The organism is Micromonospora sp. NPDC050795 (assembly GCF_044456785.1).
GTDB lineage: Bacteria > Actinomycetota > Actinomycetes > Mycobacteriales > Micromonosporaceae > Micromonospora.
The window spans coordinates 115,048-172,718 of sequence record NZ_JBITGE010000013.1 but is presented as its reverse complement, the minus strand read 5'-3'; the positions used below and the strand labels follow the sequence as shown (position 1 = coordinate 172,718).

Annotated in this window: 52 protein-coding genes (1 of these 52 running past the window's edge); 38 read left to right on the top strand and 14 right to left on the bottom strand. The window is 72.0% G+C overall.

The annotated features are described in order from the left end of the window. Positions 1 to 44 precede the first annotated feature (44 nt). On the bottom strand, positions 45 to 728 hold the full coding sequence (locus ACIBEF_RS14495; RefSeq protein ID WP_396793809.1) for a DUF998 domain-containing protein: 684 nt from the start codon (positions 726 to 728) through the stop codon (positions 45 to 47). Continuing rightward, on the bottom strand, positions 721 to 1,686 hold the full coding sequence (locus ACIBEF_RS14490) for a glutathione S-transferase family protein (RefSeq protein WP_396793807.1): 966 nt from the start codon (positions 1,684 to 1,686) through the stop codon (positions 721 to 723). Before ACIBEF_RS14490 ends, ACIBEF_RS14495 begins: the two co-directional genes overlap by 8 nt. Before the next feature lie 106 nt (positions 1,687 to 1,792). Between ACIBEF_RS14490 and pcaF the strand changes: the two genes are divergently transcribed. The 11 genes from pcaF (at position 1,793) to ACIBEF_RS14435 (ending at position 17,862) form a co-directional block, all read left to right on the top strand. Continuing rightward, on the top strand, positions 1,793 to 2,998 hold the full coding sequence (gene pcaF, locus ACIBEF_RS14485) for a 3-oxoadipyl-CoA thiolase (RefSeq protein WP_396793806.1): 1,206 nt from the start codon (positions 1,793 to 1,795) through the stop codon (positions 2,996 to 2,998). Between the two features lie 110 nt (positions 2,999 to 3,108). Beyond that, a complete protein-coding gene (locus tag ACIBEF_RS14480) occupies positions 3,109 to 3,921 on the top strand; it encodes an SAM-dependent methyltransferase (RefSeq protein WP_396793805.1) in 813 nt (270 codons plus the stop codon). A gap of 4 nt (positions 3,922 to 3,925) precedes the next feature. Continuing rightward, a complete protein-coding gene (locus ACIBEF_RS14475) occupies positions 3,926 to 6,115 on the top strand; it encodes a putative bifunctional diguanylate cyclase/phosphodiesterase (protein ID WP_396793804.1) in 2,190 nt (729 codons plus the stop codon). Positions 6,116 to 6,366: 251 nt separating this feature from the next. Then, the gene (locus tag ACIBEF_RS14470) at positions 6,367 to 6,867 is read left to right on the top strand and encodes a DUF456 domain-containing protein (protein WP_355009587.1); all 501 of its coding nucleotides are present in this window, start codon (positions 6,367 to 6,369) and stop codon (positions 6,865 to 6,867) included. A gap of 460 nt (positions 6,868 to 7,327) precedes the next feature. Next, the gene (locus ACIBEF_RS14465) at positions 7,328 to 8,914 is read left to right on the top strand and encodes an amino acid permease (protein ID WP_396793803.1); all 1,587 of its coding nucleotides are present in this window, start codon (positions 7,328 to 7,330) and stop codon (positions 8,912 to 8,914) included. 115 nt (positions 8,915 to 9,029) lie between these two features. Next, positions 9,030 to 10,394 carry a glutamine synthetase family protein gene (locus tag ACIBEF_RS14460; RefSeq protein WP_396793802.1) on the top strand — a complete coding sequence of 455 codons (1,365 nt, stop codon included), beginning with the start codon at positions 9,030 to 9,032 and terminating at the stop codon, positions 10,392 to 10,394. Positions 10,395 to 10,549: 155 nt separating this feature from the next. After that, positions 10,550 to 11,893 (top strand): aldehyde dehydrogenase family protein, encoded by a 1,344-nt coding sequence (locus ACIBEF_RS14455; protein ID WP_396793818.1) that lies wholly within the window; start codon positions 10,550 to 10,552, stop codon positions 11,891 to 11,893. A gap of 5 nt (positions 11,894 to 11,898) precedes the next feature. After that, a complete protein-coding gene (locus ACIBEF_RS14450) occupies positions 11,899 to 12,666 on the top strand; it encodes a 3-oxoacyl-ACP reductase (RefSeq protein WP_396793801.1) in 768 nt (255 codons plus the stop codon). An 11-nt stretch (positions 12,667 to 12,677) separates the two neighbouring features. Continuing rightward, entirely contained in the window at positions 12,678 to 13,409 is a 732-nt protein-coding gene (locus tag ACIBEF_RS14445; protein ID WP_396793800.1) for a gamma-glutamyl-gamma-aminobutyrate hydrolase family protein, read from the top strand. Between the two features lie 47 nt (positions 13,410 to 13,456). Then, positions 13,457 to 14,008 carry a pyridoxamine 5'-phosphate oxidase family protein gene (locus ACIBEF_RS14440; RefSeq protein ID WP_357199326.1) on the top strand — a complete coding sequence of 184 codons (552 nt, stop codon included), beginning with the start codon at positions 13,457 to 13,459 and terminating at the stop codon, positions 14,006 to 14,008. Positions 14,009 to 14,202: 194 nt separating this feature from the next. After that, complete coding sequence (locus tag ACIBEF_RS14435; protein ID WP_396793799.1) at positions 14,203 to 17,862, top strand: SpoIIE family protein phosphatase; 3,660 nt, start codon at positions 14,203 to 14,205, stop codon at positions 17,860 to 17,862. A gap of 16 nt (positions 17,863 to 17,878) precedes the next feature. Here ACIBEF_RS14435 and ACIBEF_RS14430 read toward each other — a convergent pair whose 3' ends face one another. Beyond that, entirely contained in the window at positions 17,879 to 18,196 is a 318-nt protein-coding gene (locus ACIBEF_RS14430; protein ID WP_396793798.1) for an STAS domain-containing protein, read from the bottom strand. A 95-nt stretch (positions 18,197 to 18,291) separates the two neighbouring features. Between ACIBEF_RS14430 and map the strand changes: the two genes are divergently transcribed. Together map and ACIBEF_RS14420 are read left to right on the top strand one after the other, a co-directional pair. Continuing rightward, positions 18,292 to 19,149, top strand: a complete 858-nt coding sequence (map, locus tag ACIBEF_RS14425) for a type I methionyl aminopeptidase (RefSeq protein WP_396793797.1) — start codon at positions 18,292 to 18,294, stop codon at positions 19,147 to 19,149. Continuing rightward, positions 19,146 to 19,859 carry a VIT1/CCC1 transporter family protein gene (locus ACIBEF_RS14420; RefSeq protein WP_091400358.1) on the top strand — a complete coding sequence of 238 codons (714 nt, stop codon included), beginning with the start codon at positions 19,146 to 19,148 and terminating at the stop codon, positions 19,857 to 19,859. Before map ends, ACIBEF_RS14420 begins: the two co-directional genes overlap by 4 nt. A gap of 6 nt (positions 19,860 to 19,865) precedes the next feature. Here the strand turns inward: ACIBEF_RS14420 and ACIBEF_RS14415 are convergent, their stop codons facing one another. From ACIBEF_RS14415 to ACIBEF_RS14385, 7 genes are all read right to left on the bottom strand, one after another. Beyond that, complete coding sequence (locus ACIBEF_RS14415) at positions 19,866 to 20,594, bottom strand: nucleotidyltransferase domain-containing protein (protein WP_396793796.1); 729 nt, start codon at positions 20,592 to 20,594, stop codon at positions 19,866 to 19,868. A 151-nt stretch (positions 20,595 to 20,745) separates the two neighbouring features. Beyond that, positions 20,746 to 21,246, bottom strand: coding sequence for a nitroreductase/quinone reductase family protein (locus ACIBEF_RS14410; RefSeq protein WP_396793795.1), 501 nt, complete (start codon positions 21,244 to 21,246; stop codon positions 20,746 to 20,748). A gap of 74 nt (positions 21,247 to 21,320) precedes the next feature. Next, the gene (locus ACIBEF_RS14405; RefSeq protein WP_396793794.1) at positions 21,321 to 24,098 is read right to left on the bottom strand and encodes an FtsX-like permease family protein; all 2,778 of its coding nucleotides are present in this window, start codon (positions 24,096 to 24,098) and stop codon (positions 21,321 to 21,323) included. After that, on the bottom strand, positions 24,095 to 24,853 hold the full coding sequence (locus ACIBEF_RS14400) for an ABC transporter ATP-binding protein (protein ID WP_274531662.1): 759 nt from the start codon (positions 24,851 to 24,853) through the stop codon (positions 24,095 to 24,097). Before ACIBEF_RS14400 ends, ACIBEF_RS14405 begins: the two co-directional genes overlap by 4 nt. Continuing rightward, the gene (locus ACIBEF_RS14395) at positions 24,826 to 25,428 is read right to left on the bottom strand and encodes a PadR family transcriptional regulator (protein ID WP_396793793.1); all 603 of its coding nucleotides are present in this window, start codon (positions 25,426 to 25,428) and stop codon (positions 24,826 to 24,828) included. Before ACIBEF_RS14395 ends, ACIBEF_RS14400 begins: the two co-directional genes overlap by 28 nt. 52 nt (positions 25,429 to 25,480) lie before the next feature. Then, on the bottom strand, positions 25,481 to 25,918 hold the full coding sequence (locus ACIBEF_RS14390; protein ID WP_396793792.1) for a ferritin-like domain-containing protein: 438 nt from the start codon (positions 25,916 to 25,918) through the stop codon (positions 25,481 to 25,483). After that, complete coding sequence (locus tag ACIBEF_RS14385; protein ID WP_396793791.1) at positions 25,915 to 26,442, bottom strand: hypothetical protein; 528 nt, start codon at positions 26,440 to 26,442, stop codon at positions 25,915 to 25,917. Before ACIBEF_RS14385 ends, ACIBEF_RS14390 begins: the two co-directional genes overlap by 4 nt. 155 nt (positions 26,443 to 26,597) lie before the next feature. Between ACIBEF_RS14385 and rimP the strand changes: the two genes are divergently transcribed. The 10 genes from rimP to ACIBEF_RS14335 all read left to right on the top strand — a co-directional run bounded on the left by rimP (position 26,598) and on the right by ACIBEF_RS14335 (position 36,386). Beyond that, complete coding sequence (rimP, locus tag ACIBEF_RS14380; protein ID WP_396793790.1) at positions 26,598 to 27,287, top strand: ribosome maturation factor RimP; 690 nt, start codon at positions 26,598 to 26,600, stop codon at positions 27,285 to 27,287. Next, positions 27,284 to 28,327, top strand: a complete 1,044-nt coding sequence (gene nusA, locus ACIBEF_RS14375) for a transcription termination factor NusA (protein WP_396793789.1) — start codon at positions 27,284 to 27,286, stop codon at positions 28,325 to 28,327. The genes rimP and nusA overlap by 4 nt, the downstream gene beginning before the upstream one ends. A gap of 16 nt (positions 28,328 to 28,343) precedes the next feature. Further along, entirely contained in the window at positions 28,344 to 28,676 is a 333-nt protein-coding gene (locus ACIBEF_RS14370; RefSeq protein ID WP_396793788.1) for a YlxR family protein, read from the top strand. Between the two features lie 93 nt (positions 28,677 to 28,769). Further along, positions 28,770 to 31,790 (top strand): translation initiation factor IF-2, encoded by a 3,021-nt coding sequence (gene infB / locus ACIBEF_RS14365; RefSeq protein ID WP_357199285.1) that lies wholly within the window; start codon positions 28,770 to 28,772, stop codon positions 31,788 to 31,790. A gap of 90 nt (positions 31,791 to 31,880) precedes the next feature. Next, positions 31,881 to 32,177: a DUF503 domain-containing protein gene (locus ACIBEF_RS14360; protein WP_238671751.1), complete on the top strand. Its 297-nt coding sequence runs from the start codon at positions 31,881 to 31,883 to the stop codon at positions 32,175 to 32,177. A gap of 126 nt (positions 32,178 to 32,303) precedes the next feature. Beyond that, complete coding sequence (gene rbfA, locus ACIBEF_RS14355; RefSeq protein WP_357207796.1) at positions 32,304 to 32,801, top strand: 30S ribosome-binding factor RbfA; 498 nt, start codon at positions 32,304 to 32,306, stop codon at positions 32,799 to 32,801. Continuing rightward, positions 32,798 to 33,847, top strand: coding sequence for a bifunctional oligoribonuclease/PAP phosphatase NrnA (locus tag ACIBEF_RS14350; protein ID WP_396793787.1), 1,050 nt, complete (start codon positions 32,798 to 32,800; stop codon positions 33,845 to 33,847). The genes rbfA and ACIBEF_RS14350 overlap by 4 nt, the downstream gene beginning before the upstream one ends. A gap of 101 nt (positions 33,848 to 33,948) precedes the next feature. Beyond that, positions 33,949 to 34,356, top strand: a complete 408-nt coding sequence (locus ACIBEF_RS14345) for a hypothetical protein (RefSeq protein WP_396793786.1) — start codon at positions 33,949 to 33,951, stop codon at positions 34,354 to 34,356. Continuing rightward, positions 34,356 to 34,565 carry a DUF6186 family protein gene (locus tag ACIBEF_RS14340; protein ID WP_181548655.1) on the top strand — a complete coding sequence of 70 codons (210 nt, stop codon included), beginning with the start codon at positions 34,356 to 34,358 and terminating at the stop codon, positions 34,563 to 34,565. The genes ACIBEF_RS14345 and ACIBEF_RS14340 overlap by 1 nt, the downstream gene beginning before the upstream one ends. A 495-nt stretch (positions 34,566 to 35,060) precedes the next feature. Continuing rightward, on the top strand, positions 35,061 to 36,386 hold the full coding sequence (locus ACIBEF_RS14335) for an MATE family efflux transporter (RefSeq protein WP_396793785.1): 1,326 nt from the start codon (positions 35,061 to 35,063) through the stop codon (positions 36,384 to 36,386). Between the two features lie 39 nt (positions 36,387 to 36,425). Here ACIBEF_RS14335 and ACIBEF_RS14330 read toward each other — a convergent pair whose 3' ends face one another. Continuing rightward, positions 36,426 to 37,436 (bottom strand): hypothetical protein, encoded by a 1,011-nt coding sequence (locus ACIBEF_RS14330; RefSeq protein ID WP_396793784.1) that lies wholly within the window; start codon positions 37,434 to 37,436, stop codon positions 36,426 to 36,428. 216 nt (positions 37,437 to 37,652) lie between these two features. Here ACIBEF_RS14330 and truB point away from each other — a divergent pair, with 216 nt between their 5' ends. The 7 genes from truB (at position 37,653) to ACIBEF_RS14295 (ending at position 45,524) form a co-directional block, all read left to right on the top strand. Further along, positions 37,653 to 38,537, top strand: coding sequence for a tRNA pseudouridine(55) synthase TruB (gene truB, locus ACIBEF_RS14325; RefSeq protein ID WP_396793783.1), 885 nt, complete (start codon positions 37,653 to 37,655; stop codon positions 38,535 to 38,537). A gap of 77 nt (positions 38,538 to 38,614) precedes the next feature. Continuing rightward, positions 38,615 to 39,544 (top strand): bifunctional riboflavin kinase/FAD synthetase, encoded by a 930-nt coding sequence (locus tag ACIBEF_RS14320; RefSeq protein ID WP_357208167.1) that lies wholly within the window; start codon positions 38,615 to 38,617, stop codon positions 39,542 to 39,544. Positions 39,545 to 39,743: 199 nt separating this feature from the next. Beyond that, entirely contained in the window at positions 39,744 to 40,013 is a 270-nt protein-coding gene (rpsO, locus tag ACIBEF_RS14315; protein WP_030337594.1) for a 30S ribosomal protein S15, read from the top strand. Between the two features lie 226 nt (positions 40,014 to 40,239). Then, positions 40,240 to 42,621: a polyribonucleotide nucleotidyltransferase gene (locus ACIBEF_RS14310; protein ID WP_357208165.1), complete on the top strand. Its 2,382-nt coding sequence runs from the start codon at positions 40,240 to 40,242 to the stop codon at positions 42,619 to 42,621. A gap of 47 nt (positions 42,622 to 42,668) precedes the next feature. After that, positions 42,669 to 44,066, top strand: a complete 1,398-nt coding sequence (locus tag ACIBEF_RS14305) for a M16 family metallopeptidase (protein WP_396793782.1) — start codon at positions 42,669 to 42,671, stop codon at positions 44,064 to 44,066. Between the two features lie 110 nt (positions 44,067 to 44,176). After that, positions 44,177 to 44,944 (top strand): 4-hydroxy-tetrahydrodipicolinate reductase, encoded by a 768-nt coding sequence (dapB, locus tag ACIBEF_RS14300; RefSeq protein WP_396793781.1) that lies wholly within the window; start codon positions 44,177 to 44,179, stop codon positions 44,942 to 44,944. Positions 44,945 to 45,053: 109 nt separating this feature from the next. Then, on the top strand, positions 45,054 to 45,524 hold the full coding sequence (locus ACIBEF_RS14295; RefSeq protein WP_396793780.1) for a GNAT family N-acetyltransferase: 471 nt from the start codon (positions 45,054 to 45,056) through the stop codon (positions 45,522 to 45,524). 272 nt (positions 45,525 to 45,796) lie between these two features. Here the strand turns inward: ACIBEF_RS14295 and ACIBEF_RS14290 are convergent, their stop codons facing one another. Continuing rightward, complete coding sequence (locus ACIBEF_RS14290) at positions 45,797 to 47,908, bottom strand: glycogen debranching N-terminal domain-containing protein (protein WP_396793779.1); 2,112 nt, start codon at positions 47,906 to 47,908, stop codon at positions 45,797 to 45,799. Between the two features lie 145 nt (positions 47,909 to 48,053). On the opposite strand from ACIBEF_RS14290, the gene ACIBEF_RS14285 reads away from it, so the two are divergent. From ACIBEF_RS14285 to ACIBEF_RS14270, 4 genes are all read left to right on the top strand, one after another. After that, positions 48,054 to 49,043, top strand: coding sequence for a LacI family DNA-binding transcriptional regulator (locus tag ACIBEF_RS14285; protein WP_396793778.1), 990 nt, complete (start codon positions 48,054 to 48,056; stop codon positions 49,041 to 49,043). A gap of 27 nt (positions 49,044 to 49,070) precedes the next feature. Beyond that, a complete protein-coding gene (locus tag ACIBEF_RS14280; protein ID WP_396793777.1) occupies positions 49,071 to 50,321 on the top strand; it encodes an extracellular solute-binding protein in 1,251 nt (416 codons plus the stop codon). A gap of 76 nt (positions 50,322 to 50,397) precedes the next feature. Then, entirely contained in the window at positions 50,398 to 51,519 is a 1,122-nt protein-coding gene (locus ACIBEF_RS14275; protein WP_396793776.1) for a carbohydrate ABC transporter permease, read from the top strand. A gap of 1 nt (position 51,520) precedes the next feature. Next, positions 51,521 to 52,408, top strand: coding sequence for a carbohydrate ABC transporter permease (locus ACIBEF_RS14270; protein WP_355009552.1), 888 nt, complete (start codon positions 51,521 to 51,523; stop codon positions 52,406 to 52,408). Positions 52,409 to 52,452: 44 nt separating this feature from the next. Here the strand turns inward: ACIBEF_RS14270 and ACIBEF_RS14265 are convergent, their stop codons facing one another. Further along, entirely contained in the window at positions 52,453 to 53,028 is a 576-nt protein-coding gene (locus ACIBEF_RS14265) for a GNAT family N-acetyltransferase (protein ID WP_124854113.1), read from the bottom strand. A 35-nt stretch (positions 53,029 to 53,063) separates the two neighbouring features. Here ACIBEF_RS14265 and ACIBEF_RS14260 point away from each other — a divergent pair, with 35 nt between their 5' ends. Then, entirely contained in the window at positions 53,064 to 54,338 is a 1,275-nt protein-coding gene (locus ACIBEF_RS14260; RefSeq protein ID WP_396793775.1) for a glycosyltransferase 87 family protein, read from the top strand. Here ACIBEF_RS14260 and ACIBEF_RS14255 read toward each other — a convergent pair. Further along, complete coding sequence (locus ACIBEF_RS14255; RefSeq protein WP_396793774.1) at positions 54,237 to 54,788, bottom strand: GNAT family N-acetyltransferase; 552 nt, start codon at positions 54,786 to 54,788, stop codon at positions 54,237 to 54,239. The genes ACIBEF_RS14260 and ACIBEF_RS14255 overlap by 102 nt on opposite strands. 79 nt (positions 54,789 to 54,867) lie before the next feature. Here ACIBEF_RS14255 and ACIBEF_RS14250 point away from each other — a divergent pair, with 79 nt between their 5' ends. The 3 genes from ACIBEF_RS14250 to thyX form a co-directional block, all read left to right on the top strand. Next, entirely contained in the window at positions 54,868 to 56,097 is a 1,230-nt protein-coding gene (locus ACIBEF_RS14250; protein ID WP_396793773.1) for a winged helix-turn-helix domain-containing protein, read from the top strand. Positions 56,098 to 56,101: 4 nt separating this feature from the next. Next, positions 56,102 to 56,725: a DUF2752 domain-containing protein gene (locus ACIBEF_RS14245; RefSeq protein WP_396793772.1), complete on the top strand. Its 624-nt coding sequence runs from the start codon at positions 56,102 to 56,104 to the stop codon at positions 56,723 to 56,725. Between the two features lie 869 nt (positions 56,726 to 57,594). Further along, positions 57,595 to 57,671: the 5' end (the start) of an FAD-dependent thymidylate synthase gene (gene thyX / locus ACIBEF_RS14240; RefSeq protein ID WP_124816891.1), read on the top strand. Its footprint extends 664 nt past the window's final position; the window shows 77 of its 741 coding nt (coding positions 1-77); the start codon lies at positions 57,595 to 57,597; its stop codon lies beyond the right edge, outside the window.

Below are 57,671 nucleotides of genomic sequence, written 5' to 3'. Positions count from 1 at the left end.
CCCAGACGTTGGTCATCGCTGGCCGACGATACGCCGATTCCCGCTCATTGGAAGGACCGGACGGCGTGAGGCTCCTTACAGAGGGCCAGCGCGGTGGCCGTGCCCAGGCCCCACAGCACCGCCAGGGCGAGGATCAGCCGTTCCAGCACCCCCACCACCGGGCCTCGACCGATCACGAGCATCGCCAGCCCCACCGTGGCACAGAGCGGCAGGGCCAGCACGGCGGCGACGCCGGCCAGCCGACGCACCGTCCGGCCCGCCGGCACGGAGACGGCCAGCGCGATCATGGCGAAGACCACCGCGGCGGTCGCCGCGATGCTCGCGCCGCCGTGCACCAGGTCCGCCGCCGTCGCGCGCTCGAACGGCGGCAACGGGCAACCGCCGGAGCAGGTCACCGCCCCCGACACGGCGGTGAACACGGCCCCGGTGGCGAGCAGGGCCGGGGCCGCCGCCCACACCCCGGGAGGCAGCGCCGCACCGATCAGCAGCAACGCGCCGGCAAGGGCCAGGATCCCGATCCGGTACGTTCCGGCGTGGGCGCTGCCGGCAATGCCCGCCTCGCTGACGTACCCGGTGAGCCCTGGACCGGGACCGGCGACCACGGCGAGCGTCACCGCCACCGCACCGGCCAGGGTGCAGCCGGCCGCCGCCGACCCGGCGACCCGGCGGGCGACCTCGCCGCGGGCGCTCGGCAGGGTCGGGGCGGCCGGCCGAGCCGGCTCAGCCACGCCCGTGCGGCGTGCTCCAGCCGGACTCGTCCGGCCCGAGTGGCACGATGCCGCTGGGATTGATCTCCCGATGCGTGCCGTAGTAGTGCCGCTTGATGTGGTCGAAGTCCACCGTCTCGCCGAAACCCGGCGTCTGGAACAGGTCCCGGGCGTACGCCCAGAGCACCGGCATCTCGGTCAGCTTGTCGCGGTTGCACTTGAAGTGCCCGTGGTACGCGGCGTCGAAGCGCACCAGCGTGGTGAACAGCCGGACGTCCGCCTCGGTGATCGCGTCGCCCATCAGGTAGCGCTGCCCGGCCAGCCGCTCGGAGAGCACGTCCAGCCGGGCGAAGAGCGCCCGGAACGCCTCGTCGTACGCCTGCTGGGAGGTGGCGAACCCGCACCGGTAGACGCCGTTGTTCACGTCGGTGTGGATCTCGGCCATCAGCGCGTCCAGCTCGGGGCGCAGTGCCTCCGGGTAGAGGTCCGGCGCCCCCGCACGGTGCAGCGACCGCCACTCGGTGGAGAAGTCGAGGGTGAGCCGCGGATAGTCGTTGGTGACCACCCGACCGGTAAGGGTGTCGACGAGCGCCGGCACTGTCACCCGGCCGGTGTAGTCCGGGTCGGTGGCCAGGTACGCCTCGGAGAGGAAGCTCACGCCGAGCACCGGGTCGAAGCCGTCCGGGTCGAGGGCGAACGCCCAGCCCCGCTCGTCCCGGATCGGGTCGACGGTGCCCAGCGAGATCGCGTCGTCCAGCCCGAGCAGGCCACGCACGATCCTCGCCCGGTGCGCCCACGGGCAGGCCCGGCACCAGATCAGCCGGTAACGGCCGGCCTCCAGCGGCCAGCGGTCCTGCTCGTCCGGGCCGCCGCCGGGTGGCGAGGTGGAGTCGGCGGTGACCCGACCGGTGAACCGGTTCGGCTGGCGGACGAACGCGCCGCCGCCGCTGGTCTCTGCGCTGAACTGGGCCCGGGCCATGCCGTCAACCTATCCGCTGCCGGCGTGGATATCCTGGCGGCCGGCAGCCCTCGTGACCCGGCGGGCGCGCCCCACCCCCGCCGTCTGCACCCCCTAAGGACTCGCGATGACCGTGGCATACCTGGTGGCCGGTGTCCGCACCCCGATCGGCCGGTACGCGGGCGCGCTGGCCGGCGTCCGCCCCGACGACCTGGCCGCGCACGTGATCCGGGAACTGGTCGCCCGCCACCCGTCGGTGGACTGGGCGCGGGTCGATGACGTCGTGCTCGGCTGCGCCAACCAGGCCGGCGAGGACAACCGCAACGTGGCCCGGATGGCGGCGCTGCTGGCCGGCCTGCCCGAGGAGGTGCCGGGCAGCACCGTCAACCGGCTCTGCGGTTCGGGCCTGGACGCGCTCGCCACCGCCGCCCGGTCCATCGTCGCCGGGGACGCCGAGCTGGTGATCGCCGGTGGGGTGGAGAGCATGAGCCGGGCGCCGTTCGTCATGCCGAAGGCGACGTCGGCGTACTCCCGGTCGGCCGAGGTGTACGACACCACCCTCGGCTGGCGGTTGGTGAACCCGCTGATGCGTGACGGGTGGGGGGTCGACTCGATGCCGGAGACGGCGGAGAACGTGGCCGCCGAGTACGGCGTCAGCCGGGCCGAGCAGGACGCCTTCGCATACCGCTCGCAGCAGCGGGCGGCCAGGGCGCAGGCGGACGGCCGGTTCGCCGAGGAGATCGTGTCGGTGTCGGTGCCGGCGGGTCGTCGGGAGACCCGGCTGGTCGAGGCCGACGAGCACCCCCGGGAGACCTCGCTGGACAAGCTGGCCGCGCTGCCCACCCCGTTCCGCGACGGCGGCACGGTGACCGCCGGCAACTCCTCGGGCGTCAACGACGGCGCCGTCGCCCTGCTGGTGGCCAGCGAGGCGGCGGTCGCCCGGTACGGCCTGACCCCGCTGGCCCGGATCGTCGGCGCGGCGGCGGCTGGTGTGCCGCCCCGGATCATGGGAATCGGCCCGGTGCCGGCCACCCGCAAGCTGCTCGAACGCGTCGGCGTCGAGGTGGGCGCGGTGGACGTGGTGGAGTTGAACGAGGCGTTCGCCGCGCAGTCCGTGGCGGTGCTGCGTGAGCTGGGGCTGCCCGTGGACGCCGAGCACGTCAACCCGAACGGTGGTGCCATCGCGCTGGGGCACCCGCTCGGTGCCAGCGGCGCGCGGCTGGCGCTGACCGCCGCCCTGGAGCTGCGCCGTCGCGGCGGACGCCGGGCTCTGGCCACCATGTGCATCGGCGTTGGTCAAGGCATCTCGCTGTTGCTGGAGTCAGCCGCCTAGAGTGGTCCACACCACACGACCCGCGGGTCGACCGGTGCCCACGCGTGCCCGCTGCGCGCCCCGACGCCGGTGCCGTCCCGCGCCGCGGCGATGAACTGGGGAGCACGCTGATGCCGGACGGACTGCCGACCGAGATCGATCTGACCAGGCCGAGCGCGGCCCGGGTGTACGACTACTTTCTGGGTGGAGCGCACAACTTCGAGATCGACAGGCAGTTGGCGGAGCAGATCGCCAGCATGACCCCGAATCTCGCCGCCACCATGCGCTCCGGTCGGGAGTTCCTGCGCCGGGCCGTCCGGGTGCTGCTCGACGCCGGCATCGACCAGTTCCTCGACATCGGCTCCGGAATTCCCACCGTGGGCAACGTGCACGAGGTGGCGCAGGGGGTGAACCCCGAGGCCCGCGTGGTGTACGTCGACATCGACCCGGTGGCCGTCGCGCACAGCCGGGAGTTGCTGGCTGGCAACGAGCTGACCGCTGTCATCCACGCCGACCTGCGTGAGCCGGAGCGGATCCTCGCCGAGACCCGACAGCTCGGGCTGATCGACTTCAGTCGCCCGGTGGGCATCCTGCTGGCCGGGGTGGTGCACTTCATCCCGGACGCCGACCGGCCCGAGGCGATCCTCGCCACCCTGCGGGCCGCCGCCGCGCCGGGCAGTTTCCTGGTCGTCTCCCACTCCACCTTCGAGGACCAGCCGCAGGAGATGCTGGACGCCCAGCGCCTCTCCGCCCGCACCGCCACCGAGATCACCCTGCGCTCCCGTGCCCAGGTCACCGGCTTCTTCGGCGACTGGACCGTCCTGGAACCGGGTGTGGTGCACATGCCGCTCTGGCGCCCGGACTCACCGTCCGACGTGGACGAGCACCCGGAGCGGTTCGGCGCCTTCGGGGGCGTCGCCCGGTACGACCAGCCCGCCGGCTGATCTCGTGGCTGCCGTCCCGGACCCCGCCGGGGTCGACTCCGGCCGGGACCCCGCCGGGGTCGTCGCCGGTCGGGCGGACGCCCAGGGGTACGCCGCCGACTGGGCCCGCGCGGTGCGTCGACTCGGTTTCGTGCCGCTCAGCGTGGCCGAGACCGAGCGGCTGCTGCTGGCGCACACGATCCGGCTGGCCCAGGCGGTACGGGCGGAGCCGTTCAGCGCCGAAGCGGCCGAGGAGGTCGGGCGGGCCCTGGTGGAGGCGCACCTCACCGAGCCGCAGGCCCTGGAGTGGACGGTGCACGCGCTCGGTGCGACCTTCGGGCCTCGGGTGCTCTGCGACGGTGACCGGCCGGCCGACCTCGCCGAACGGATCGCGGCGGTGCAGGGCGGGCTGGCCGCAGGGTTCGCCCGTGCGCTGCGCGACCGCACCTTCAGCCAGCAGGAGCGGATCGCCAGATCGGCCTGGCAGGCGCGCGACGAGGTCGAGCAGGCGCTACGCGAGAGCGAGGCACGGTTCCGGGCGGTGTTCACCGGCGCCGCGATCGGGATCGGGATCGCCGGCGTGGACGGTCGGATCATCGACGTCAACCAGGCGTTCGCCGACATGCTCGGCTACTCGATCGAGGAGCTACGCGAGATCAACGTGTCGGCGCTGTTCCACGCCGACGACGCCGCCGGAATGTGGGAGCTCTACCAGGAGCTGATCGAGGGAAAGCACGACGCCGCCCGGGTGGAGAAGCGCTACCACCGCAAGGACGGCACCGTCGTCTGGACGGACCTCGCCGTCTCGCTGATCCGACACGATGGTCGGCCGCGATTCACCGTCGCGATGATCGAGGACATCACCGAGCGGTACGAACTCCAGCAGCGGCTGCGCTTCCAGGCGCTGCACGACCCGCTGACCGGGCTGCCCAACCGGACGCTGTTCTTCGAGACGTTGGGGCGGGTGCTGGACACCGCGGAGGCTGGGCAGCGCGTCGGGGTGTGCTTCCTCGACCTGGACGGCTTCAAGGCGATCAACGACAGTCTCGGCCACGACCTCGGTGACCGGCTGCTCGTGATGATCGGCCGGCGGCTGGCCGCGTGCGTGGCCGACCACGGCCACCTGGTCGCCCGGATGGGGGGCGACGAGTTCGTGATCCTCGTCGACGGAGGGGACGACACCGACGACCCGGTCTCCGTGGCGGAATCGGCGCTGGCCGCCGTCGCGGCCCCGGTCCACGTCGGTGAGCACCAGTTGGCCGTCTCGGCCAGTGTGGGCATCGTCCAGTGCCCGGCCTCGGAGACCAGCGCGTCCGAGCTGATGAAGGCCGCGGACACCACGCTCTACTGGGCCAAGGCGGCGGGCCGGGGCCGGTGGGCGGTCTACGACCCCGAGCGCGGTGCCCGGGACATCGCCCGTTCGGCGTTGGTCGCCGGGCTGCCCGCCGCACTGGAGCGGGGCGAGTTCGTGCTGCACTACCAGCCGATCGTGTCGCTGCTGGAGGGCACCATGCTCGCGGTGGAGGCACTGGTCCGTTGGGAGCATCCGGAGTTGGGCCTGATCGGGCCGGACCGGTTCATCGGCCTGGCCGAGGAGACCGGCCTGATCGTCCGGCTCGGCGAGTGGGTGTTGCGGCGGGCCTGCGAGGACGCCGAACGGTGGTGGCGGGAGTTCCCCGACGCCAGGCTGGTGGTCAGCGTCAACCTGGCCGCCCGGCAGGCCGACGAACCGGCCATCGTGGACACCGTCGCCGACGCCCTGCAGACCAGCGGGCTTCCCGCGGAGCTGCTCCAACTGGAGCTGACCGAGAGCGCCGTGATGGGCAGTGCCGGTGAACCCCTGCGCAGCCTGCACCGGCTCGCCGCTCTCGGCGTCCGGCTGGCCGTGGACGACTTCGGCACCGGGTACTCCAACCTCGCGTACCTGCGCCGGTTGCCGATCCACTGCCTCAAGCTCGCCGGTCCGTTCGTGGAGGGCATCCGCGCGGACGGGACCGACGTGGCGGCCGACCACCGCGACGAACGGATCGTCGACGCGTTGGTCCGGTTGGCGCACGCCCTGGAGCTGTGGGTCACGGCCGAGGCGGTGGAGACCGGTGTGCAGGCGGAACGGCTGCGGGCGCTGCGCTGCGACACCGGGCAGGGCCGATTCTTCGGTGCGCCAGCCCCGGCCGACGTGATCACCGCCCGGCTGCGCGGCGGAGCGTCGACGTGAGCGAGCGCAGCGAGCGAACCAGCAGGCACAGCAGCGTGGCGCGAAGCGACGGCACGCAGCGAAGCGGAGCGCTGTCGTGAGCGAGCGAACCAGCAGGCACAGCAGCGTGGCGCGAAGCGACGGCACGCAGCGAAGCGGAGCGCTGTCGTGAGCGAGCGAACCAGCAGGTACAGCAGTGCGGCGCGGGGCGACGGCACGCGGCGCAGCGGGGGACCGTTCCGGTCCGGAGGGTGGCGACGGAGGATGGCGGCGTGGACCTGACGGACTCGCAGACGGCGGTGACGGTGGTGGCCGGGTTGGCCATCCTGGCCGGGTTGGCCGGCGTGGTGGTGCCGGGCCTGCCGGCGCTGCCGCTGTGCTGGGGCGGCGTGCTGCTCTGGGCGATCTTCGGCGGCGCGGGCCTGGTTGGCTGGGCGGTGTTCGCCGCCGCCACGCTGGTCGCCGGGGGTGGCGCGGTGATCAAGTACGCGTGGCCGGGCCGGAACCTGAAGCGCACCGGTGTGCCGACGTCCACGCTGCTCGCCGGTGGGGTGCTCGGCATCATCGGGTTCTTCGTGGTGCCGGTCGTCGGCCTGGTGCTCGGTTTCGTCGCCGGGGTGTGGGCGGCCGAACGGCTCCGGCTGGGCAGTAATCAGCTCGCCTGGCCCTCCACGGTGCAGGCCCTGAAGGCCGCCGGCCTGTCGATGCTGGTGGAGTTCCTGGCCGGCCTCCTGGTCGCGGCCCTCTGGGTAGCCGGCCTCCTCCTGACCTGACCCAGCCTGACCCAGCCTGACCCCCGCGATCTTGCACTTACTGCGCTGACATCCGGCGCATTCCGCCGATATCGACAACTGAAACTGCAAGATCGGCGCGGTGGAGGGGGCGTGGCGCGCGGGGAGAGGGCGTGGCGCGCGGGGAGGGGGTGTGGGGCGCGGGGAGAGGGTGTGGGGCGCGGCGAGGGGGAGTGGGGCGCGGGGCACTTTTCGGGTACGGCGGGAGGGCCGTACGTGAGAGAGAGGCGTGCCCCGCGCCACCGGGTCGGGCGGTCCGAGCGCCCGGGGTAGGCCCCTGTCGGGCCTGGTCACTGGTCCAGGATGCCGGCCGCGGTGGCCGGTCGGCAACGCAATTAGCCCGACGGCGGTGAGATTCCCACCGACTACGTATTGACCGCCTTGATCGGCCGGGACGACACTTTGCCCACTCGCACGCGGAACCACCTCAGGGAGGTGTGCAGTGGCCACGACACCCGTGCCGACCGCCGAGCAACCGATGGACGACGACGCCCGACGGCTCGCTGAACTCGGCTACAAACAGGAGTTGCGCCGAAAGTGGAGCGGCTTCTCCAACTTCGCCATCTCCTTCTCGATCATCTCGATCCTGGCCGGCTGTTTCACCACCTTCGGCCAGGCGTGGAACAACGGCGGGCCGGTCGCCATCTCCTGGGGTTGGCCGCTGATCTCGCTGTTCATCCTGATCATCGGCTTCTGCATGGCGGAGCTGGTGTCGGCGTACCCGACAGCGGGTGGGATCTACTGGTGGGCGGCCACCATGGGCCGCCCGGTGCACGGCTGGTTCACCGGCTGGCTGAACCTGATCGGCCTGGTGGCTGTCACCGCCTCGGTGGACTACGGCTGTGCGACGTTCCTCAACCTCACCCTGTCGGCGCTCTTCGACGGTTGGGCCGGGACGCTGCGTCAGGCGTTCGTCCTTTTCGTGATCATCCTGGTGCTGCACGGGATGATCAACATCTTCGGGCACCGGATCATCGACGTACTCCAGAACGTCTCGGTCTGGTGGCACGTGGCCGGCGCGGCCGTCGTGGTGGCCATCCTGGTCTTCGTGCCCGACAACCACCAGAGCTTCCAGTTCGTGTTCACCGAGCGGTTCAACAACTCCGGTTTCGGTGACGGAGACATCGGCGGGCTGACGTTCTGGTTCTACGTGCTGCCGCTGGGCTTCCTGCTGACCCAGTACACGATCACCGGCTTCGACGCCTGCGCGCACGTCTCCGAGGAGACCCGGGGCGCTTCACAGGCCGCGGCCCGTGGGCTCTGGCAGTCGATCTTCTACTCGGCGGTCGGCGGCTGGATTTTGCTGTTGGCGTTCCTCTTCGCGGCCACCGACGTCGAGGCGGTCAATGCCGCGGGCGGCTTCTCCGGCGCCATCTTCGAGTCGGCGCTGACCCCGGTCTTCTTCAAGATCGTCATCATCATCTCGACCATCGGGCAGTTCTTCTGCGGCATGAGCTGCGTGACCTCGATGAGCCGGATGGCGTACGCGTTCAGCCGCGACCGTGCCGTACCCGGATGGCGGCTGTGGTCGACCGTCGACCGCAACGGCACCCCGGTCAAAGCGATCATCGGCGCCACCCTGGCCGGCCTGGTGCTGACCCTGCCGGCGCTGTACGAGAGCTCCGCCGGTATCCCGATCGCCTTCTACGCCGTCGTCTCCGTCGCGGTGCTCGGGCTCTACCTGTCGTTCCTCATCCCGATCGCGCTCCGCCTGCGGATGGGCGACCGGTTCGTCCCCGGGCCGTGGACGCTGGGCCGCAAGTACAAGCTGTTCGGCTGGATCGCGGTGATCGAGATCGCGATCATCGCCGTCTACTTCGTGCTGCCGATCGTGCCCGCCGGGGTGCCCGGCAACGACGGGTTCACCTGGTCGGCGGTGAACTACGCGCCGCTCGCCGTCGGCGGGGTGCTGCTCGTGGTGGCCGTGTGGTGGTACGCCTCGGCCCGCAAGTGGTTCACCGGCCCGGTTCGTACTGTCGAGCAATCCGCGCGTGCGGCCGACCCGGCACCGGCCGACGGCCCGGTCTGATCGGCGCCCGGCGGGACGGACGGTGCTGCCGTCCCGCCGGGTTTGCGGCCCTTGCCACCCGGGGCATTGACGGTGATCCGGTTTGCCAGTAGACCTTGGTGATGGAGGCCCGCGAATGAGGAAAGCACCGCTCACGCTGGAACAACTGCGGGTCGCCGTCGCCGAGGGCGAGATCGACACCGTGGTGCTGGCCCTCGTCGACATGCAGGGCCGGTTGCAGGGCAAGCGGTTCCACGCGCCCTTCTTCCTCGACCAGGTGGTGGAGGGCGGCAGCGAGGGCTGCAACTACCTGCTCGCCGTGGACGTCGACATGAACACCGTCGACGGGTACGCCATGTCGAGCTGGGAACGCGGCTACGGCGACTTCGCGATGGTTCCGGACTTCGCCACGTTGCGCCGGGTGCCCTGGCAGCCCGGCTCCGCACTGCTGCTGGCCGACCTGACCTGGCTCGACGGCTCGGGTGACGTGGTCGCCTCGCCCCGGCAGATCCTGCGCCGGCAGCTGGACCGGCTGGCCGAGCACGGGCTGACCGCGTACGCCGGCACCGAGTTGGAGTTCGTGCTGTTCCGCGACTCGTACGAGGACGCCTGGCAGCGCGCCTACCGCGACCTCACCCCGGCCAACCAGTACAACGTCGACTACTCGCTGCTCGGCACCGCCCGGGTGGAGCCGCTGCTGCGCCGCATCCGGGTCGAGATGGCCGGCGCGGGGCTCACCCCGGAGAGCGCCAAGGGCGAGTGCAACCTCGGGCAACACGAGATCGCCTTCCGGTACGACGAGGCGGTGGCCTGCGCCGACCACCACGTCATCTACAAGAACGGCGCCAAGGAGATCGCCGCCCAGGAGGGGATGGCGATCACCTTCATGGCCAAGCCGAACGAGCGGGAGGGCAACTCCTGCCACATCCACTTCTCGCTCCGGGACTCCTCCGGCTCGTCGGCGATGCTCGGCGACGGACCGGCGCACCTGTCGCAGACCGGGCAGCGGGTGCTCGCGGGGCTGCTGGCCACCATGCGCGAGTTCAGCCTGCTCTTCGCCCCGAACATCAACTCGTACAAGCGCTACCAGCCGGGCTCGTTCGCCCCGACCGCGCTGCGCTGGGGTGTCGACAACCGCACCTGCGCGCTGCGGGTGGTCGGGCACGGGCAGGGCATGCGCGTGGAGAACCGGGTGCCCGGCGCTGACGTCAACCCGTACCTGGCGATCGCCGGGCTGGTCGCCGGGGCGCTGCACGGCATCGGGCAAGGGCTGGAGCTGGGTGCGGAGTGCACCGGCAACGCGTACGACGACCCGGAGGCCGAGCGCGTCCCCGGCACGTTGCGCGACGCTCTCGCCCTGTGGGAGGAGTCGACGGTGGCCCGCGAGGCGTTCGGCCCCGAGGTGGTGGCCCACTACGCCAACCAGGCGCGAGTCGAGCTGGCCGCCTTCGACGCCGCTGTGACGGACTGGGAGCTCAAGCGTGGCTTCGAACGCCTCTGACCCCGCGCCAACCCGCCCCACCTCCCGCGATCTTGCACTATGTGCTGGTGGTTCGTGGAGGTTCGCGGCTCTTGTCGGTGCAGCAACTGCAAGATCGCGCAGAGGCAGAGGCAGAGGCAGAGGCAGAGGCAGGGGGTAGCGGCGTGACGGTTTTGGTGGATCCGGCTTCCGGGGTCGGGTTTCGGGAGGTTGTGGCGGCCTCTGTGGAGGACGTGGACCTGGCTATCGCGCGGGCGAGCGCCGCATTTGCTGGCTGGCGGCAGGTGGGGGCGGGGGACCGGGCGCGGTTGCTGCGGCGGTTCGCCGCCGTGGTCGACGCGCATCTGGACGAGTTGGCCCTGCTGGAGGTGCGCAACTCCGGGCACACCGTCGGCAACGCCCGGTGGGAGGCGGGCAACGTCCGCGACGTCCTGGACTACTACGCCGGTGCGCCCGAGCGGTTGAGCGGGCGGCAGATCCCGGTGCCCGGCGGGTTGGACGTCACCTTCCACGAGCCACTCGGTGTGGTTGGCGTGATCGTGCCCTGGAACTTCCCGATGCCGATCGCCGCCTGGGGGTTCGCCCCGGCGCTCGCCGCCGGCAACACGGTGGTGCTCAAGCCCGCCGAGTTGACCCCGCTCACCGCGCTGCGCCTGGCCGAGTTGGCCCGCGAGGCCGGCCTGCCCGACGGCGTCTTCACCGTCGTCCCGGGCGAGGGCTCGGTGGTGGGGGAGCGGTTCGTCACCCACCCGGCGGTCCGCAAGATCTGCTTCACCGGCTCCACCGAGGTCGGCACCCGGATCATGGCCGGCTGCGCCGCCCAGGTGAAGCGACTCACCCTGGAGTTGGGCGGCAAGAGCGCGAACATCGTGTTCGCCGACGCCGACCTGGAGCGCGCCGCCGCGACCGCGCCGGGCGCGGTCTTCGACAACGCCGGCCAGGACTGCTGCGCACGGTCGCGGATCCTGGTCCAGCGTTCGGTGTACGACAGGTTCCTGGAACTGCTCGAACCGGCGGTACGCGCGGTCCGCGTCGAGGATCCGTCCCGCGACACCGCCGAGATGGGCCCGCTGATCTCCGCCGCCCAACGGGACCGGGTCGCCGGCTACCTCGACGGGGCGAAGATCGCCTTCACGGGCTCCTGCCCGGACGGCCCCGGTTTCTGGCACGCGCCAACCGTGCTGCTGGCCGACTCACCGGCCGACCGGCACTGGCGGGAGGAGATCTTCGGCCCGGTGGTCTCGGTGCTGCCCTTCGACGACGAGGCGGACGCGATCCGGCTCGCCAACGACACCGAGTACGGGCTCTCCGGCTCGGTCTGGACCCGGGACGTGGGTCGGGCCCTGCGCCTGGCCCGCGCCGTCGACGCGGGCAACCTCAGCGTCAACTCGCACTCCTCGGTGCGCTACTGGACCCCGTTCGGCGGGATGAAGCGCTCCGGGCTCGGCCGTGAGCTGGGCCCGGACGCGCTGCTTTCCTTCACGGACGTCAAGAACGTGTTCATCGCGACGGAGGAGTGACGCCAGTGCAGGGTCGGTTGCAGGACCGGGTGGCCGTGGTCACCGGAGCGGGCAGCGGCATCGGGTTGGCCACCGTGCGGCGGTTCGCCGCCGAGGGGGCCCGGGTGGTCTGCGTGGACATCGACGTGGCCGCCGGTACGAAGGCCGCCGAGGAGTGCGGCGGCGAGTTCGTGGCCACCGACGTGGCCGACGAGTCGGCGGTGCGCGACCTGTTCGACGGGGTGGCCGACCGGCACGGCCGGGTGGACATCGCCTTCAACAACGCCGGCATCTCGCCGCCCGACGACGACTCCATCCTGGACACCGGCCTGGACGCGTGGGAGCGGGTGCTGCGGATCAACACCACGAGCGTCTACCTGTGCTGCAAGTACGCCATCCCGCACATGCGTCGGCAGGGCAAGGGCTCGATCATCAACACGGCCTCGTTCGTGGCGTTGATGGGTGCGGCCACGTCGCAGATCGCGTACACCGCGAGCAAGGGCGGGGTGCTGGCGATGACCCGGGAGTTGGGTGTGCAGTTCGCCCGTGAAGGCATCCGGGTCAACGCTCTCTGTCCCGGCCCGGTGGCCACCCCGTTGCTGCTGGAACTCTTCGCCGCCGATCCGGAGCGGGCGGCCCGCCGGCTGGTGCACGTGCCGATGGGACGCTTCGGGCAACCGGAGGAGATCGCCGCCGCGGTGGCGTTCCTGGCCAGCGACGACGCCTCGTTCATGACCGCCGCGCAGTTCGTGGTGGACGGCGGCATCACGGGCGCGTACGTCACTCCCCTGTGAGGAGTCAGCCGGTGCGGCCAGCCCCGGAGGCGCGATCAGGGCGGGCCGCGCGAAGGCCGCTGATCGGGGTCAGCGCGTACGTCGAACCCGCCGACTGGGCCGTCTGGCGGGGTGTGCGGGCGGTGCTGGTGCCGGAGGCGTACACGCGGGCGGTGGCGGCCGCGGGTGGCCGGGCGGTGGTGCTGCCGCCGGACGACGTGGACGCCGACGTGGTGGCTGTTCTCGACGGGCTGCTGTTGGCTGGTGGTGCGGACGTCGGCCCGGGGCGGTACGGCCAGCCGCCCGACCCCCGTACCGAGGACCGGCCGGACCGGGACGCCGGCGAGTTGGCCCTGTTGGCCGCCGCGCTCGCCGCCGAGGTGCCGGTGCTGGGCGTGTGTCGGGGGATGCAGTTGCTGGCGGTGGCGTACGGCGGCACCCTGCACCAGCACCTGCCCGACGTGGTGGGTCACGAGGCGCACCGCCCGGCACCCGGGGTGTACGGCGCGCACGCGGTGCGGTTCGCGCCGGGGAGCCTGGCCGCATCGGTGCTGGCCGGGGTCGACCAGGTCAACTCGTACCACCACCAGGCGGTAGCCGATCCGGGCCGGCTCACGGTGACCGGTTGGGCGGAGGACGGTGTGGTCGAGGCGGTGGAGGACCCGGCCCTGCCGTTCGTGCTCGGGGTGCAGTGGCATCCGGAGAACGAGTCGGATCCCGCCCCGATCCCGGCGTTGGTGCGGGCCGCCGGCCGGCGGGTGTGACTGAGATCGCCCCCGCCCGTCGGTGGCGCCGGTGGGAGGATCGACGCATGGGCAAGGTCTATCCGGAGATCGACTCTCGACTGCGTGACTTCATCGTGGCCCAACCGCTCTTCTTCGTGGCGACCGCCCCGTCCGGGGTCGAGGGGCACGTCAACGTGTCACCGAAGGGCATGCGGGGCACGTTCGTGATCCTCGGCCCGCACCGGGTGGCCTACCTCGACTATCACGGCAGTGGGGCGGAGACCATCGCCCACCTGCGGGACAACGGCCGGATCACGCTGATGTTCTGTGCCTTCGACGGCCCGCCGAAGATCGTCCGTTTGCATGGTCGGGGCAGCAGCGTCGCTGTCACCGAAGACGCCTTCGCCGATCGGCTCGCCGAGTTTCCCGCACCGCCGGATGTGCACGCCGTCCGGGCGGTCATCACCGTCGAGGTGGAGCGGGTCAGTGACTCCTGCGGATACGCGGTGCCTCTCATGGACTTCCGGGCCGAACGCGATCTGTTACTCACCTCACACTCCCGCCGCAGCGCCGATGATCTGGTCGTCTACCGGGCCACGAAGAACGCGGCAAGCATCGACGGACTGCCGGTCTTCTGACTCGTCAGAGCGTTTCGGCCGCGGCTGTTCGACACCGCCGACCACCCGCACTGTCCGGTGCCCGACGGCGCAGGCGTAGGTAAACAGCGTCCATCGCCCGTGATGCGTTACGTTGCTGGTCCGCTGGGGTACAAGTCGAGGCACAGCGGGTGAAGATCAACGGTCGAGGGGTACGGCCGGGGCGGGGAGGCTGCATGAGCTCGGCCCAGGGGGGCGCGGACATCGGGCATCCGGCCCTGTCCGGTCGTGAGACCCCGCCGATGCTGGCGGCCGCGTTCGCGGCTGGCGGCGAGATGGGCGAGCGGTTGGCCTCCTTCGACTGGTCCTCCGGCCCCCTCGGCGGGCCCGGTCAGTGGCCCCCGGCGCTCTCCAACGCGGTCGGGATGATGCTCGCCTCCAGCGCGCCGATCGCCATGTTCTGGGGCGACGAGCAGTTGGCCTTCTACAACGACGCCTACCGGCCGACCATCGGCGGCAAACACCCGGACGTGATCGGCCGACCGGCCCGCGCGAGCTGGGCGGAGACCTGGGCGGTGCTCGGCCCCCTGCTCGACAACGTCCGGAGCACCGGCCGCTCCTACCGGGGCGAGGACCACCCTTTTCTGCTGGACCGGTACGGCTTCGTCGAGCAGACCTACTTCAACGTCTCGTACGACCCGATCCGCGGTGACGACGGCTCGGTCAGTGGCGTCTACTGCATCGTCAGCGAGACCACCGGGCGGGTGCTCGGCGAGCGTCGACTGCGCACGCTGGCCGAACTGGGTGCCGAGCTGAGCGACATCGGCAACGCCCCGGAGCTGGGCCGGACCGCCGCCGAGGTGCTCGGCCGGCACCGGGCCGACGTGCCGTTCGCCCTGATCTATCTGGCCGACGGCAGCGACCAGCTCACCCTGGCCGGTTGCACCGGCACCACCCCGCCCGCCGCCGATGTCACGGCGCACGTGTTGGCCCGGCTCAGCGCCGATGACGCGCCCGCCACGATCGAGGTGGCCGATCTGCTCGACGCGCTGCCGGTCGACGCCGCAGACCAGGCCCTCGTTCTGCCGCTCACGGCGACCAACCAGACGGTCGGCGCGCTGGTCGTCGGCGTGGCCCGCCAGTTGCCGCTCGGCGACGACTACCGCGACTTCCTCGGCCTGGTCGCCGCCCAGATCTCCCGGGCGGTCGGTACCCAGCGGGCGTACGAGCAGGAACGGGCCCGCAACGCCGAACTGGCAGCGCTGGACCGGGCGAAGACCAACTTCTTCGCCAACGTCAGCCACGAGTTCCGCACCCCGCTGACGCTGGTGCTCGGCCCGCTGGAGGACATGCTGGCCGATTCGGCGCTGCCCCCCACCGACACCGACCGGCTCACCATGATGCACCGCAACGCGCTGCGCCTGCTCAAGCTGGTCAACACGGTGCTGGACTTCTCCCGGCTGGAGTCCGGTCGGCTCGCCGCCCGCTACCAGCCCACCGACCTCGCCGATTACACCGCCCGGCTGGCCAGCACCTTCCGTTCGGCCACCGACCGGGCCGGGTTGCGACTGGTGGTGGACTGTCCGCCGCTGCCGATGCCGGTCCACGTGGATCGGGACATGTGGGAAAAGATCGTCCTCAACCTGGTGTCGAACGCTGTCAAGTTCACCTTCGACGGCGAGATCCGGGTGCGGGTCCGGGCCGTGGAGGGCGCTGCCCGGCTGGAGGTGACGGACACCGGCATCGGGATCGTGACGGACGAGCTGCCGCACGTCTTCGGACGGTTCCACCGGGTTCCCGGGGCGCGGGCACGTACCCACGAAGGCACCGGCATCGGCCTCGCGCTGGTCCGGGAACTGGTCGAGATGCACGGCGGCGAGGTCGGGTTGACGAGCCAGTTCGACGTGGGCAGCACCTTCACGGTGACCGTTCCGTTCGGCTCGGCGCACCTGCCGGCGGACCAGGTGGCGGCGTTCGACCCGCTGCCGGTGGGTGAGCCCCAGCAGGCCCGACTCTTCGTCGCGGAGACCGCGCTGTGGGCCGGCGTCGCGTCGACACCGGAGCTCGACCATCGGCCGTCGGAGGGCGTCTCGGCCGGCCGGATCCTGGTCGTCGACGACAACGCCGACCTGCAGGAGCACGTCGGCCGGCTGCTCTCCCCGACCTGGGACGTGGTCACCGCGAACGACGGGCTCGAAGCCCTGCCCCTGGCCCGCGAGGGCGGGTTCGACCTGGTGCTCACCGACGTGATGATGCCCCGGCTGGACGGGTTCGGGCTGGTGAGCGCGCTGCGCGCGGACCCGCGTACCCGGCATGTGCCGATCGTGCTGCTCTCCGCCCGCGCCGGCTCCGCGGAGGAGGTCGCCGGTCTCGCCGTCGGCGCCGACGACTACCTCACCAAGCCGTTCTCCGCGCAGGAACTGGTCGCCCGGGTCCGGGCCAACGTCGAGCTGGGCCAGCTGCGCGGGCAGATCATCCGCCGGCTCCGCGCGCTGGCCGACGCGGCGGTGGCGGTGAACTCCGCCCGATCCACAGCCGCCGTGCTCCAGGTCGCCGCCCGGCACGCGTTGAGCCTCGCCGAGGCGGCTCGGGTGGTCGTCTCCGCGGCCGAGGCGCGCTTCGAGGCGGACGGCGGCGGCACCACCGCCGCCGACCCGTCGTTCGTGGCCGAGCTGACCGGCACCGCCGGTAAGCAGCTCGGTGAGCTGCGGGTCTGGCGGGCAGCCGGCGACGAGGCGCAGGCCGACGACGCGGCGTTGACCGAGCTGGCCCGGCTCGTCGGGGTGCGACTCGAGAACGCCCAGCTCTACGAAGCCGAACACCGCATCGCCACCACGCTGCAGCACAGCCTGCTGCCCCGGTCGCTGCCCCAACTGCCGGGCGCGGTGATCGCCAGCCGCTACCTGCCCGGCAGCGCCGACGTCGAGGTCGGTGGCGACTGGTACGACGCGATCGCGCTCAACGGCGACGAGCTGGTGCTGGTCATCGGCGATGTGGTCGGTAAGGGCGTCCGGGCCGCGGCGGCGATGGGGCAGCTGCGCAACGCGCTGCGGGCGTACGTGCTGGAGGGCTTCGACCCGGGTGAGTCGCTGACCCGGCTCAACCGGCTGGTCGGCTCCACCGAGGGCCGCTCCTTCGCGACGGTGGTCTGCCTGCTGTTCAACCCCGGCACCGGGCGGCTGCGTTACGCGAGCGCCGGACACCCGTCCCCACTTTTGATCACCGGAGGCGACGTGGCGTTCCTGCACGACCGGGCGCTCGGCCCACCTGTCGGCGCGCTCCCCGACGCGACGTACGAGTCGGTGGAGGGCGAGTTGCCGGCCGGCACTCGACTGCTGCTCTACACCGACGGGCTGGTCGAGGACCGTCAGCTCGGCATCGATGCCGCGCTGGCCCAGTTGCGCATCGACGCGGCCACCCCGCGCGAGCACGTGGTGGACCTGATCGACGCGGTGGTCGAGCGGGTCACCGGGCGGCCGCGCCGCGACGACGTGGCGGTTCTCGCCCTGGAGGCGGCGGAGCTGAACCGCTTCGCGCTGCGGCTACCGGCGGACCCGACCCGGCTCAGCGTGCTCCGCAAGCGGCTGGAGGATTTCCTCGTCGCGCACTCCGTCGGCGAGACCGACAGGTTCGACCTGACGGTTGCCGTCTCCGAGGCCGCCGCCAACGCCATCGAGCACCCGGTCCACCCCGCCGAGGCCATGATCAGTGTGGAGGTGGCCATCGACGGTCGGACGGTGACGGCCACTGTGCGCGACAGCGGGCAGTGGCGGGAGTCGACCGACTCCGGCTTCCGGGGCCGCGGCCTGGACCTGATCAGAGCGCTGGCTGAACTGTCGGTACGGCGTACCGCCGAGGGCACCGAGGTGACGCTGCGCCGGCAGTTGCAGGACTGACCGCGCGACCGGCCGCCTAGGCCGGGTCGAGCCAGCCCTGTTCGCCCAGGCCGGAGATCTCCAGCACCCGACGAACCTGCCGGGACGGGCGGACGCTGAGCCGCCCCGGAAACTCCCGGGCGAGCCGGACCAGGGCGTGGATGGCGGCCGAGTCGAAGAAGGTCACCGCGCTCAGGTCGAGAGTGATCTTCCCGGCGGCGGGCTCGCGCAGCGCGGTCTGGAGCATCGTGTCCGCGGTAGCCATGTCGACCTCGCCGGCCACCACGACGTGGAGGTGGTCACCGTCGATCTCTGCGCTGGCGGAGAAGACGGGTGGTGCTCCCCCTTGATCCACGCTGACACCATGGCACAGCCACCCTGGCAGGGCAACAACCTCCACCGGGCGGCCGTGGCGCGGGTCACCAGCGGCCCCGGCGATAGGCTTGCGGCATGACCGTCCGCCCGCCGCTGACACCAGGCACGCTCTCCCCGATGCGACCGGTGCCGTCCCAGATCGCCCGACCGGAGTACGTGGGCAAGACGCGTCCGCGGGAGTGGCGTGGCTCGCACGTGCAGACGCCGGAGACCATCGAGAAGATGCGGATCGCCAGCCGGCTCGCCGCCCAGGCGACCCAGCTCGCCGGCGAGCACTGCAAACCCGGCGTGACCACCGACGAGATCGACAAGGTGGTGCACGAGTTCCTCTGCGACCATGGCGCGTACCCTTCGACGCTGGGCTACAAGGGCTTCCCGAAGTCCTGCTGCACCAGCCTCAACGAGGTCATCTGCCATGGCATCCCGGACACCACGGTCCTGCACGACGGCGACATCATCAACGTCGACGTGACCGCGTACATCGGTGGGGTGCACGGTGACACCGACGCCACCTTCTGTGTCGGCGAGGTCGGCGAAGAGGCCCGGCTGCTGGTCGAGCGGACCCACGAGGCGATGATGCGCGGCATCCGCGCCGTCGCCCCGGGACGCCAGATCAACGTGGTGGGACGCGTCATCGAGTCGTACGCCAAGCGGTTCGGTTACGGCGTGGTGCGCGACTTCACCGGCCACGGCATCGGCGAGGCCTTCCACAGCGGCCTCTACGTGCCGCACTACGACAGCCCGCGCCCCACCGACATCATGGAGCCCGGCATGACGTTCACCATCGAGCCGATGATCACCCTCGGCACCTACCAGTACGACATGTGGGACGACGGGTGGACGGTCGTCACCAAGGACCGCAAGTGGACGGCACAGTTCGAGCACACCATCGTGGTGACCGACGACGGCCACGAGATCCTGACCCTGCCGTGACCGACACCCCAGCGGCGCTGCGCGAGGCGCACCACGCGGACGTCTCCGGCGGCTGGCTGCGCCCGGCCGTGTTCGGCGCGATGGACGGCCTGGTCACCAACATCGCCCTGATCGCCGGCGTCGGCGGCGGTGGAGTGTCGCCTCGCAGCATCGTGCTCACCGGCAGCGCCGGCCTCGTCGCCGGTGCGATCTCGATGGGCCTCGGCGAGTACACCAGCGTGCGCTCCGCCAACGAGCAGGTCGCCGCCGAGGTGGCCAAGGAACGACGGGAACTGGAACGGCACCCCGAGGCGGAGGCCCGGGAGCTGGCCGACGCGTGGGTGGCCCGGGGTCTGCCCCGGGACCTCGCCACCCAGGTCGCCGAGGCGGTGCGGCGCGACCCGGAGGAGGCGCTGCGGGTGCACGTCCGCGAGGAGCTGGGCGTCGACCCCGACGACCAGCCCAGCCCGTGGGCAGCGGCGATCTCGTCGTTCCTGTTCTTCTCGATCGGCGCGCTGGTGCCGCTGCTGCCGTACCTGCTCGGCGCCACCGAACTGTGGCTGGCGCTCGCCGTCGGCGGGCTCGGGCTGTTCGCCGCCGGTGCCGTGGTGGCCCGCTTCACCCACCGTCCCTGGTGGACCAGCGGGCTGCGCCAGCTGCTGCTCGGCGCGGCGGCAGCCGGCGCCACCTACCTGATCGGCTCGCTGATCGGCGTACCGGGCGGGCTGTGACGCGCCTCAGGTGCTGAGCAGCTCGTCTATCGTGCCGTCGACCGCACGACCACGGGCGGCCAGCTCCTCGGCCTGCCGGGCCAGCACCGCACCCACCTCGGTCATGTCCGCCCCGGCCAACCCGGTGCGCCGCACCGCGTCCCCCGGGTCCCGGAAGTAGGTGCGACTCAGCAGACCGGTCACCGTGGCCGCCGCCAGCCGGGCCTCGGCGAGCATCAGCAGAGCCTGATCGGTCTCGTACCACTCGGCCAGCCGGGCCGCCCGGGAGTGCGCCGCGCTGCCCCTGTACCACGCCTGGCGGGCCGCGGTGCTGAACTCCGCCGGCCGGGCCCGGGCCAGCCGGCCGAGGTGCTCGTCGCGCAGCGTCCGCAACCAGCCCGTCGGATCGTGCAACGCCTGCGTGGTGACGTACCGGTCGGCGGTCAGCGGCCAGAGCGGTGAAAGCACCCGCGCCTGGGCCAGGTAGTCCTCGGCGGCGGCCACGGTCAGGTCGACGAGCACCCCGTCGACCCGCCGGGTGGCCGGCGGCGGGCCGGTCCCGGGCCGGTAGGTGACCACCAGCAATCCGGCCTCGCGGTCCCCGCCGCCGTCGTCGTCCCCGTGCGCCAGAGGCCCGTGTACTGCGATCGCGAGCGCGTCGGCCGGGAACCGCCGCCGGATCGCCTCGGCGACCCGCTCCGCGACCGTCCACCGTCGATCGTCGAGGCCCCGGTCGACACCGGCCCGCTCACTCACCGGGCCGGCTCTGTTCGCGGCTGCGGGGCTCGCAACGCCGGCTCACTCCTCGCGCTCACGGGACCGGCTCTGTTCGCGGCTGCGGGGCTCGCAACGCCGGCTCACTCCTCGCGCTCACGGGACCACCTCGCCTCAACTACCGAGCGTCAGCCTAGCCAGCCGACGGCGGCGCTCCGGGCGCGCCGCGCCCGGTCGGGGCCAGCCGGAAGATGTGGATCTCCCGGCCACCGGCCCGCTGCACGTACGTGTGGTACGCGGGCCACGCGCTGACCAGCAGCTGCCACAACCGGTCCCGTTCGGCGCCGGAGGCCCGCTGGGCCCGCACCGCGACCCGCCGGCCCTTCACGTCCACCTCGGCGACCGGATCGGCGAGCAGGTTCATCGCCCAGCCGGGGTGGTGGGTCTGCCCCCAGTTGGAGCCGATCACCACGTACGCGTCGCCATCGGGCACGTAGAGCAGCGGATTGCTGCGGGGCTTGCCGGAGCGGCGACCCGTTGTGGTGATGAGCAGGGAGGGGAGCAGACCGAGCGCGACCACCCGACCCCGGGTGAGTCGACCAACCATACGGTCGGCCGGAACCAGCAGGTGCGCGGTGGCGCCAAACCAGCGATGATGACCGACTCGACGGACGACATTCCTGAGCACTGACACGCCGGCCAGTCTGCCGGCTGCCCGGCCCCGGCGGCACCCCCACGCGGTCCACTTTCGGTTGCCCGGCGGACCGGTCAGTCCAGCCGCCGTTCGATGGGCAGTCGGGCCCGGGTGAACAGGCCCGCCCCGAGCATCGCCACCACCGGCACCAGCACCAGTACCCCGAGCGCGGGCCACGGCACCAGAAAGGGGTACGGATCGGATATCGGCCAGTCACTGGCGTACTGCCGGTTCACCGAGACCAGCACGATCGCGGCGGTGCCGAGCCCGGCCACGATGCCGAGCACCGAACCGATACCGGCGATGACCCCGGCCTGGCAGATCGCCAGCAGCCGGCGTACCGCTGGGGCCGCGCCGACGGCCGCGAGGGTGGTCAGTTCGGCGCGTCCCTCGGCGGCGGCGAGCGCGGTGGCGATCCCGGCCGCTCCCACGGTGATCAGCCCGGCCGCCGCCGCGAGCAGCAGGAGCAACGGTGAGACGTCGCGTGGGGCGCCGCCGTACTCGACGCTCAGCGAGAACGTCCCGAAGGAACGCAGCGCGGCGGAGAACCGCGCCTGTTGCTCCTCGTCCGGCGGGGTCGTGGTGCCGACCACCCAGCCGGCCGGGGACCAGCTCATGTCGAGTTGTCGGGCCGCGTGGGTGGACAACAGCAGGCGGGACGAGCCCGCGGCCTGGGGCAGCGCGTACCCCGGCAGGTCGCGGACGGTGGCCGGAGCGTCCGTTCTCCCGTCCGTGCTGAAGACGCGGACGGTCACCAGGCCGTCGTGCAGGTAGCGCGGGTCGGTCACCACGACGCCACCGGCATGCAGTACCGCAGTGGCGGCGGCGGTCGTCGCAGGGTCCGCGCCGGTGAGAAGTGGCAGCGCGAAGCCGTCGTCCACCCCGGGCTGGACGTAGCCGCCGTAGGAGTCGGCCTCGCGGATCTGGCAGCGTGGATCGGCCCGCGCCTGCTGGCGGTGTGCTGCGGAAAGACTGTCGCCGGGCTGAAACGGACAGGCTCGGCTCGGCGGGAGGACGGGCGCCACGTCGCAGTAACGGGCACCCGTCGGGTCGCAGTTGGGCTCGTACACGGTGGCTACCTTGTCGACCCCCAACTGGTCCCGGGCCGCGTCGGCGACCTGCGCCAGGGTGGGCTGGCCGTCCGGCCGGTTGGCGTACATGAGCATGTGACCGGTCGGCAGCGCCGGTCGGTAGGTACGCGCGTCGCGGGCGCCGTCGCTGGCCAGGTATCCGCCGAGGGCGACGCTGCTGGCGACGGCGGCCATCACGGCGCAGATGGCCGGTGCCGCGGCGGCCCGGTTGCGGCTGGCATCGCGCAGCGCGATCCGTGGCGCCAGCGGCAGCACCCGGCCGAGGCGGGCGAGCGCCCCGAGCAGCGTGGGCGTGCAGCAGACCAGGCCCAACTCGCCGAGGATCAGCCCGGTGAGAACCACCGCCGGGGAGGTCTGGGTGGCTCCGAACGCCGCCAGCCCCGCCCCGCCGACCACCAGTGCCAGTCCGAGAGCCAACCACCGGCCCGGGGATTTCGCCGGGGTGCGTCGTCCGGCGAGCCCGGCGCTGACGTCCTGCCGGGCGGCGGTCCAGGCCGGTGCCAGCGCGGCGAGCACCCCGGCCAGCACCGCGACGCCACCGAGCAGGGCCAGCGCGCTCGGCCAGCAGCGGTAGCCGCCGAAACGGGCGCTGAAGACGTACTGCTCCATCAGCGGGCGACCGGCGAACGCCGCGCTGACGCCGACCAGCAGGCCGGCGGCGGCCCCCAGCACGCCCAACACCACACCGTCGGCCAGCACGACCCGGCGAAGCTGGGCGGCGTCCCCGCCCGCCACCGCGACCAGCGCCAGATCCCGCCGTCGGCGACGGACGCCGACGGCGAAGGCCGGCCCGACCAGCAGGACGACCTCCAGCAGCCCGAGGCCCGCGATGAGGACGCCGGTGCTCAGGTCGTTGGCGCCGCTCTGCCTGATCGCCCCGAACCACGTCCGGTCCGCCGTGGTCCCTGAGCCGACCGGGCTTCGGGCGGTGACCACCACCCCCCGCTCGTTGAGCCGCGACACCAGCGCGGCGTCCACTGCTCCGGGCAGGTCCGCCAGCCAGACGCTGTCCGGCTCCGGGCCGGTCGCCTGCACCGCCCCCGGGTGCAGCGCCACGACCGGCCCGAGGTCGTCGGGGAATTCGACCACCCCCACGACCGTGTACGCCCTGCTTCCGTCGGCGGTGGCCACGGCGTGGCCGAGGCGCAGGCCCAGGCGGCGCAGCGCCACCGGACTGACGGCTACCTCACCGGCCTGCTGCGGTGCCCGGCCGGCCCGGAACCGCACCAGCCCTCGGGCCAACGGGTCGGTGAGGTCCAGCGCCCGCCCGTTCACGACCTCGTCGCGGCGCGGGCCGCGCAGTGTCAGCGGGACGCGGGGACGAAGCTCGGTGACCCGGCTGCCCGGCCCCAGCAGAGTGGTCATCTGGGCGGCGGAGACCCGCGCGGGGGGCTCACCGTCCTGCGTGGACCATTCCTCACCCCAGTCGTCCTGCCGCACCGGGCTGCCGGCGATCCACTGCAACTCCGCGTCGGCCACGCCGAGCCGGCGGTCGACGCGTTCCTGTGGGGTCAGCTCGGCCATGTCGTAGCTCGCCGCCAGGAAGGCCAGCGCCGCCACCGGCAGGGCGATCATCGCGAGCACCAGGGCGGTCCGCCGCCGGGACCGGCGTGACTCCCGCCGGGCGATTCGCAGCGCGGCCCGCCACGAGCCGGTCAGCTCGGCGAACCGCCGCCGGCCGACCGGGGCGGGTGGCGTGACCGGCCGCGGCGTCGCGGTGCCGGCCCGACCGGGGGCCCGCATCGGATGGCGAACGGTCACCGGTCGCTGCCGGACAGCAGCTGCTCGACACTGCCCAGCGGTGCCGTCGTGTCGACCAGCACGCCGTCGCGGAGGAACACCACCCGGTCCGCCCAGCCGGCGTGCCGCGCCTCGTGGGTGACCAGCACCCCGGCGGCGCCCGCGTCGATCCGGCGGCGCAGCAGGTGCAGCACCGCCTCACCGGTCTGGGAGTCCAACGCCCCGGTGGGCTCGTCGGCGAGGACCAGCCGACGGTCGCCCACCAGCGCGCGGGCGATGGCCACCCGCTGCTGCTGCCCGCCGGAGAGCTGGTCCGGGAAACGGTCTCCCAACGCGGGCAGCCCCACCTCGGTGAGCGCGGCCATGGCCAGTGCGCGGGCCCGACGTCCGCTGGTCCCGTCGAGTTCCAACGGGAGCGCCACGTTCTCCAGCGCGCTCAGACTGCCCAGCAGGTTGAGCTGCTGGAAGATGTAGCCGATCCGACGGCGGCGCAGCTGGGCCAGCCCACGGCGGTCCAGGGCCCCCAGCGGCTGCCCCTCGACCCGGACCTCGCCGCCGGTCGGACGGTCCAACCCACCGGCGAGAGCCAGCAGTGTCGATTTGCCGGAGCCGGACGGTCCCATCACGGCGACCAGCTCGCCGGGCCGGACGACCAGGCTGACGCCGCGCAGCGCGTGCACCGCCGCCGGCCCGGCGCCGTGGGTGCGGTGGACGGCGCGCAGCTCCAGCACCGCGTCGTCCGATCCGCTCACCGTCTTGCCTCCTCGCCGGCCCATCGAGCCGCGTCCCGCGCGTCGGCGTCATCGGGTCGGGTAGCGGGAGGCGCCGGGCCGCTGGGTTGGTGCCGGACCAGACTGGTCTCGCAGTGGTCCAGCCAGCGCACCTCGGCCTCGGCCTGGAACACCATCGAGTCCAGCACGAGGCGCCAGGGAAGGTCCTCCGGCCGGTTGCTGCCGTACTTCAACCGGGTCAACTCCTGAAGGGCCCGCATCGTCGCGCTGCGTTGGGCCTGCACCACCGACCGGACGTCGACGCCGGGGGTGGTCAGCGCCAGCGCCAGTTTGATCGCCAGTTCGTCACGGGGGCGGTCGTTACGACTGATCGGGGTGGCGAACCACAGCGCCAGATCCGCCCGGCCAGCGTCGGTGATCTCGTACGGGCGCTGCCCGCCCTCGCTCTCCGGCAGCGGGTGCACCAGACCGTCCCGTTCCAGCCGGGACAACGTGGTGTAGACCTGCCCGATGTTCAGCGGCCAGGTCGAGCCGGTCGACTCCTCGAATGCGGCGCGCAGCTGGTACCCGTACATCTGGCCGCGTTCGAGCAGGGCGAGCAACCCGTGACGGATGGACATGGCAACGGAGTATGCATACCTGGTATGCGTACCGCAACCGGAGTCGACGGGTTCAGGTCGGTCGGCCGGGAAACGGGACAGTCAGCGGGGTCAGCCCGGCCGTCTTCCGCCACCGGGTGGCCCGCACGGCGTACTCGACCAGGGCGGCCAACGCCTGGTCCCGGTCGGCGCCGGTGGTGGACGCCAGGGCGGCCCGCCAGTGCGCGGCCGTGCGCTCCTCCACCTCGGCGGCGAGCCGCAGGGCGCTGGCCCGGTCGGTGACCGGGAACGGCAGTGCGTACCCGGCGCGGTCCGGCGGGACGACGCCCCCGGCCGTGGTGAGCTGCACCACCAGCGCGTCGCGCCGGCGTCGATGCGCGGCCTCCGCCTGGCGTGCCGCGTCCCGCGCCGCTCCGCTGAGCCGGACACCGATCCGTCCGTAGGCGTAGATGGCCGCGTACTCGGCGGACAGGGCGGAGGCGAATGCCTCCCCGGCGGACGGCTGCCTCACTTCAGTGCCTCCTGGTGGGTTGCCCGGGCGGCGACTATCGACCCGAGCAGTGCCGCCCGCTCCGCGGGCGCAGCGGCGCAGGCGGCGGCGGCGGACTGCTGGGCGGTCTTCTCCATCGCCCGCAGGGCGGCGCGCGCGCCGTTCGCATCGGCGGCCGGGGCGGTGGTCGGGGTGGCGGGGGGCGCCGACGGCACTGTCACGCCGATCACCCGGGCCAGCTCGGTGGCGTGCGCGGTGTGCGTCTCGGCGATCGGGTTGAGACGGTCGGCGAGCTCGGGGTGGGCGGTCGCGCTCGCCCGGTACGCGGCGGCCAGCGCGAGTGACTCGTCCACCATCGGCCGCAGCGGGTCGGGCGGTGGGGCCGGTTGATCGTCACGGTCGAAAAGATCACAGCCGGTCAGCGGCGTCACGGCACCGCCGAGCACCAGCAGCCCCCCGGCGTTCAAGAGCTTTCGCCGGGAATGTCCGGATGCTTGGTCGCGCTGTGTCGTTCTGCCGATCCCCACCGGGCAAGTCAACACCATCCGTGCCGCTCCGGGGGTCACCGGCGTCGGTGCGCCGCCCGGTCCGCCGCCCGGCAGGCGCGTTACGCTCTGCGCAACCACCGGCGTGTCCACTCCGGTGGCGTGCCGGCATGGCGGAGACACCGGTCCCCGTCGACCAGGGAGAGGGTGCGGAGATGACGCAGCGTGGCCGTGCCACCAGGCCGACGGGTCAGCCCCGCGGTGCTGCGGGCCCCCGCGGCGGTGACCTCGCCGCGCGGCGGGACCGACTGCGGGCTGTGATCGAGCCGGTGGTCAACGACGCCGGCTACGACCTGGAGGACCTGTCGGTCTCCCGGGCCGGCCGCCGGCACGTGGTGCGCGTGATGGTGGACACCGACGGCGGGATCGACCTGGACGCCGTCGCGGACGTCTCCCGCAAGGTCTCGGCCGCGCTGGACGCCGCCGAGGAGACCGGTGGCGACATCGTCGCCGGCGAGTACCAACTGGAAGTCAGCTCGCCCGGCGTCGACCGGCCGCTCACCCTGCCCCGTCACTGGCGGCGCAACGTGGGCCGACTGGTGAAGGTCACCGCCCGGGGCGCGGCCACGCTGCCCGGCCAGCGCGGCGAACAGCCCGCCGGTGACCGTCAGTTGACCGGCCGGGTGGTCGCGGCCGACGACGAGGGCGTGCACCTGGAGACCGACGACGGCCGCGCCGCCTGGGCGTACGCCCAGCTGGGCCCCGGCCGTGTGCAGGTCGAGTTCACCCGGCTCGCCGAGCTCGGTGAGCCGGAGGACGAGTTCGACGACGCGGACGATTCCGACGAGTTCGACGATTCAGACGACGTCGACGACGACGATGATGTGGAGGACGAGGAGAGGTGAACATCGACCTCGCGGCGCTGCGCGCACTCGAGCGCGAGCGGGAGATCCCGTTCGACACGATTCTCGCGGCGATCGAGACCGCGTTGCTGACCGCCTACCGGCACACCGACGGGGCCGAACCGTACGCCCGGGTGGAGATCGACCGCAGGTCGGGCGCCGCCCTGGTGTACGCCCAGGAGATGGATGCCGACGGCGGCCTGGTGCGGGAGTGGGACGACACCCCGCACGACTTCGGCCGGATCGCCGCCATGACCGCCAAGCAGGTGATCCTCCAGCGGTTGCGGGAGGCCACCGACGAGGTGCACTTCGGTGAGTACGTCGGCCGGGAGGGTGACCTGGTCACCGGCGTCGTGCAGGCGCACGAGACGCGTACCGAGAAGGGCATCGTCAGCGTCGACCTGGGCAAGCTGGAGGGCGTGCTGCCGCAGTCCGAGCAGGTGCCCGGCGAGCGGTACGCGCACGGCGAGCGGGTCCGCTGCGTCGTGGTGCACGTGGCCAAGGGCATGCGCGGGCCGCAGATCACCCTGTCCCGGTCGCACCCGGCTCTGGTCAAGAAGCTCTTCGCGCTGGAGGTGCCGGAGATCGCCGACGGCACCGTCGAGATCGGTGCGATCGCCCGTGAGGCGGGCCATCGCACGAAGATCGCCGTCCGCTCCACCACCCCCGGGGTGAACGCCAAGGGCGCCTGCATCGGCCCGATGGGTCAGCGGGTGCGTGCCGTGATGAGCGAGCTGCACGGTGAGAAGATCGACATCATCGACTGGTCGGACGACCCGGGCACCTTCGTCGGCAACGCGTTGTCGCCGGCCAAGGCGCTGCGGGTCGAGGTGGTCGACCTGGCCAACCGCGCCGCCCGGGTGACAGTTCCCGACTTCCAGCTCTCGCTCGCCATCGGTCGGGAGGGGCAGAATGCCCGACTCGCGGCCCGATTGACCGGTTGGCGGATCGACATTCGTTCCGATGCGGAGCAGACCGCACCGGCAGCGCGTGGGGTAACTGATCACGTGCGGGAGCCGGGCGGCGCGATCTCGGGCAGCTAGGGGTAGACTTCCTCCAGTGGTACGACGCGCGCAGCCGGAGCGCACCTGTGTGGGTTGCCGGCAACGTGCGCCGGCCAGCGAATTGCTGCGGATCGTCGCGGTCAGGGACGAGGCTGGTTACAGCCTCCGGCCTGATCCGCGCCGCAGGCTGCCGGGTCGGGGAGCGAACATGCACCCGGATCCGGCCTGCTTCGCGCTGGCGGTGCGGCGCCGCGCCTTCGGGCGTGCGCTGCGCAGCACCGAGGTCCTCGACCACGGTGCGCTGGCGGAGCACGTCGATGCGCCAACCACTACGTCCGGTCAGCCCGACCGGGCGAGGGTCGCTAGCAGGGTAGGACGACCGACATGAGCACACGATGAAGTCCCTGAAATGACCAGGCTTCAAGTGCACGAGTGAGGTCGCTGCGGGTGCTGCCCGCACGACCTCGGAGTGAGGAGTGCAGTGGCAGGCAAGGCCCGCGTTCACGAGCTTGCAAAAGAGCTCGGGGTCGAGAGTAAGACCGTTCTCGCCAAGTTGAAGGAAATGGGCGAGTTCGTGAAGTCCGCGTCCAGCACCGTCGAGGCGCCCGTCGCCCGGCGGCTGCGTAACGCATTCGTCGCGTCCGCCGGAGCCCCGGCTCCGGCCGCCCCGTCGGCGCCCGCGTCGACGCCGGCTTCAAACCCGACCCCGACGCCAACCCCGGCCCCGGGCGCGCCCCGGGTCTCGGCCAAGCCGATGCCGCCTCGGCGGCCGGCCGCGCCGGCACCCGGTCCCAAGCCCAAGGGTCCGGTTCCCGGTGCCCCGCAGTCGGCGACCCCGGTCGCCAAGCCGGCGAGTGCCCACGACATCGAGGTGGCGGCTGCGGAGGCGCGTGCCGCCGCGCTGAAGGCTGAGCAGGAGGCCGCGGTCAAGGCCGCGCAGGCCGCCCGCCAGCAGCAGCGGGACAACCCCGTTCGCCGGGAGCCTCCAGCCGACGGCGGTAACCGTCCCGGCCCTCGGCCCGGTCCCGCGGCGATGCCGCCCCGTCCCGGTTCCCCGGCAGCTCGTCCGAGCACGCCGGCTCCGGGTCCGGGTGCCCGCCCCGGCGGTCGTCCGCCGGCGCGTGGTGCCGGTAACAACCCGTTCGGCATCCAGGGTGGCCAGCAGCAGCGGCCCCCGGCCGCCGGTGCGGGTGGCCCTCGGCCCAACACCCCGGCGGGCATGCCGCCGCGGCCGAGCCCGAACTCCATGCCGCCGCGGCCCAGCCCGGCGTCCATGCCGAGCCAGCGCCCGGCTGCTGGTCGTCCCGGCCCCGGTGGCGCTGGTCGCCCCGGTGGCGGTGGCGCCGGTCGTCCCGGTGGCGGCGGCGGTGGTTTCCGTGGCGGTCCCGGCGGTGGCGCCGGCGGCGGTGGCGGTTACCGCGGCGGCCCTGGTGGCGGCGCGGGTGCCGGCGGTGGCGGTGGCTACCGTGGCGGTCCCGGCGGCGGTGGCGGTGCTCCCGGTGGCGGTTTCCGTCCGGGTGGTCCGGCCGGTGGCGGCGGTCGTCCGGGTGCGGGCGGTCGTGGCCGTGGCGGCGGCGCCGCGGGTGCCTTCGGGCGTCCGGGTGGTCGGCCGACGCGCGGTCGCAAGTCCAAGAAGCAGCGCAGACAGGAGTTCGACAACCTGTCGGCTCCGACCATGAGCTCGGGTGCTCCCCGGGGTCAGGGTCAGGTCGTCCGGCTCTCCCGTGGCGCCTCGCTGTCGGACTTCGCCGACAAGATCAACGCCAACCCGGGTTCGCTGGTCCAGGAGATGTTCAACCTGGGCGAGATGGTGACCGCGACCCAGTCCTGTTCTGACGACACCCTGCACCTGCTGGGTGAGCACCTGGGCTTCGACATCCAGATCGTCAGCCCGGAGGACGAGGACCGCGAGCTGCTCGCGCAGTTCAACATCGACCTCGACGCGGAGGTGGCCGAGGAGCGTCTGGTCAGCCGTGCGCCGGTGGTGACCGTCATGGGTCACGTCGACCACGGTAAGACCAAGCTGCTCGACGCCATCCGTAAGGCGAACGTCGTGGCCGGTGAGGCGGGTGGCATCACCCAGCACATCGGTGCGTACCAGGTCCACGTCCCGCACGAGGGCGAGGACCGGGCGGTCACGTTCATCGACACCCCGGGTCACGAGGCGTTCACCGCCATGCGTGCCCGTGGTGCCCAGGTCACGGACATCGTGATCCTGGTCGTCGCGGCCGACGACGGCGTGATGCCGCAGACCATCGAGGCGTTGAACCACGCCAAGGCGGCCGACGTGCCGATCGTGGTCGCGGTCAACAAGGTCGACAAGCCGGACGCCAACCCGGACAAGGTCCGCCAGCAGCTGACCGAGTACGGCCTGGTCGCTGAGGAGTACGGCGGCGAGACCATGTTCGTCAACGTGGCAGCCAAGCCGGGCATCGGCATCGAGGAACTGCTCGAGGCCGTCCTGCTGACCGCCGACGCGTCGCTGGAGCTGACCGCTCCGATCGACGGGCCGGCGCAGGGTGTGGCCATCGAGGCGCACCTGGACAAGGGCCGCGGTGCGGTGGCGACGGTGCTGGTGCAGAAGGGCACCCTGCGGGCGGGCGACTCGATCGTCGCCGGTGGGGCGCACGGCCGGGTTCGGGCCATGCTCGACGAGAACGGCAACCAGCTCTCCGAGGCTGGTCCGGCGCGTCCGGTGATGGTTCTGGGTCTGACCGCGCCGCCCGGTGCGGGTGACACGTTCCTCGCCGCGGCGGACGACCGCACGGTGCGGCAGATCGCCGAGCAGCGGCAGGCACGGCGGCGGGCGGCGTCCTTCGCCAACTCCCGTGGCCGGGCCACCCTTGAGACGCTCATGGAGCAGCTCAAGGAGGGCGAGAAGACCTCGCTCAACCTCATCCTCAAGGGCGATGTCTCCGGTTCGGTGGAGGCCCTGGAGGACGCGCTGTTCAACCTCGACATCCCCGAGGAGGTCCAGCTCAAGGTCCTCGACCGGGGCGTCGGCGCGATCACCGAGAGCAACGTCATGCTCGCGAGCGCCTCGTCCGAGCCGGTCACGATCATCGGCTTCAACGTGCGGGCCTCGAACAAGGTCCGTGAGATGGCCGACCGCGAGGGCGTGGAGATCCGGTACTACACCGTCATCTACCAGGCCATCGAGGAGATCGAGGCAGCGCTCAAGGGCCTGCTCAAGCCGGAGTACGAGGAGGCCGAGCTGGGCAGCGCGGAGATCCGCGATGTCTTCCGCTCGTCCAAGATCGGCAACATCTCCGGTTGCATCGTCCGGTCGGGCATCATCCGACGCAACGCGAAGGCTCGACTGCTTCGGGACGGGACGGTCGTGGCGGACAACCTCACGATCACCTCGCTCAAGCGGTTCAAGGACGACGCCACCGAGGTCCGCGAGGGCTTCGAGTGCGGTCTGACCCTGGGTGGTTACAACAACGTCCAGGTCGGCGACGTCATCGAGACCTTCGAGATGCGGGAGAAGGTTCGCGCCTGATCCGGCAGTGACACGCTGATCAAGGGGTTTACGCCGAGTGGCGTAAACCCCTTGATCATGCGGGGCGGGTTGGCGGTATCGTCCGGGGCGATGTTCACCGGAACCGCGGTCTTCGACCTGCTGCTGCCGGGCGACTCCCGGTCGCTCAAAGCCAAGAGATCATATGTACGGCCGATCGTGGCGGCGCTGCGCCGCTTCGAGGTGTCGGCCGCCGAGGTGGGTGCGCTCGACCTGCATGGTCGAGCGCAACTGGCGGTGGCCGTGGTGGCCGCCGAGACGGCGCACGTCCGCGAGGTGCTCGACTCCTGTGAGCGCCTGGTGGCCAATCGCCCCGAGGTCGAGTTGCTGTCGGTTCGACGCCGGCTCTACGGCGCGGACGACGACTGACCATGGTGCCGGCTGTGCCGGGCGACCGGAGCGGCCCCGAAGGTAATGTTCGAGATGTTGGCCGGTCGGCCGGCGGCCTCCGGGTCGCCGGGTCGACCGGAAGCAGGACGCCGTGGAGGTGGCGAGATGTCTGATCCGGCCAAGGTACGCCGGCACGCGGAACGGGTGCGTGAGCTGGTCGCGTCGGTGGTGCGGAGCCAGATCAAGGACCCGCGGCTCGGGATGATCACCATCACCGACGCCCGGATTACCGCTGACCTGCGTGACGCGACGGTCTTCTACACGGTGCTCGGGGACTCGGTGGCCCAGGCGGACACCGCGGCGGCGCTGGAGAGCGCCAAGGGGATGCTGCGCAGCACTGTCGGCAAGGCGCTCGGGCTGCGCCACTCGCCGACGCTCGCGTTCGTCCTCGACGACGTACAGGACCAGGTCAAGCACATCGACGACCTGCTCGCCGCCGCCCGCAACGCCGACGCCGAGGTGCAGCGGCTCGCCGCCCAGGCGAAGTACGCGGGCGAGGCCCAGCCGTACCGGGTGGATGACGAGGACGACGAGACGGACGAGGCCGACGAGGCCGACGAGGCCGACGTCAAGGAGACCCCGCGGGGTGGGGAAGCGCGGTGACCAGCACCGCCAGCGCAGCGTTCGTCGCCTCGACCGGGCTCGGCCCGACCGAGGCGGCGTGGGCCGAGGCCGAGGCGTTGGTGCGGGCTCTCCCGCCGACCGCCCGGGTGCTGCTGATCTGCCACATCAATCCGGACGGCGACGCGTTGGGCAGCATGCTCGGCTTCGGTCTGGGCCTGCGGCAGCTCGGCGTACGCGACGTCCAGGCGACCTTTCCCGGGCCGCCGGAGGTGCCGGAGCCGTTCCGGGGGCTGCCGGGTCTGGACCTGCTGGTCCCGGCGGACGCCGCCGACGCGGCGCCCGATCTGGTGATCTGCTTCGACGCGGCGAGCGAGTCGCGTCTCGGCGAGTTGGCCGGGCGGCTGTCGTCGGCGGGTGCGGCGTTGGTGCTCGACCACCACGCGTCCAACCCCGGTTTCGGCACCGTCAACCTGGTCGACCCGGGCGCGGCGGCCACGTCGGTCGTGGTCGAGCAACTGCTGGCCCGGCTCGGGGTGGTGGTGGATCCGGCCATCGCCGAGTGCCTCTACGTGGCGCTGACCACTGACACCGGTTCCTTCCGGTTCGCGGCGACCACTCCGGCGGTGCACGAGATGGCCGCTCGACTGCTGGCGACCGGCATCTCACCGGGTGACATCTCCCGGCAGGTCTTCGACACCCGGCCCTTCGGCGCGGTCCGCCTCTTCGGTGAGGTGCTCGGCCGGGCTCGACTGGAGCCGGCCGACGCCGGAGGTCGGGGTCTGGTCTGGACCTTCGCCACCCTCGATGACCTGGCCCGGCACGACCAGCGGCCGTACGTGCTGGAGGCGCTGATCGACTCCGTGCGCTGCACCGCCGAGGCGGATGTGAGCTGTGTGGTGAAGCAGACCAGGCCGGCCGAGTGGGCGGTGTCGATGCGCAGCAAGGGCGCTGTGGACGTCAGTCGGGTAGCGGTGGCGCTGGGTGGTGGTGGGCACACGTTCGCGGCCGGGTTCACCGGTCGGGGCACCGTCGAGCAGGTGGTCGAGTCGATCCGCGATCAGTTGGACGCGGCGCTGATCGGCTGACGCGCCTTCGGCCGCCATCGATCTATCGGTCTCGAAGATCAGGGTCAGCTCCGGGGAGTGTTGGTCTTCCCGCGTTCCGTGATACCGGGAAGAATTGCGGGATGGAGCAGCCGCACGACCTCACCGTGGAGGCCCCCCGCGCCTGGGACCGGCCCGCCGTCTCCGTTCCCGTCCTCGTCTGCCTGTCGCTCGTCGGTGGCCGGTTCGCGTCCTTCTCCACCGAGGCGAATCTGTTCACCCTCGGGACGGGTGGGGTGCTGATCTGGCTCGGTCTGAGCAACCGGGTGCCGCGCCGGCCGGCGCCGCGTCGGCTGGGCGTGGGGGCGGCCTGGTGGGCGGTGCCGGTGGTGGTCTTCGGGGTCTTCGAGGGCGTGACCTTCGTGTTGGCCGCCGGCGATGACTTCCCCACGTTCTCCCGGCTGGCCGATCCTCTCCTGGAGGATCAACTGACCAGGTCGGCAGCCTGGTTCGCCTGGTTGGCCGCCTTCTGGGGGCTGGTGCGGCGATGATGCGCGCGCTCGCGATCGGCGGCTTCCTCGCCGCGCTGATCCTCTTCGCGGTGGTCGAGTGGATGGCTCGGCGGGAGGGGTCCCGCATCCCCACCCTTGGCGAGGTCTGTGCCTACGTGATGCGTTACGAGGTCGGTTCGGTGCCGGTGGGCCGGATCGGTCTGTTCGGGTTCTGGTGGTGGCTGGGCTGGCACTTCCTGGCCCGCTGAGCCGGGTTGCCGACCGTCCAAATGGCGGGAACCGTAAGCAGTATGTGGACCTGAACGATAACTTGGGAGAAGGCCGGTGCCGCCTGGCGGTGCAGGTCATGGGCGGTGGTGCCACACCCCGCACTGCCTCCCTCCAGGGTCGGATCGACCCGGGCTCACGCTGCCCAGTCGGCTGCTCCGGTAACCCCGGACCGCCGTGGGGCGCTCAGCAGGACCGCCCGTGAGGGCCGCCGCGTGTCGGCGGCTCACGCCCTGGGAAGAGGAGCGCCACCATGCCGAACAAGCCCAAGCCCGAGACCACCACTGACGACGCCCGCGAGCAGGCCCGCCGCGCGCTGCAGACGTCGATGGACACCCGCCAGTGATCCGACCCCGCCGACGGTGATCCCTCGGATCGGTGCGGTCGGGAGATTCGGCCAGCTCCGGGCGCCCCGGCGAAGGTAAGTAGTCGGCTGGATTGCGATCCTTACCGCAGCCGTGCCAGGATCGGCCGCGATGAGTCAGACCGCCACCACCGCCCACCGACCCGCCTCGCCTCGGCGGATCGCCGCGCTCGCCCTGCCGGCCCTCGTGGTGCTCGCCGCCGAGCCGCTCTACGTGCTGGTCGACACCGCAGTGGTTGGTCACCTCGGCCGGGTGCCGCTCGCCGCGCTCGCCGTCGGCGGCACGGTCATGACGCTCACCGCCTGGGTGGGCACCGTGGTCGCCTACGGCACCACCGGACGCGCGGCCCGCCGCTTCGGCGCGGGTGACCGGGCCGCCGCCGTCGCCGAGGGGGTCCAGTCGTCCTGGTTGGCGCTCGGTGTCGGTCTGCTGATCGCGATCGGCATGCAGCTCGGCGGGGGCGCGCTCGCCCGTACCCTCGCCGGTGGTGGTGGCGAGGTCGCCGACGCCGCCGCCCAGTGGTTGCGGATCGCGGCCCTCGGCGCTCCCGGCCTGCTCCTCGCCGCCGCCGGCAACGGCTGGCTGCGCGGCGTGCAGGACACTCGCCGCCCCCTGTACTTCGTGCTCGGCCCCAACCTGCTCTCCGCGCTGCTCTGCCCGCTGCTGGTCTATCCGGTCGGGCTGGGTCTGGTCGGCTCCGCCGTGGCGAACGTCGTCGCGCAGACGCTCTGCGGGCTGCTCTTCGCGGCCGCCCTGGTCGGCGAACGGGTGTCGCTGCGCCCTCAACCCCGCGTGATCCGCCAGCAACTGGTGCTCAGCAGGGACCTGCTGATCCGAGGGCTGGCGTTCCAGGCCAGCTTCCTGTCCGCGACCGCCGTCGCCGCCCGCTTCGGCGCCGCCGCCGTCGGTGCCCACCAGATCGCCCTGCAACTCTGGTTCTTCACCGCGCTGGTCCTCGACGCCCTCGCCATCGCCGCGCAGTCCCTGGTCGGTGCCGCGCTCGGCGCCGGCGACGACGCGGGTGCGCGGGCGCTCGCCCGCCGGGTCGGGCTGCTCGGCGGCGTCTGCGGCGTGGGCTTCGCGCTGCTCGTCGCCGCCGGCGCGGGCGTGGTGCCGTCGTGGTTCAGCTCCGATGCCGGGGTACGCGAGCAGGCCATGGTGGCCTGGCCGTGGTTCGTCGTCATGCTGCCGCTGGCCGGGGTGGTGTTCGCCCTCGACGGCGTGCTGATCGGCGCCGGCGACGTGCGGTACCTGCGCAACCTCACCATCGTGGCGGCGCTCGGCGGCTTCCTGCCGGCCATCTGGCTGGCGTACGCGCTCAACCTCGGGCTGGGCGGCATCTGGGCCGGGCTCACGGTGTTCGTGGTGATCCGGCTGGTCGCCCTGCTGCTGCGACTGCGCAACGGCAGGTGGGCGGTGACCGGCGCGGTGCGCTGACCGGCGCGGTGCGCTGACCGGGTCGCCGGGGCCCGCCGGTCAGCAGCGCGTGGTGGTCGGCGCGGGCGCGTCGAGGTCGAAGATGGTGCCCGGGTCGCCCGCGGGTATCCGGTCACGGTGCACATCGGCGATCCAGAACTGCTCCCGCACCCAGCCCTCACGGAGCTGAGCGCAGTCCGCGTTCCAGGTCACGGCCTCCGCCGAGGTGATCCAGGGGCCGCGGGAGGAAGCCGGCACGTCGTCCGGGTGCGGCACCTGCCACACCACCCGGTCGCGGAGCGCCACCACTGTGGCACCGGCGGGGGCCCGCAGGTCCACGTCGAACGGGTACGCCCAGACGAACTCCGTGGAGACCTCCAGCAGTCGGATGCCGTTCTGCCTGGTGGCCCGGTAACTGACCCGGCCGTCGGCGCGGACGCCGAACTCCCACTCCGACGGTGACGCCATCCTGGTGGCGTACCGCAGGAAGCTGCCATTCGTGAAGTCACCCCGGAGCCGTTCGCGAGCGTCCGGGGCGAGCAGCGCGAGGAACGGCTCCGGATCCCCGGAGAACATCGAGATGTCGACGCGGCCCTCGATCAGTGCCTTGCGCACCGACTCCAGCGCTGTCCGCACCTGGCTCGCGGTGAACGGCCCGGTGCCCTTGGCCGCCGGCATCCGCACAGCCTGCTCGGCGGGCGCGAAGGAGGCCGCCGGCGATCCGGCGAACAGGTCGCGTGGTTCGCCGACCCTGCTCACCGGCGGGGTGAGGGTCGGGGTGGGACTCGCCGAGGCGGACGTGCGGACACCGTCGGCGACCCGACCGACCAACACCACCCCACCGACGACCATCAGCAGCGCCAGCACGAGCCCGAGGCCGAGCAGCATGGCCCCGTTGTGCCGGGCCGAGAAGAAACGGACCCGGTCCCAGCCGGTCGGCTGGTGCTCGGTCTGCGATGTGCGGAGCCAATCCGGTAGCTGCACCGGGTTGACCTGCGCTACCGCGGCGGGCGGCGGTGGCGGATCGACCGGGTCCCTCGGTGTGGGCTCGCTCGACGACGTGTTGTCCATGCTTCCCCCGTCAGTTTCGCCGCCGCTGGTGGCGTGCGAGCAGATGGTAGGTGCCGGGCACCAGCGCGGCCCCGGGCACGGCTGCCCGGCTCCACCTCCCACCGGATGGACGCCTCGTCCCGACAAAGCGGCTCAGACCTCGTGAGCGGAGGCTCGGGTCACGCGGGGCGTGCCCACGCCCCGCGGAGTACGGGCCATCTGGCAGGCTTGGCCGACGTGAGCACCGATGGTCTGATCGTGGTCGACAAGCCCGGCGGCATGACGTCGCACGACGTGGTGGCGCGCATCCGCCGACTGGCCAAGACCCGACGGGTCGGGCACGGCGGCACCCTCGACCCGATGGCGACCGGCGTGCTGGTGATCGGTGTCGGCCGGGCCACCCGGCTGCTGACCTACGTGATCGGCGCGGGCAAGAGCTACACCGGCACGATCCGGCTCGGCCAGAACACGGTCACCGACGACGCCGAGGGCGACGTGACCGCCACCGTGCCGGCCGGGCAGGTCACCGACGACGCGATCTCCTCGGCGCTGGCCGGACTGAGCGGCGAGGTCGACCAGGTACCGAGCGCGGTCAGCGCCATCAAGATCGACGGGCAGCGGGCGTACAAGCGGGTCCGCGACGGGGAGAGCGTCGAGCTGCCGGCGCGGCGGGTCACCATCTCCCGGTTGGAGGTGCTGGCGATCCGTCGCACCGAGCCGGACGTGGTGGACGTGGACGTGGACGTGACCTGCTCCTCCGGTACGTACATCCGGGCCATCGCCCGGGACGCCGGCCTGGCGCTCGGCGTCGGCGGGCACCTCACGGCACTGCGGCGTACCGCGGTGGGCGGCTTCACCCTCGCCGAGGCGGCGACCCTCGACGAGCTGGAACAGCGCGCCCCGGACGTGGTGAACCTGCCACTGGACGCGGCGGCCGACCGGTTCTTCGCCCGCCGGGAGGCCACGCCGGACGAAGCCCGGGTGCTCGCCCACGGTGGGCCGTTGGACCCGGCCGGCCTCTCCGGGCCGTACGCCGTCTTCGGGCCGGCCGGCGGCCTGATCGCTATCGTCAGCGAGCGGGACGGGCGGGCCCGCGCGGAGATCGTGCTCGCACCGGCCTGACAGCGCAGCGCAGGTCCGTCGGCCCGCGGCCGGCGGTGTCGGACCCGCCGGCCGGCGGGACAGCAGAGAGGAACGGCATGCAGCGGTGGCGGGGCTACGACGCGGCGCCTGGCGGATGGGGACGCTCGGTGGTCACCATCGGCGTCTTCGACGGTGTGCACAAGGGGCACCAGGCGACCATCGGGCACGCCGTGGCCCGGGCCCGCGAGTTGGGCGTGCAGTCGGTGGTGGTCACCTTCGACCCGCACCCGGCCGAGGTGGTCCGCCCCGGTTCGCACCCGGCGGTGCTCACCGAGCCGGCCCGCAAGGCCGAGCTGATCGAGGCGCTCGGCGTGGACGTGCTCTGCGTGGTGCCGTTCACCCCGGAGTTCTCCCGGGTGCCGGCCGAACAGTTCGTGCACGACGTCCTGGTCGAGCACCTGCACGCCGCGTTGGTGGTGGTCGGCGGCAACTTTCGCTTCGGGCACCGGGCCGCCGGCGACGTGGCGTTGTTGGAACGGCTGGGTCAGACGTTCGGCTTCGGCGTGGAGGGCGCCCCGCTGGTCGCCGAGGCCGGCACCGTCTTCTCCTCCACGTACATCCGGTCCTGCGTCGACGCGGGTGACGTGGGCGCGGCGGCCGGCGCGCTGGGGCGCCCACACCGGGTGGAGGGCGTCGTGGTCCGCGGCGACCAGCGGGGCCGGGAGCTGGGCTTCCCCACCGCCAACCTGCTCTGCCACCGGTACGCGGCGGTGCCCGCCGACGGCGTGTACGCGGCCCGGCTGATCCGTCGCGGTCAGCACGAGCCGCTGCTGGCGGCGGTGTCCGTGGGCACCAACCCGACCTTCTCCGGCCGGGAGCGACGGGTGGAGGCGTACGCGCTGGACTTCTCCGGCGACCTGTACGGCGAGCGGCTGGCCCTGGACTTCGTGGCGCACCTGCGGGGCCAGATCCGGTACGACTCGATCGAGCCGTTGATCGCCCAGATGAATCAGGACGTCGAGCGCACCCGGCGCGTACTGGCCTGATCGTGCCGGGTTGCCGGGCCGCCACCGAGGCCCTTCGCCGGGTGTTACCGGCGAGTGCTGGTAGTCTTGCCGGGATGTCGGGTGACCGGCGTGGGGCCTCGCGTGCCTGCTCGACGCCGCGGGTGCGAGGTACCGGTCCGTTCCCGGTCCATCGGGACGACGGACACCCACTTGATCAACCCATCGAAACAGGGAGAACATGGCGCTCGATCAGGAAGCCAAGGCCAGCATCCGCGCGGAGTACGCGACCGCCGAGGGCGACACCGGTTCGCCGGAGGTCCAGGTAGCGGTCCTCACCAAGCGGATCGCCGAGCTGACCGAGCACCTGAAGGTGCACAAGCACGACCACCACAGCCGCCGTGGGCTGCTGCTGCTGGTCGGCCGTCGCCGTCGGTTGCTCAACTACGTCCAGAAGAAGGACATTGCCCGCTACCGGTCGCTCATCGAGCGGCTCGGTCTGCGCCGGTGACGTGACGGGGGAGTGGCCGGTCGGCTACTCCCCCGTACCGCGTCCCACCTGAAGAAACACGGGCCGCGCGACCACCCGAGAGGGAGCCGGTCAGCGTACCGGTCTCCGGTAGTGGCCCCCGGGAACCCCGGCATCATGCCGGCCCCCGGGCGCTTCGATCGAAGACCGGCCGGCTGAGCAGCTCCCCGATGTCGTGGGCCCACGACGCGAAGGAGCACGACAGCACATGACCGAGACCAAACTCGGCACCGAATCCCGCACCGCCGTGATCGACAACGGGTCCTTCGGTACCCGCGAGATCACCTTCTCCACCGGTCGGCTGGCTCGCCAGGCCGCCGGTTCCGTCATCGCCCAGCTGGGCGAGACGGTTGTTCTCTCCGCCACGACCGCCGGTAAGCACCCGAAGGAGCAGTTCGACTTCTTCCCGCTGACCGTCGACGTCGAGGAGCGGATGTACGCCGCGGGCCGCATCCCCGGCTCGTTCTTCCGCCGTGAGGGTCGGCCCAGCGAGGACGCGATCCTCACCTGCCGGCTGATCGACCGGCCGCTGCGCCCGTCCTTCGTCAAGGGCCTGCGCAACGAGGTCCAGGTCGTCGAGACGATCCTCGCGCTCGACCCGCAGCACCCGTACGACGTCGTGGCGATCAACGCCGCCTCGATGTCGACCAAGCTCTCCGGCCTGCCGTTCTCCGGCCCGATCGGGGCGACCCGCGTCGCCCACATCGACGGCCAGTGGGTCGCCTTCCCGACCCTGGAGGAGCTGGCTCGCGCCACCTTCGACATGGTCGTTGCCGGCCGCACGCTCGAGGACGGCGACGTCGCGATCATGATGGTCGAGGCCGAGGCCACCCCGAACGCCGTCGCCCTCATCTCGGCCGGTGCCACCGCCCCGACCGAGGAGGTCGTCGCCAGCGGCCTGGAGGCCGCCAAGCCGGCGATCCGCGAGCTGTGCCGCGCGCAGAGCGAGCTGGCCGAGGTCGCCGCCAAGCCGGTCACCGAGTTCCCGGTCTTCCTGGACTACCAGGACGACATCTACGACGCCGTCGCCGAGTTCGCTCGCGGTGACGTGGCCGAGGCGATCACCATCGCCGGTAAGGCCGACCGCGAGGAGGCCCTGGACCGGGTCAAGGCTCGGGTCGCCGAGGAGCTGGGCGCTCGGTTCGAGGGTCGGGAGAAGGAGCTCAGCGCTGCCTTCCGGTCGCTGACCAAGTCCGAGGTGCGCAACCGCGTGCTGCGCGAGCAGGTCCGCATGGACGGGCGTGGCCCGCGCGACATCCGGGCGCTGACCGCCGAGGTCGGCGTGCTGCCCCGGGTGCACGGTTCGGCGCTGTTCGAGCGGGGCGAGACCCAGATCCTGGGCGTCACCACGCTGAACATGCTCCGCATGGAGCAGATGGTGGACACGCTGTCCCCCGAGAACCGCAAGCGCTACATGCACAACTACAACTTCCCGCCGTACTCGACCGGTGAGACCGGCCGGGTCGGCTCGCCGAAGCGTCGCGAGATCGGCCACGGTGCCCTCGCCGAGCGCGCGCTGATCCCGGTGCTGCCGTCGCGCGAGGAGTTCCCGTACGCCATCCGGCAGGTGTCGGAGGCGCTCGGCTCCAACGGCTCCACCTCGATGGGTTCGGTCTGCGCGTCGACGCTGGGCCTGCTCTCCGCGGGTGTTCCGCTGAAGGCGCCGGTCGCCGGCATCGCGATGGGGCTCATCTCCGACGAGGTGGACGGCAAGACCCAGTACGTGACGCTGACCGACATCCTCGGTGCCGAGGACGCGTTCGGTGACATGGACTTCAAGGTCGCCGGCACGCCGGAGTTCGTCACCGCGCTCCAGCTCGACACCAAGCTCAACGGCATCCCGTCGGACGTGCTGGCCGCCGCGTTGCAGCAGGCGAACGAGGCCCGGCAGATCATCCTCGGCGTCATGAAGGCGGCGATCGAGGCTCCGGCCGAGATGTCCGACTACGCGCCGCGGGTCACCACCGTCAAGATCCCGGTGGACAAGATCGGCATGGTGATCGGCCCGAAGGGGCAGACCATCAACGCGATCCAGGACGAGACCGGCGCCGAGATCTCCATCGAGGACGACGGCACGATCTACGTCGGCGCCACCAACGGCCCGTCGGCCCAGGCGGCCGTCGATCGGATCAACGGCATCGCCAACCCGACGCTGCCGAAGCAGGGCGAGCGGTTCCTCGGCACTGTGGTCAAGACCGCCGCGTTCGGCGCGTTCATCTCGCTCCTGCCGGGCCGTGACGGCCTGCTGCACATCTCCAAGGTGGGCGACGGCAAGCGGGTCGAGCGCGTCGAGGACTTCCTCAACGTCGGTGACCGGGTCGAGGTCGAGATCGCGGACATCGACGCCCGCGGCAAGATCTACCTCGACAAGGTCCGCCCGGAGGGCACCGAGGCTCCGGCCGCCGGTGAGGCCGCCGCTGGCGACCGGCCGGCTGGTCGGGACCGGGGCGACCGGGCTCCGCGTGACCGTGGCGACCGTGAGCGTGGCGGCGACCGTGGCGGGCGTGGCCCGGAGCGCGGCGGCGAGGGTGGCGGCGGCGAAGGTGGCGAGGGCGGCGAGCGTCCGCGCCGTCGGACCCGGCACAGCTGACCGTCGCACAACGCATCACCCACCCCTCGTCGAACCGGGAGCAAGTCGTGAGTCGGGCCATCAGCGCGCCGTTTCCACCGGATCGACGGGGGGTGGTCCCGTCTCGGGACACCGGGGCGGGCCGCTCCGGCGGCACCGCCCGCGCGGTGACCCGGACGCTCAGCGACGACCCGCTGGGCGGCACGGTACGTCGTACCGTGCTGCCCAGCGGCCTGCGCGTCCTCACCGAGGCGATTCCGGCGATGCGCAGCGTCTCGTTCGGCATCTGGGTGGCGGTCGGCTCGCGTGACGAGACCGGCCCGCAGGCGGGTGCCGCGCACTTCCTCGAGCACCTGCTCTTCAAGGGCACCCACAAGCGCACCGCACTGGAGATCTCCTCGCAGATCGAGGCGGTGGGTGGCGAGACCAACGCCTTCACCACGAAGGAATACACCTGCTACTACGCCCGCGTGCTGGACGAGGACCTGCCGCTGGCGATCGACGTGATGTGCGACCTGGTCGCGGACTCGTTGTTGGAGCCGGCCGACGTCGAGACCGAGCGTGGCGTGATCCTGGAGGAGATCGCCATGCACGACGACGAGCCGGGTGACGAGGTGCACGACCTCTTCGTCCAGGCCGTCTACGGCGATCACCCGCTGGGCCGGCTGATCTCCGGCACCGCGGAGACCGTCACCCCGATGACCCGGCGGCAGATCCAGACCTTCTACCGGGGTCGCTACACCGCGCCGCAGATCGTCATCGCCGCCGCCGGCAACCTCGACCACTCCGCTGTGGTCAAGCTGGTCCGTCAGGCCGTGCGCGGAACCCCGCTGGACAGCGACCCGGCCAGCCCGGCGCCGCACCGCGTGGCGACCCCGGCGGTACGCACCAAGCCGGCGACCACACTGGTGGAGCCGAAGGAGACCGAGCAGGCACACGTCATCCTCGGCTGCCCCGGCATCGACCGGCTCGACGAGCGGCGGTTCGCCCTCGGGGTGCTCAACAACGTGCTCGGCGGTGGCATGTCCAGCCGACTGTTCCAGGAGATCCGCGAGCAGCGTGGCCTCGCGTACTCGGTCTACTCCTACGCCAGCCAGTACGCCGACACCGGCCTGTTCGCCGTCTACGCCGGCTGCGCGCCGGGCAAGGTGGACGAGGTGCTGGCCCTGACCCGCGCCGAGTTGGCCCGGGTGGCCGCCGACGGTTTGACCGAGGCCGAGGTGGCCCGGGGCAAGGGGATGAGCAAGGGCTCGTTCGTGCTCGGCCTGGAGGACACCGGTTCCCGGATGAGCCGCCTGGCCAAGGGTGAGCTGCTCTACGGCGACCTGATGCCTGTCGACGAGCTGCTCCGCCGGGTCGACGAGGTCACCGTGGAGGACGTGAACGTGCTCGCCGCCGAGCTGCTCAACCGACCGATGTCGCTGGCCGTGGTGGGCCCCTTCGGTGCGGGCGACTTCGCGGTCTGAGTCCTTCCGTCCCCAGCGCGGCCCGAGTCTTTCCGGGCGGGGCATCCCGGCGGGTGGATGCCCCGGATCCGGCCGGAAGGGCCCGTCCCGATTGGGATAGGTTGTGCCCCGTGATTGACGAGCAGGAGAAGACCCCCGCCGGGCTGGTGCGGGTCGGCGTGTTCGGTGCCCGTGGCCGGATGGGCATCGAGGTCTGCAAGGCGGTCGACGCCGCCGACGACCTCGCCCTGGTGGCGTCGATCGACCAGGGTGACGACCGTTCCGCCGTCTCCACCGCCGAGGTGGTCGTCGACTTCACCACGCCGGACGTCGTCATGGACAACCTCCAGTGGTGCATCGAGCAGGGCATCAGCGCGGTGGTCGGCACGACCGGCTTCACCGAGCAACGGCTGGAGCAGGTGCGCGGCTGGCTGGCCGACAGGCCCGAGGTGGGCGTGGTCATCGCCCCGAACTTCGGTATCGGCGCGGTGCTGATGATGCAGTTCGCCGCGCGGGCCGCCCGACACTTCGAGTCCGTCGAGATCATCGAGCAGCATCACCCGCGCAAGCTGGACGCCCCGAGTGGCACCGCCACCCACACCGCCCGGCAGATCGCCCAGGCCCGCGCCGAGGCCGGTCTCGGCCCGGTCCCGGACGCCACGAAGGACGAGGTGCCGGGTGCGCGCGGCGCCGACATCGACGGGGTACGCGTCCACGCGGTGCGCGCCACCGGCCTGGTGGCCCACCAGGAGGTGCTGTTCGGCGGTACCGGCGAGACGCTGACCATCCGGCACGACTCGTACGACCGGGTGTCGTTCATGCCGGGGGTGCTGCTGGCCGTCCGCGCGGTGCGCAACCGCCCCGGCCTCACCGTCGGCCTGGACGCCCTCCTCGACTGAGCTCAGACCGTCCGCTCCCGCAATGCTGGCGCAGATCTTAGACAGTTACCGTCACGCGCTGACGGAAACTGTCCAAGATCTCTACATGCGGACCGGGTAGCATCCGCCGATGATCGATGGTGGACACCTGGACCGGCGCGGGCGGCGAGTGACGCTACGGCCGGTCGACGACGACAACTGGCGTGCCGTGGCCGACGTCGCCCCGCGTGACGACCAGCGCCGCTTCGTGGCCGCGCTGGGAGCGCGCTATCTGCTGCTGAGCACCCGCTCCGAGGTGTGGAACTCGCTCGCGGTGTACGCCGACGAGACCGTCGTCGGTCACGTCATGTGGGGTGTGGACGACGACGGCTCGCACTGGATCGGCGGGATGCTGATCGACGCCGCCGAGCAGGGCCGGGGCGTCGGCAGGGCCACCGTGCAGACCCTGGCTCCCTGGCTGGCGGCCCGAGAGGGCAACCCCCCGGTCCGCCTCTCGTACCACCCCGACAACACCCAGGCTGCCGCCCTCTACGAGTCCCTGGGCTTTCGCCCAACGGGCGCGGTCGACGACGAAGAGCTGATCGCCGAACGAACCCCCTGACCCTGAACCCCGCGATCTAGCACTTCCTGTCGCGACGAAGAGGACATCCCACCCGTAACGGCAACCGAAACTGCAAGATCGCCGGGGCGGCGGGCCTGGGCCGGTGTCGATCATGGAGCTGTGGTGCCCCGCGAAAAGGGGCGTACACGGAGCTGTCGCCCAGCACAACTCCATGATCGACCGGTGGGGACGGGGCGGGGCCGGGCGGGGCCGGGCGCCGGGGAGGGGTCAAGGGCTGGGGCGGGGTGCGGGTAGGGGCGGGCAGGGGCGGGTTAGGCGGGGTGGGTTGGGGATTTTGGGCGGCGTTGGGTGGGGAGGGTTGAGGTTGGGATTAGCGGGGTGGGGAGGTTGGTGACTGTGGCTTCGCCGGTGCGGTCGACAGACACGTGCACCGGGGTGTTGGCCACGCGGAGGCCGTCGACCGCCACGGCTCCCAACTCTGCTCCCGCCAGGGGTGCCAGTCGGACCGTGCCGCCGGGCACGTCCGGGTAGAGCCCCGCGGCGGCCTGGAGCAGCAGCACCGCACCCGTCGCCGCCCACGCCTGCGGTCGGCACGCGGCCGGGTACGGCACCGGCCGGTTCAGCAGTGAGCGGTCGTCGCCCCCGTACAGCTCCGGCATCCGGTAGTCGAACGCCTCGGCCGCGCTGAGCAGCCCTTCGGTCAGGCCGAGCGCGGCTTCCCGGTGCCCGGCGCGGGCCAGCCCACCGAGCACGATCGCTGTGTCGTGGGTCCAGATCGAGCCACAGTGGTACGACAGCGGGCTGAAGCCGGCGTCGTCGCTGGACATGGTCCGCAGCCCGAACCCGGCGGCCATGGTGTCCGTGGTGAGCAGGTGCGCGACCTGGGCTTCCTCGTCGCGGTCGAGCAGGCCGGTGCCGAGCAGGTGGCCGATGTTGCTGGTCAGCGAGTCGACCGGCCGCTTGTCGCGGTCGAGGGCGAGCGCGGGCTGCGGGCCGTGGCGGCCGTCGACCCAGAAGCTCCTGCGGAACCGGCCGACAAGCGCGGCGGCGTGCTCGCGCCACCGGTCGGCGTCCGGTCGGCCGTAGGCGTCCAGGAGGGCGGCTCCGTTCACGGCCGCCTCGTGCGCGTAACCCTGCACCTCGGCCAGCACGATCGGCGCGGTGGCCAGTGTGCCGTCGCGGAATCGGACGGCGTCGCCGGAGTCCTTCCAGCCCTGGTTGGACAGCCCGTGCCCGGTGGTGTCGACGTACTCGACCAGGCCGTCGCCGTCCGGGTCGGCGTGCTCGCCGAGCCAGCGCAGAGCCGCCTCCAGGTGCGGCAGCAGGGGCTCGACCTGCTCGGCGGGCATGCCCCAGCGCCACGCGTCGTGCAGCAGGTTGACCCAGAGCATCGTGGCGTCGACGGTGCCGTAGTACGCCGGCGGAAGGCGCAGGCCGTTGCCGGGCACCGTGAACTCGTGTCGGCGCAGCTCGTGCAGGATCTTGCCGGGGGCTTCGCCGGTCGCCGGGTCGAACCGGGTGCCCTGCCGGCGGGCGAGTACGCGCAGGGTGCCGGCGGCCAGGTCGGTGCCGAGCGGCAGCATCATCCGGGCGGCCCAGAGGCTGTCCCGGCCGAACAGGGTGAGGAACCAGGGCACGCCGGCGGCGAGGAACACGTCCCCGGGGGCGCTGGTCTCGGCCAGTCGGAGGCCGCGCAGATCGTCGAGGCTGCGGTCCAGCAGTCGGACGAGGCGTCGGTCGTCGGCGGTCACCTCGGGTCGGGACCACTCCGGTTCGCCGGCTGGGCCGACGACGACGGCGCGCGGGTCCTCGACGGCCAACTGCCAGCGCAGCACGGTCTCGCCGCCGGGAGGCAGGTGGACCGGCCACGCCAGCCGTGGCGCGGTGGCACGCTCGGCGTCGGCCAGCACGTCCGCGTCGGACGCGGTGACGGTGACGGTGATTCCCGCTCCCGACCAGGTGAGCACGCTCGGCTGGCCGGTCTTGGCCTCCAGTGCGGCGGCGGCGCCACCGGACTTGACGGCCTCGATGGGTGCCAGGTCGCAGCCGAGGTCGACGGTGACGGTGGCGTTTACGTCGACAGTGGCGGTGGAGACGATCCGCAGCTCCTCGGTGAGGCCGTTGCGGGTGGCCCGGCGCAGGCGGTCGACGCGGACCGTCGGGTCGGGGGTGGGGTCGCCGAGCCAGCGGGCCAGGCCGACGAAGCGTGCACCGTGTGGGCCGTCGTCGCCGCGGGTCAGCCCCTCGAGTTCCCGTTCGTCGACCCGCAGCTCGGCGCGGGAGAGCACCCGGGCGTCGGCGTGGAAGACGCCCTGGACGCCGGTCGGGCGGATCTGCCCGGTCGCGTCCCCCAGCGCGCTGGTCGGGGCGAAGACCACCCCTACCAACTCGTGCAGGAGGGGTTGCAGCTGGCGTTCGATCACGGTGTGGCTCCAGATCCTCGGGGTGCGGGGCGGCCATCTTGACAACGCGCCCCTGGCGGTGCAAAGTGCGAAACATTCCAGAAACTTGAACGATCCAATCCTGCCTTATCCAAATTGGATCGTTCAAGATGGCGAGAGGGATTTAGTGGCCGAAAAGGTGACCATCGCGACGGTGGCCCGGCACGCCCGAGTCAGCCGGCAGACCGTGTCCAACGTCCTCAACAGCCCGCACATCGTGCGGCAGGAGACCCGTCAGCGGGTCCAGGACGCGATCAACGCGCTCGGCTACCGGGCCAACCAGGCCGCCCGACAGATGCGTACCGGCCGGTCCCGCCTCATCGCCGCCCGCATCGACCCGACCCGCGACGGCATCAACGGCTCGGTGCTCGACCGCTTCCTGCACGGCCTCACCGAGACCGCCGACGCCGCCGGCTACCGGGTGCTGCTCTACACCGCCACCGACGACGAACGGGAGATCGCCACCTACGGCGACCTGCTCGGCACCTACGAGTTGGACGCGTTCGTGCTGGTGGGCACCAAGTACGGCGACCCGCGTACCCAGTGGCTCGCCGACCGGGACGTACCGTTCGTGACCTTCGGCCGCCCGTGGGACGCGCTCGACGCGCACCCCTGGGTGGACGTGGATGGCGCCGCCGGTACCGCCCAGGCCACCCGGCGGCTGCTGGACGCCGGCCACCGGCGGATCGCCTTCATCGGCTGGCCCGACGGCTCCGGCGTCGGCGACGACCGGAGGGCCGGCTGGCGCGACGCGCTGGGCGCAGCCGGCGTCGACCCGACCGGGCTGCACCGGGAGACCGAGGACGGCATCGCCGAGGGGGAGCGGCTGATGCGTGACCTGCTCGTCGCCGTGGCGCCGAGCGCCGTGGTCTGCGCCAGCGACTCACTCGCCCTCGGTGCCCTCCAGGCGATCCGCGGCGTCGACCCGCAGGTGTCGGTGATCGGCTTCGACGACACGCCGGTGGCCGCCGCGGTCGGGCTGACGAGCGTCAGCCAACCGCTCGGCGACGCCGCCGCCCGCTGCGTGGACCTGCTCACCGGGGTCCTCGACGGCGACCACGAGACCCCTACCCCCGTGCTGCTCCAGCCCTCGCTGGCGCTGCGGCACACCGCGTAGTCCCACACCCCCCCACCAGGAGAAACCATGGCACCCCGAACAATCACCCGGGCAGCGGTGGCCGGCCTCGCCGCCGTCGCCCTCCTCGGCTCCGCCGCCTGCGGCAGCGGCTTCGACGACTCCTCCGGCGACACCGCCCAGTCCAGCGGGCCGGCCAGCCTGCAGATCCTGATCGGCTCGTCCGGCGAGGCCGAGACCAAGGCGGTGCAGGACGCCGCCGCGAAGTGGGCCGGCAGCTCCGGCAACACCGCGACCGTCACCCCGGCGCAGGACCTCACCCAGCAGCTCGGTCAGGCTCTCGCCGGCGGCACCCCGCCGGACGTCTTCTACGTGGACGCGGCCCAGTTCGCCAACTACGCGAGCGTCGGCGCCCTCGAGCCGTACGGCGACAAGGTCAGCAACCCGGACGACTTCTACGAGAGCCTGCGCACCGCCTTCACGTACGACGGCAAGCTCTACTGCGCGCCCAAGGACTTCTCGACCCTGGCCCTGCAGATCAACACCGACCTGTGGACCCGGGCCGGGCTGACCGACGCCGACGTCCCGACGACCTGGGACCAGCTCACCGCGGTCGCCCAGAAGATCAAGGCGAAGGGGCAGGTTCCGCTCGCCATCGGTGACACCCGGGACCGGATCGGCGCCTTCATGGTGCAGAACGGTGGCTGGCTGACCAGCAAGGACGGCAAGCAGCCCACGGCGGACACCCCGGAGAACCTGGCCGCCCTCCAGTACGTCAAGACCATGCTCACGACCGGGCTGGCCAAGTACCCGAAGCAGCTCGACGCCGGCTGGTCCGGCGAAGCGTTCGGCAAGGGTAAGGCCGTGATGACCATCGAGGGCAACTGGATCAAGGGTGCCCTGCAGAACGACTTCCCGAACGTGAAGTACAAGGTCGTGGCGCTGCCGGCCGGCCCCAAGGGGCAGGGCACCCTCTCCTTCACCCAGTGCTGGGGTGTTGCCGCCAAGAGCAAGCACAAGGACCAGGCGATCAAGTTCGTCGAGGCGATGACCAGCGGCGAGCAGCAGATGACCTTCGCCAAGGCGTTCGGCGTCATGCCGTCCCGGCAGTCGGCGGGCGAGCAGTACACCGCCGCCTTCCCGGCCGACAAGGTGTTCATCGACGGCGCCGCATACGCCCAGGGCCCGGTGAACGCCCCGAAGATGGACAGCGTCCTCAAGGACCTCGACACCGGTCTGCAGGGGCTGGCCAACGGCGACCCGAAGACCATCCTGCAGAACTTCGACAAGAACGCCAAGGCGGCGCTCGGCGGCAGCTGAGCTGACGGTGGGGGCCCCGGTGTTCACCGGGGCCCCCACCGCACGTCGGTCGGAGAGAGGAAGGGAGGGAGGGAAGATGGCAACCGAGACACTGACCGCCGCGGCGACCGCGCCCGGGTCGGGCCCCCGCCGACGCAGGGGCGGCATCCGCAGCAACGAGAACCTCGCCGGCTGGCTCTTCGTCGCGCCGGTGATCGTCATTCTGGGGCTGTTCCTGCTGCTGCCGATCCTGATGGCGCTCTGGGTCAGCCTCACCGACTGGAACGGCCAGGGCAGTCCCTTCACCGGCGACGTCCCGTTCGTCGGCGGCCACAACTACACGCGGTTGTTCACCGAGGACGGGCTGGCCCGCCGGGACTTCATGACGAGCATCCGCAACAACATCTACTACGTGGCGATCGTGGTGCCGGCGCAGACGGTGCTCGCGCTCGGACTGGCGTTGGTCGTCAACAACCGGATGCTCAAGGGCAAGAGCTTCTTCCGCAGCGCCTTCTACTTCCCCTCGGTCACCAGCTCGGTCGCGATCAGCGTGGTGTTCCTGTTCCTCTTCGCCAACTCCGGCGCGGTGAACGCGCTGCTCGGCTTCTTCGGCATCGACGGCCCGGAGTGGTTCGCCGACCCCCGGGGCGTGCTGCACCTGCTGTTCGGCGCGGTCGGTGTGGACTCGCCACCGGCGGCGCTGACCGACGGCGGCCCGTTCGGGCTGACCTGGTGGGACTGGTTGGCCGGCCCGAGCGTGGCGATGATGTCGATCATCACGTTGGTCGTCTGGACCACCTCCGGCACCTTCATGCTGATGTTCCTCGCCGGGCTGCAGAACGTGCCGGTCACGCTTGACGAGGCCAGCACCCTCGACGGCGCGTCCCGGTGGCAGCGCTTCCGGTACGTCACCCTGCCGATGATCAGACCCACCACCTTCCTGGTGCTCACCCTCGGCATGATCGGCTCCTGGCAGGTCTTCGACCAGGTGTACGTGATGAGCCAGGGCGACCCGGCCAAGACCACACTCACCCCGGCGTACCTGTCGTACCGGACCGCCTTCCGGGACTTCGAGTACGGCTCCGGCGCGGCGATCTCCTTCGTCCTGTTCCTGATCATCATCGTGCTCACGCTGATCCAGCGCCGGGCGCTGGCCGAGCGGGACACCGACCGGCCGCGACGCGGCTGGCGGCGTCGACGCGTACCGGAGAGGTCCTGAGATGGCAGTGCTCACCGACCGCCCGGCGGCGGCGCCCGCGCGGCGACACCAGCGCGCGGCCCGCACCCTCGCCACCCGCTTCCTGGGGTACGCCACACTCGTCTTCTTCGGGCTGGTGTTCCTCTACCCGTTCGTCATCCAGATCGGCAACTCGCTCAAGACCGAGCCCGACGCGGCGGCGAACCCACTGTCACCGTTCCCGGACCCGCTCACACTGGCCGGCTTCGAACGGATCTTCGCCGGCACCAACTTCCCCTTGTGGCTGGGCAACTCGCTGCTGGTGACGGTGCTGGTCACCCTCGGGCGAGTGTTCTTCGACTCGCTCGCCGGGTACGCGCTGGCCCGGCTGCGGTTCCGGGGGCGTGGCGGGCTGTTCGCCGCAGTCATCGCGGTGATGGCGGTGCCCGGGGTGGTGCTGCTCATCCCGAAGTTCCTGGTGCTCAACCAGCTCGGCCTCTACAACAGCTACGCCGGCCTGGTGGTGCCGCTGCTGGCTGACGCGGCGGGCGTGTTCATCATGAAACAGTTCTTCGAGTCCATCCCGGTGAGCGTCGAGGAGGCCGCCCGGATCGACGGGGCGAGCATCTTCCGTACCTTCTGGTCGGTGGTGCTGCCGATGGCGAAACCGGCGCTGATCACCCTGACCATCCTGTCGTTCCAGGGCTCCTGGAACGAGTTCCCACACAGCCTGGTGTCGGTGCAGGACCCGGACCTGTTCACCCTGCCGCGCGGCCTCGCCGACCTGGTCAGCGGCTCCCTCGGCAAGGGCACCCAGTACCCGCTCAAGCTCGGCGCCGCGCTACTGGCCACCATCCCGGTGGCGATCATCTTCGTGGTGTTCCAGCGGTACTTCGTCCGCGACGCCAACGACGGCTCCGACAAGGGCTGACCCGGTTCGGTACGGCGGCCCCGACCGTGGGGCCGCCGCTTCGGTCACTCGACCTTTTCGGCCGGAACGGCCACGTGCAGGCGCACCTGAGGCACCAGCATGTCGTCGACGTCAAGCGCCCGGGCCGCGCCGTCGGGCTCCCAGCCGGTGCTGGTGAGGAACTTCCGGGTCGCCTCGTCACCGTCGAACGCCCAGGCCACCGCGCGACTCATGCCGTCCTCCCGCCACAGGTCGACGGCGGCGGCGAGAAGCCGACTACCGTGCCCGCGCCGACCCCACCGCGGCTCCACCAGAAGGTCGGTCACCGCGGCCACGTCCGGGCCGAGCGCGTCGGCCGGCTCACCCGGGGCGAGAGCCTCGCCGTCGGCCGGGCCGGAGGCGGCGAACCCCACCAGATACGATTGCTCGGCCTGTTCGACGGCGACCAGCACCCGGTGCGCGCCCGAGGGCGGCTCCAGCACCGCGGCGCTCCACCGCCGGGCGAGGAACGCCTCGTCCAGGTTGTCGAGCACATGCCGAGGCAGGATCCGGCGGTACGCGACCCGCCAGGTCGCGAGCTGGATGCGTGCGATCTCGCCGGCGTCCTCGGGACGCGCCGGGCGGACGTACCCGAGAGCCATGGGACGGAAGCCTACGCAGGGCGGGGGAGACGACGGTGGCGCAGGGTGCCAACAGGACAACCGCGCAGGTCGTCGGGGTGGTGGTGCTCGCCGCGGCGGTCGCCGGGTTCCTCGCCGTCGCTGCCGTGCGGCACGGCTTCTTCGACCTGAAGGTCTACTACGGCGCGTTGACGTGGTGGGTGCACGACGGCGGAGAGATCTACGACTACCTCAAGCCCAACACGCAGTACGGCTTCACCTACCCGCCGTTCGCCGCCCTGGTCATGCTGCCGATGGCGTACCTGCCGTGGACGGCCGCGATCGTGGTGAGCGTCCTCGCCAGCGTGGCCACCACCACGGTGCTGATCTGGTGGCTCGTCGACCCGATCGCCCGCCGCGCCGGGTGGACCCGGTGGTTCGCCCTCGCCGTTGCGCTGTGCCTGGCCGCCGCGTTCGAACCGATGCGGGAAACCGTCAACTTCGGCCAGGTCAACACGCTGCTGCTCTTCCTGGTGGCGGTGGACCTGCTGCAGCTGATGCCGACCGGCAGCCGGTGGACCGGGGTGGGCATCGGCCTCGCCACGGCGATCAAACTGACCCCCGGCGTGTTCATCGTCTACCTGCTGGTGACCGGGCGGTGGCGGGCGGCGCTCACCGCGAGCGGCACCGCCGCCGGGGTGTCGTTGCTGGCTGCCGCGCTCTTCCCGGACGCGTCCCGGGAGTTCTGGACCGAGGCCCTGTGGAACACCGGACGGGTGGGCGAGTTGGCCTTCGTCTCCAACCAGTCGCTGCGCGGGGTGGTCGCCCGGCTCGACCCGGAGCACCCGAGCACCCTGCTGTGGCTGCTGCTGGTGCTGGGCACCCTGGCGCTCTGGGCCTGGCGGTCCCGGGCCGCCGTCGCGGCCGGCGACGAGGCGACCGGCCTGGCGCTCACCGGCGCGGTGATGTGCCTGGTCAGCCCGGTCACCTGGGTGCACCACCTGGTCTGGTTGCTGCCCGCGTTGATCCTGCTCGTCGACAACGCGATGGCCGCGCCGGCCGGCCGGCGACGGCGGGTCCTGCTGGTCGCCGCGACCATCGGGTACGCGCTGCTGATCAGCCGGACCGTCTGGGTGTGGGAGAAGGACTTCACCGGCGTCGACGGCTTCCTGGGCAGCAACGCCTACGTGTGGATCAGTCTGGCGCTGTTGGCCTTCCTGCCGATCCGCCGGTGGCTGACCCCGAACGGGTCAACCGTCGAGGCGTCCGGCGTACCGCAGCTCGACCAGCCCGACCGGCGGGCCCCCACCGGCCAGCGGCACCTGGTAGGTCGACCGCTCACCGTCCGGTGACAGGCCGGCGCGTTCGCAGAACCGCCGGGCCCGCCGGTTGTCCGCCAGCACCCACGCCCGGTAGTCGGCCCAGCCCCGCTCGGTGAGCCCGCTCCGGGCGGCGTCCAGCAACGCCGCCGCGGTCCCGTCACCCCAGTGGGCCGGCTCCACGTAGAGCGCCACCACCTCGCCGACCGTCGGGTCGAGGTCGTCCCGGTCCTGGTTGCGGCGGTACGGCCCGAAGGTGGTGAAGCCCACCACCGACCCGTCCACCTCGCCGAGCAGGGTGATGAACGGGTGTTCCGGATCGGCGGTGCCGACGTCGCGACGACGCTGCGCCCAGGCCATCACGTTGAGCCGCCCGAGCACCTCGTCCGGCATGAAGCCGGCGTAGCCCGCCTGCCAGCCGTGCACGTGTACCCGGGCGACCGCCTCGGCGTCGTCCGGCTCCTCCCGACGGATGGTCAGCATTGCACCGTTCTATGCCCCGTTGGTCGTCACGTCCAGCTTCCCGCACCGGCGTCGTACCGATGAATTAAGGTCGCCGACGATGACCGCGCCCGAATCACTCTCGCTCGCCCAGGCCCGCCGCGTGGCGCTCGCCGCCCAGGGCTTCGCCGACCCGTCGCCGACGGGCACGCCCACCCGCCGGCACCTGCGTCGCGTGCTCGGCCGGGTCGGGCTGATCCAGATGGACTCGGTCAACGTGCTGCAACGCGCGCACTACCTGCCGCTCTACAGCCGGCTCGGGCCCTATCCGACCACGTTGCTCGACCAGGCCGCCTACCGACGCCCGCGTGACCTGTTCGAATACTGGGGTCATGAGGCGTCGCTGGTCCCGGTGGAGCTGCACCCGATGCTGCGCTGGCGAATGGCCCGAGCGCACAGCGAATCCTGGGGCGGCATGCGGCGGATCGCCCAGGAGCAGCCGGAGCTGGTCGCCTGGGTCCGGGACGAGGTGGCCGCCCGGGGGCCGCTGACCGCCGCGGAGATCGAGCACGACGCCCCCCGCGAGACCGGCAACTGGGGGTGGAACTGGTCGGCGGTCAAGCGCGCGTTGGAGTTCCTGTTCTGGGCCGGCGAGGTGACCGCCGCCGAGCGCAGCACCTCCTTCGCCCGCCGCTACGACCTGCCCGAGCGGGTCCTGCCAGCGGCGGTGCTGGCCGCGCCCACCCCGACCGACGCCGAGGCGTACCGGACGCTGGTTTCGCTCGCCGCGCGATCCCTCGGGGTCGCCGCCGAGCCGGAGCTGCGCGACTACTTCCGGTTGCCGCTGGCCGGCGCCCGGCAGGCCGTCGCCGAACTGGCCGAGGCCGGTGAGCTGGTGCCGGTCACCGTGGCGGGCTGGCGACAGCCGGCTTGGCTGCACGCGTCCGCCCGGTTGCCGCGTTGGGTGCGGGGCAACACGCTGGTCAGCCCCTTCGATCCGCTGATCTGGGAACGCGCCCGCACCGAGCGGCTGTTCGACTTCACCTACCGGATCGAGATCTACGTCCCGGCGCCACAGCGGGTCTACGGCTACTACGTGTTGCCGTTCCTGCAGGGCGACCGGTTCACCGCCCGGGTCGACCTGAAGGCCGATCGGAAGGCCGGGGTGCTGCTCGTGCCAGCCGCCTGGCTCGAACCCGACGCCGACCCGGGGGAGACCGCCGTCGCGCTCGCCGCCGAGCTGTACCGCCTCGCTGGCTGGCTCGGCCTGGATGCGGTGGCCCCGCCAGCGGCCGGCGATCTGGCTGGTCCGCTCACCGCCGCGTTGGCCGGCGTGTCCGGTGTACCGTGAGCGCGTGACGAGCGCTCCCGGACCGGTCGACCAGCCGCACCCAGCCCCCAGCGCCGTCCACACGGCGCCGACCGACGGTGGCACGGGTCCCGGCGGCTTCGGTCCCGTTGGCTTCGGTCCCGGCGGCTCGGGTCCGGAGGGTTGGCCGACCACCCCTCCAGGTGGCTACCCGGCGCCTGAGCCGGACCGGCTCACCCGATTCGTGTTGCGGCTCTACGAACGTTCCCCGCGTTGGGCAGTGCCGCTGGCCGCGGTCGGCTGCGTCGCGATCGGCATGAGCTACGCGCTGCTGAGCAACCCGACCTACGCCGACCCGGATGCCGCGCCCACCTGCCTGCTCAAGTTGACCACCGGGCTGGACTGCCCGGGCTGTGGTGGCACCCGAGCGCTCTGGTACGTACTGCACGCCGACCTGCCGGCCGCCGCCCGGCACCACTTCCTGTTCGTCTTCGCGCTGCCGTTCCTCGCGTACCTCTTCGTGGCCTGGGCGGGAAACCAGGCGTTCGGATGGCGCCTACCCGAGCTGCGGATCAGCTCGAAGGTCATCGGCGGATTCCTGGCCGCGTGGCTGGCCTTCTCGGTGCTACGCAACCTGCCCTGGGCGCCGTTCACCTCGCTCTACGTCTGACCGCGCTGCTACCGGCCGCGCTGCTGGCCGCTGGGCTGCTGCCGGCCGCTGGGCTGCTGCCGGCCGCGTTGCTGCCTGCGGGGCTGCCGTCTGAAGCGCCAGTGCCCGACCTGCCGCCGCCCGGCCGGTGCCCGGGTGCGGTCGGCGGATGCGGGCTCGGCCGGCATGCGTTGTCCTGGCATCCTTTGGAGCTGATTCGTTTACGACATCAGGGGTCTCCTCCGGTGCCGACCACACATGATCGACTCGGCATTCAGGAAACCGGGCCATCCACCTGACCCGGATACCCCGACTTCCGGGAACCCGAGTCGAGCACCCCAATCGGCATCCGCATACCCGCTTCGCGGCGCACGGCAGCCGATGCGCTCGCCCAAGATCGCGCTTGATCCTGGATGTAGTGGGTTCGGAGCATGACGGATGCCACTACATCCAGGATGTTGCGCGATCTTGCGAGCGAAAGCCGCTGCCGAGATGCTCGACTTGTTCGGGTTGCTTGGGTGCCTGACTTGTTCGGGTTGCATGGGCGCTTGAGCGGCGCTCGGGTCTCGATTGTCGGCTTGGGCGGCCCATCCATCCGCCGGGGCTGATGTCGCCAACGATTCAGCTCCAAAGGACGCCGACGGACCTGTCCGCCCGGGCCTCGACGACGATGCCCTGCCCCGCGCCCCCAGGCCGGCTCCCGGCCCCGCTCCGGCCCTGGCCCCGCTCCGGCCCTGGCTCCGGCCCTGGCGCCCGGCCCGGCCCCGGCTCCGGCCTAGGAGTCGGGAACGTCGGTCGGTGCGTTGTTGCCTGAGTGATCGACATTGCACGGGGCGCGCCTGAGTTGGGTCGGGCGGCACCCCACCACTAAAGTCCCAGGAATGCCGGACATGGTGCAGCCCCAGGTCAAGTTGATCGCGTGGACCCAATTCGCGGCCCCGGACGACGTGCCGTGGTCGACCGACGC

Bases quoted from the DNA above. Each gene is read 5' to 3' on its own strand.
- ACIBEF_RS14335 (WP_396793785.1), top strand. From the start codon at position 35,061: ATGAGTCAGACCGCCACCACCGCCCACCGACCCGCCTCGCCTCGGCGG.
- ACIBEF_RS14295 (WP_396793780.1), top strand. From the start codon at position 45,054: ATGATCGATGGTGGACACCTGGACCGGCGCGGGCGGCGAGTGACGCTA.
- ACIBEF_RS14330 (WP_396793784.1), bottom strand. From the start codon at position 37,436: ATGGACAACACGTCGTCGAGCGAGCCCACACCGAGGGACCCGGTCGAT.
- pcaF (WP_396793806.1), top strand. From the start codon at position 1,793: ATGACCGTGGCATACCTGGTGGCCGGTGTCCGCACCCCGATCGGCCGG.
- ACIBEF_RS14265 (WP_124854113.1), bottom strand. From the start codon at position 53,028: ATGGCTCTCGGGTACGTCCGCCCGGCGCGTCCCGAGGACGCCGGCGAG.
- ACIBEF_RS14360 (WP_238671751.1), top strand. From the start codon at position 31,881: ATGTTCACCGGAACCGCGGTCTTCGACCTGCTGCTGCCGGGCGACTCC.
- ACIBEF_RS14250 (WP_396793773.1), top strand. From the start codon at position 54,868: ATGACCGCGCCCGAATCACTCTCGCTCGCCCAGGCCCGCCGCGTGGCG.
- ACIBEF_RS14395 (WP_396793793.1), bottom strand. From the start codon at position 25,428: ATGTCCATCCGTCACGGGTTGCTCGCCCTGCTCGAACGCGGCCAGATG.
- ACIBEF_RS14480 (WP_396793805.1), top strand. From the start codon at position 3,109: ATGCCGGACGGACTGCCGACCGAGATCGATCTGACCAGGCCGAGCGCG.
- ACIBEF_RS14310 (WP_357208165.1), top strand. From the start codon at position 40,240: ATGACCGAGACCAAACTCGGCACCGAATCCCGCACCGCCGTGATCGAC.
- ACIBEF_RS14400 (WP_274531662.1), bottom strand. From the start codon at position 24,853: ATGGGCCGGCGAGGAGGCAAGACGGTGAGCGGATCGGACGACGCGGTG.
- ACIBEF_RS14490 (WP_396793807.1), bottom strand. From the start codon at position 1,686: ATGGCCCGGGCCCAGTTCAGCGCAGAGACCAGCGGCGGCGGCGCGTTC.
- ACIBEF_RS14460 (WP_396793802.1), top strand. From the start codon at position 9,030: ATGAGGAAAGCACCGCTCACGCTGGAACAACTGCGGGTCGCCGTCGCC.
- ACIBEF_RS14280 (WP_396793777.1), top strand. From the start codon at position 49,071: ATGGCACCCCGAACAATCACCCGGGCAGCGGTGGCCGGCCTCGCCGCC.
- ACIBEF_RS14255 (WP_396793774.1), bottom strand. From the start codon at position 54,788: ATGCTGACCATCCGTCGGGAGGAGCCGGACGACGCCGAGGCGGTCGCC.
- ACIBEF_RS14345 (WP_396793786.1), top strand. From the start codon at position 33,949: ATGGAGCAGCCGCACGACCTCACCGTGGAGGCCCCCCGCGCCTGGGAC.
- rimP (WP_396793790.1), top strand. From the start codon at position 26,598: ATGACGCAGCGTGGCCGTGCCACCAGGCCGACGGGTCAGCCCCGCGGT.
- map (WP_396793797.1), top strand. From the start codon at position 18,292: ATGACCGTCCGCCCGCCGCTGACACCAGGCACGCTCTCCCCGATGCGA.
- ACIBEF_RS14340 (WP_181548655.1), top strand. From the start codon at position 34,356: ATGCGCGCGCTCGCGATCGGCGGCTTCCTCGCCGCGCTGATCCTCTTC.
- ACIBEF_RS14385 (WP_396793791.1), bottom strand. From the start codon at position 26,442: ATGGTGTTGACTTGCCCGGTGGGGATCGGCAGAACGACACAGCGCGAC.
- ACIBEF_RS14270 (WP_355009552.1), top strand. From the start codon at position 51,521: ATGGCAGTGCTCACCGACCGCCCGGCGGCGGCGCCCGCGCGGCGACAC.
- ACIBEF_RS14275 (WP_396793776.1), top strand. From the start codon at position 50,398: ATGGCAACCGAGACACTGACCGCCGCGGCGACCGCGCCCGGGTCGGGC.
- ACIBEF_RS14440 (WP_357199326.1), top strand. From the start codon at position 13,457: ATGGGCAAGGTCTATCCGGAGATCGACTCTCGACTGCGTGACTTCATC.
- ACIBEF_RS14435 (WP_396793799.1), top strand. From the start codon at position 14,203: ATGAGCTCGGCCCAGGGGGGCGCGGACATCGGGCATCCGGCCCTGTCC.
- ACIBEF_RS14320 (WP_357208167.1), top strand. From the start codon at position 38,615: ATGCAGCGGTGGCGGGGCTACGACGCGGCGCCTGGCGGATGGGGACGC.
- rbfA (WP_357207796.1), top strand. From the start codon at position 32,304: ATGTCTGATCCGGCCAAGGTACGCCGGCACGCGGAACGGGTGCGTGAG.
- rpsO (WP_030337594.1), top strand. From the start codon at position 39,744: ATGGCGCTCGATCAGGAAGCCAAGGCCAGCATCCGCGCGGAGTACGCG.